At 71.5% G+C, this 57,671-nt stretch carries 16 protein-coding genes (1 of these 16 running past the window's edge); 2 read left to right on the forward strand and 14 right to left on the reverse strand.

All coding sequences use genetic code 11. The features are described from left to right. Positions 1-87: 87 nt before the first annotated feature. From ACWGIC_RS24435 to ACWGIC_RS24460, 6 genes are all read right to left on the reverse strand, one after another. Positions 88-285, reverse strand: a complete 198-nt coding sequence (locus tag ACWGIC_RS24435; protein ID WP_452078269.1) for an MbtH family protein — start codon at positions 283-285, stop codon at positions 88-90. 19 nt (positions 286-304) lie between these two features. Next, entirely contained in the window at positions 305-1,546 is a 1,242-nt protein-coding gene (locus tag ACWGIC_RS24440) for an MFS transporter (protein ID WP_452078270.1), read from the reverse strand. Between the two features lie 347 nt (positions 1,547-1,893). Beyond that, entirely contained in the window at positions 1,894-16,692 is a 14,799-nt protein-coding gene (locus ACWGIC_RS24445; protein ID WP_452078271.1) for a non-ribosomal peptide synthase/polyketide synthase, read from the reverse strand. 9 nt (positions 16,693-16,701) lie between these two features. After that, positions 16,702-34,290 carry a non-ribosomal peptide synthase/polyketide synthase gene (locus ACWGIC_RS24450; RefSeq protein ID WP_452078272.1) on the reverse strand — a complete coding sequence of 5,863 codons (17,589 nt, stop codon included), beginning with the start codon at positions 34,288-34,290 and terminating at the stop codon, positions 16,702-16,704. 76 nt (positions 34,291-34,366) lie between these two features. Further along, positions 34,367-35,611 (reverse strand): serine hydrolase domain-containing protein, encoded by a 1,245-nt coding sequence (locus ACWGIC_RS24455; RefSeq protein WP_452078273.1) that lies wholly within the window; start codon positions 35,609-35,611, stop codon positions 34,367-34,369. 1,173 nt (positions 35,612-36,784) lie between these two features. Then, the gene (locus ACWGIC_RS24460; protein WP_452078274.1) at positions 36,785-37,711 is read right to left on the reverse strand and encodes a cyclase family protein; all 927 of its coding nucleotides are present in this window, start codon (positions 37,709-37,711) and stop codon (positions 36,785-36,787) included. Positions 37,712-37,964: 253 nt separating this feature from the next. On the opposite strand from ACWGIC_RS24460, the gene ACWGIC_RS24465 reads away from it, so the two are divergent. Continuing rightward, entirely contained in the window at positions 37,965-39,524 is a 1,560-nt protein-coding gene (locus tag ACWGIC_RS24465) for an MFS transporter (protein WP_452078275.1), read from the forward strand. Between the two features lie 33 nt (positions 39,525-39,557). Here the strand turns inward: ACWGIC_RS24465 and ACWGIC_RS24470 are convergent, their stop codons facing one another. The 8 genes from ACWGIC_RS24470 to ACWGIC_RS24505 form a co-directional block, all read right to left on the reverse strand. After that, positions 39,558-40,850 carry an MFS transporter gene (locus ACWGIC_RS24470; RefSeq protein ID WP_452078276.1) on the reverse strand — a complete coding sequence of 431 codons (1,293 nt, stop codon included), beginning with the start codon at positions 40,848-40,850 and terminating at the stop codon, positions 39,558-39,560. A gap of 1 nt (position 40,851) precedes the next feature. Beyond that, the gene (locus ACWGIC_RS24475; RefSeq protein ID WP_452078277.1) at positions 40,852-41,526 is read right to left on the reverse strand and encodes an AroM family protein; all 675 of its coding nucleotides are present in this window, start codon (positions 41,524-41,526) and stop codon (positions 40,852-40,854) included. A gap of 11 nt (positions 41,527-41,537) precedes the next feature. Continuing rightward, the gene (locus ACWGIC_RS24480) at positions 41,538-42,443 is read right to left on the reverse strand and encodes an ABC transporter substrate-binding protein (RefSeq protein ID WP_452078278.1); all 906 of its coding nucleotides are present in this window, start codon (positions 42,441-42,443) and stop codon (positions 41,538-41,540) included. Next, a complete protein-coding gene (locus ACWGIC_RS24485; RefSeq protein WP_452078279.1) occupies positions 42,440-43,222 on the reverse strand; it encodes an amino acid ABC transporter ATP-binding protein in 783 nt (260 codons plus the stop codon). The genes ACWGIC_RS24480 and ACWGIC_RS24485 overlap by 4 nt, the downstream gene beginning before the upstream one ends. Then, a complete protein-coding gene (locus tag ACWGIC_RS24490; protein ID WP_452078280.1) occupies positions 43,219-44,205 on the reverse strand; it encodes an amino acid ABC transporter permease in 987 nt (328 codons plus the stop codon). The genes ACWGIC_RS24485 and ACWGIC_RS24490 overlap by 4 nt, the downstream gene beginning before the upstream one ends. A 6-nt stretch (positions 44,206-44,211) precedes the next feature. Next, positions 44,212-52,368, reverse strand: a complete 8,157-nt coding sequence (locus tag ACWGIC_RS24495) for an amino acid adenylation domain-containing protein (RefSeq protein WP_452078281.1) — start codon at positions 52,366-52,368, stop codon at positions 44,212-44,214. A 116-nt stretch (positions 52,369-52,484) separates the two neighbouring features. Further along, positions 52,485-53,318, reverse strand: coding sequence for a 2OG-Fe(II)-dependent halogenase WelO5 family protein (locus ACWGIC_RS24500; protein WP_452078282.1), 834 nt, complete (start codon positions 53,316-53,318; stop codon positions 52,485-52,487). A gap of 198 nt (positions 53,319-53,516) precedes the next feature. Further along, positions 53,517-54,797 carry a hypothetical protein gene (locus ACWGIC_RS24505; protein WP_452078283.1) on the reverse strand — a complete coding sequence of 427 codons (1,281 nt, stop codon included), beginning with the start codon at positions 54,795-54,797 and terminating at the stop codon, positions 53,517-53,519. Positions 54,798-55,218: 421 nt separating this feature from the next. Here ACWGIC_RS24505 and ACWGIC_RS24510 point away from each other — a divergent pair, with 421 nt between their 5' ends. Beyond that, positions 55,219-57,671, forward strand: partial view of an amidohydrolase family protein gene (locus tag ACWGIC_RS24510; protein WP_452078284.1) — the 5' portion only. The gene runs 478 nt beyond the window's last position; 2,453 of the gene's 2,931 nt are visible here — the first part of the coding sequence; the start codon lies at positions 55,219-55,221; the stop codon falls past the right edge of the window.

Raw genomic sequence — 57,671 nt, forward strand, 5'->3', positions numbered from 1 at the left:
GCCACACTCCCCCGCGCCGTCGTCACAATCAGCTTCGGGGTGCCCCCACGAGGGCCCGGAGCAATGTCGCCGCCAGGCGACGAGCCGTCACTCCGCCGCCATCCGCTCCCGAAGACTACGAGGCCGCATATCCGTCCACACCTCGTCCACGTGCCGCATGCACTCCTCCCGGCTCCCCCGCGTCCCGTCCGCCCGCCACCCCGCCGGAATCTCCTTCTCCGCGGGCCACAGCGAATACTGCTCCTCGTCGTTCACCAGGACCTGGAACACCGCGTCCTCATCCATCAGGCAATTCCCTTCTCCATCACTGACCGGATGTTTCTTCCAGCTCACGAACCCGGGGCGCGGCAGGCAGGCCGCGCAGAGTCCCGCTGAACGTCGTCAGCAGAGTGACCACGGCAATCGACCCGCTGCAGACCAGCACCGCGGGCACCGCGGGCACGGCTTCCACGAGCCACCCGCCCAACGCGGGCCCCGCAGCCGCAGCCAATCCGCCCGTCACCCCGAGGACACCCCCGAGCCGACCCCGCAAATTGTCCGGAGTGGACAGAAGCTGATAAGTAGCAATAGCAGTATTCGCCGCGGGCGGCAAAAACGCAATAGCCGCGAACAAAGCGCCCATCACATAACCATTTCCGACGAAAACCGCGAGCGGGGTCAGCGCGGTCAACGCCCAGAAAACCCCGATGACCAGCCCGTACGCACTCATCCGCCGATGCAGGTACGGCGCCGCCAACGACCCCAGAATCCCGCCCGCCCCGAGCATCGCCGCCATCACGCCGATCTCCCCGGACGGCACCCCCCGCTCGTTCGCCAGCACGATGATCACGAGGTAATACGCGGAAAAGAACAGATTCAACGCGACCACGCACAAAACCGTCGCCCGCAACGGCGGCCGCGTCCACACCCACCGCAGCCCCTCGAGAATCTCCCGCCCGAGATGCTTCGGCGGCCCGTCCGCCGCCCGCTCCGGCTGCCTGGGCAACCGCACGAACAACAGCGACAGGAACGCGAAAACATGCGCCACCACGTCGAAGAGAAACGGCACGAACCGCCCCACCGCGAAGAGAAACCCGCCCAACGCCGTCCCGGACAACTGCCCCGCACTCGTCCGCGCGGCATTCATCGCCACCGCCGCAGGAACCTGTTCCTCCGCCACCAGCCGCGGCAGGCTCGCCTCCTCCGCCGGTTCGAACAACGCCCGGCTCAGCCCCATCACGACGGCCACCACAATGAGCATCCACACATCCGCGACGCCCCAGTACAACGCGAGCACCAACCCGGCCGCGGCCACCGCCTGCGCCGCTTCGCACCCGAGCATGATCCGCTTGCGCGGCCACCGGTCCACCAACGCCCCGGCAGGCAATCCCGCGACGAGCTGACTGATCGCGACCGCCCCGAGCACGAGCCCGGACTGCGCGGCCGACCCAGTGAGCGCGAGCACCAGCAAGGGAAAGGCGATGGTGGTCGTGCTGAACCCGGCTTCGGAGACGACCTGGCCGGTCCAGAGAAGCCGGTAGTCGCGATTGCCTGCGATCCCGCTCATGCCTCACCTCCCGGGCAATCTGCGGCAGCCCGCGAAGGCCCCGCGAGGCCAACCGCGCCGAGCGTGGCCCGAGAAGCCGCCTCACCCCGCAACAACCGACGACCGCGATCACCTGCGATCCCGCTCATGCCGCGCCTCCCGGATAATCTGCGACGGCCGCGAGGCCAGTCGCGCCGGGCGTGGCCCGAGAAATCTCCTCAGCCCACAACAACCGATAACCGCAACCTTCTGCAATCCCGCTCATGCCCCACCTCCCAGACCGTCCGCAGCAATAGCCCCGGCGGCGACCCCGGATCCGCCCGGAATCCGCCCCGCCATTCCCCGCCACCCGGCGACCACGACCCCGCTCACGCCTCATCACCCCGGCAATCCGCCGCGATGGCCCGCAACGCGTCCGCGAATCCCGCGGCCACCCCGGCCACCGTCTCCCGGGTGTGCTGATCCGGCTGGTAGTACCAGGAGAACTCCAGCTGCCCGTCCCGCACCCCGCCGACGACCTCCAGCGCGTGCGGCGACCGGTGGGCCGGGTCCTGGTCCCGGCCGAGCGGCGGGAGCGACCGCAGGAACAAGCCGTCCCCGGAGCCGGTGTTCTCGCCTTGCCCGAGGTAGTTGAACGCCACCCGCGGCGCGTCCCGGCCGAGGTCGGGGAAGCGGAAGCAGCGCAGGACCCCGTGCCCGAACCCGTTCCCGGGCACCGCGCGCAGCTGCCGCCGGACCGATTTCACCAGGTTCCGCCAGCTCGTCGCCGGATCGACCTCCAGCGCGACCGGGAACAGCGTCGTGAACCAGCCGACCGTCCTGGTCAGGTCGACGTCGTCCAGGATTTCCTCGCGGCCGTGGCCTTCGAGGTCGATCGCGACGGCGGGCTCGCCGGTCCAGCGGGTGAGGGTCCAGGCCAGCGCGGTCAGCAGGACGTCGTTGATCCTCGTCCGGTAGGCGCCGGGGGCCAGGTGCAGCAGGGCGTCGGTGTCGCGCTCGCCGACGCGGACCGCCACCAGCTCCTGCGGTTCCGGAGCCGCGCCCGTCCGGTCCACCGGGATCTCGCATCCGGGCAGGGCACGGGCCCAGTGGGCGCGTTCGCCGTCCAGCGCGCCGGATTCGGCGAATTCGCGCAGGCGGCGCGCCCAGTCCCGGAAGGACGTCGTTTTCGGGCCAAGGTCGGGCTTTTCCCCGGCTTCGATCTGCCGGTAGGCCCGTTCGAGGTCTTCCAGCAGGATGCCCCACGAGACGGCGTCGACGACCAGATGGTGTGCCACGAGGAAGAGGCACGGGTTGTCGCCGTCGTCGGACAGGAGGGCCCGCAGGTGCGGCGGGCGGGCCAGGTCGAAGCTCGCCTGCGCGTCGTCGGCCGCGCGCTCCAGGTCCACAGTGGACACTGTGTGCAGGACTGCCCCGGGATTGACCGGGTCGTTGTGCTGGGTCCACCCGTCGGCGGTCTGCTCGAAGCGCAGGCGCAGCGCGTCGTGGTGCGCCACCAGCGCCTCGATCGCCTGGCGCAGGACTTCCTCGTCCACCGGGCCGTTCAGCTCGATCAGCACGGACTGGTTGAAATGCGCGGGGTTCGCCGGCGAGGAATCCAGGAACCAGCGCTGGATCGGGGTCAGCGGAGCGGCCCCGACCACGGCCTCGCGGTCGTCCTCGGCCGAATCCGCGGGCTGGACCACGCTCGCCAGCTCCGCGACCGTCTGGTGCGTGAACAGGTCCTTCGAGCGCATCGCCAGCCCGGCCTGCCGGGCGCGGTGCACGACCTGGATGCTGAGCAGCGAATCCCCGCCGAGTTCGAAGAAGTTGTCCTCGGCTCCGACGCGCGGGATCCCGAGCACCTCGGCCCAGACGTTCGCCAGCAGCTGCTCCAGCTCGGTGCCCGGGGCGACGTACTCGGCGGTCTGCAGCGCCGACAGGTCCGGTGCCGGAAGGGCGGCGCGGTCGATCTTTCCGTTGGGGCTCACCGGAACCTCGTCGAGCGGCACGAAGACCGACGGGACCAGGTAGTCCGGCAGCGTCTCGCCGAGGAAAGCGCGCAGCTGGGCGGTTTCGCCGACGACGTAGGCGACCAGCCGCTTGTGCCCGCCGGCTTCGCGGGCCGCGACGACGGCCTCGCGCACGTCCGGGTGCCGCCGCAGCGCCGCCTCGATCTCGCCGAGTTCGACGCGGAACCCGCGGATCTTGACCTGGTCGTCCACGCGTCCGGCGAACTCCAGGTCGCCCGTCGCGTTCTGCCGGACGACGTCGCCGGTGCGGTACATCCGCGATCCCGGCGGGCCGAAGGGGTTCGCCACGAACCGGTCGGCGGTCAAGCCCGGCCGGGACAGGTAGCCGCGCGCCAAGCCGATGCTGCGGACGTACAGCTCGCCCGCCGACCCGATCGGCACCTCGCGCAATCCGGCGTCCAGCACGTGCGTTTCGGTGTTCCGGATCGGTTTGCCGATCGGCAGCGGACCGCCCGGCGACAGCGGTTCGCTCCACGAAGTCACGACGGTCGTTTCGGTGGGCCCGTACGCGTTGATCATCCGCCGTCCCGGAGCCCAGCGGGTGACCAGCTCGGCCGGGCAGACGTCCCCGCCGACGACGATGGTGCGCAGGTCCGGCAGCGGCACGTCCGGCACGGTCGCCAGCGCGACCGGCGGGAATTGCGCGTGCGTGACCCGGTAGTCCGCCAGCAGCTCGGCCAGTTGAGCGCCGAGCAGCGGGCCCTCGGGCGGCACGACGAGAGCGGCGCCCGCGGGCAGCGTCATGCAGAGTTCCGAAACCGAGGCGTCGAAGCTGGGCGAGTTGAACGCCAGCACCCGGTCGCCCGGCCGGATCTGGAAATGCTCGATTTCGGCGGCGGAGAAGGACGCGATACCGGCGTTCGGCACCACGACGCCCTTGGGCCGCCCGGTCGAACCGGACGTGTAGATGACATACGCCGGTTGCTCCGGGTCGACCGGCACCCCGAGGTTCGTGTCGGCGTACTCCCCGGCGTCTAGTTCTCCGTCCACGACGAAGACCGGGTCGGCGTCGCGCAGCATGAACTCGATGCGCTCGGAGGGATAGCCCGGGTCGACGGGAAGGAACGCGGCCCCGGTCTTCGCCACGGCCAGCTCCGTGAGGACGAGCGCGGTCGAGCGGGGCAGCCGGACGGCGACGATCCGTTCCGGGGCGGCTCCCCGGTCGACGAGCAGCCGGGCCAGCTGATTCGCCCGGGCGTTCAGCGCGGCGAAGGTGATTTCCCCGGCAGCGGACAGCAGTGCGGGCGCGTCGGGCGTCCGCGCGACCTGGGCTTCGAACAGCTGTGCCAGCGAGGCCGCCGGGACAGCCACGCCGGTGTCGTTCCAGGCGCGCAACTGGTCCGCCTCGGCCTGCGGCAACAACGGCAGCGATTCCATCGGCTGGTCCGGCTGACCAGCGAGAACGGTCAGCGCGGTCAGCAAACGGCCGGCGAAGCGCTGGATCGTCTCAGGGTCGAACAAGCCGGTGGCGTAGTTGATCGCGGCGTGCAGCTCCCCTTCGTCCTCCTCGAATTGCACGAGCAGGTCGAAGGTCGCGCTCGTCGCGGGCAGAGCGACCTCCTCGGCGACGAGCGCGCCGCCGCCCGGCCGGTCGCCGGTGTTCTGCAGCACCACCATCGCCTGGAACAGCGGCGTCCGGCTCGGGTCGCGGGCCGGCTGGGCGGCGTCTACCACGCGTTCGAACGGCACGTCCTGGTGCGCGAACGCGTCGAGCACCGTGTCTCGCACTCCGGCGAGGAAGTCGCGGAACGACCCGCGCGAGTCCACTGTGGACCGCAGGACGAGGGTATTGACGAAGAAGCCGATCAGGCGTTCCAGCTCGGCTCGTTCGCGGCCGGCGGTCACCGTGCCGACCGCTACGTCCTCCTGCTCGCACCAGCGCGCCAGCACGACCTGGAAAGCCGCCACCAGCGTCATGAACAGGGTGCCGTGCTGCGCGCCCGCGAGTTCGCGGAGGTTCGCGGCGACCTCGGCGGGGATGTCGAAGCCGAACCACTCCCCCTCGCTCGTGCGCACCGCGGGCCGCGGGCGGTCGGTCGGCAGTTCGAGCGGCGCGAGCCCGGCGAGCCGGTCCCGCCAGTGGTCGAGCTGCGCGTCGAGGTCGGGGCTGTCGAGGAAATCCCGTTGCCAGGCGGCGAAATCCGCGTACTGCACCGGCAGCGCGGGCAGGTCCGGCTCCTCGCCGCGGACGTACGCGGCGTAGCAGGTGTCCAGTTCGGCGGCCAGCACCCCGGCCGACCAGCCGTCGGTGACGATGTGGTGCAGCACCAGCAGCAGGACGTGGTCGCCGGATTCCTCCCGGAACAACCGGGCGCGCAGCAGCGGTCCGGTCCGCAGGTCGAAGGGCCGAAGCGCTTCGCGGACAAGCGTTTCCTCGTCGAAGTCCTCGACCGGGAGTTCTACCGGCGCGGGCTCGTGGACGAATTGGACGGCATGGCCTTCGATCGCGTCGAAGGTGGTGCGCAGCGATTCGTGGCGGGCGACAACCGTGTTGAGGGCTCGCCGCAAGGCGTCGACGTCGAGTTCGCCGCGCAAGCGCAATGCCGTGGGCGAAATGTACTCACGGCCGCCCGGCTCGAATTCGTCCAGGAACCACAAGCGCTGCTGAGCGAACGACAACGGCAGCGCACCGTCGCGCGCGACGACCGGGATCGCTTCCGGACCGGCCTTCCGCGAAGGAAGCCCGGCGGCGAACTGGCTGAGCGTCGGCGCGGAGAACAGCATCCGCGGCGACACCTCGACGCCGAACTCGGCCCGCACCCGGGAGGTGATCCGCATGCTGAGGATCGAATCGCCGCCGAGTTCGAAGAAACTGTCGTCGGCGCCCACCCGGTCGATTCCGAGGACGTCGGCCCAGATCGCGGCGAGCCGCTGTTCGGCGGTCGTCCGCGGCGCGACGTACTCGGCGGTTCCGGCGCGGCCGGGGGCGGGCAGCGCGCGGCGGTCGAGCTTGCCGTTCCGGTTGAGCGGGAGGGCGTCCAGCGACACGAACGCCGACGGGACCAGATGCTCCGGCAGCCGTTCGCGCGCCCATTCGCGCAAGCCCTGGGATTCGCCGACGACGTACGCGACAAGCCGGCCTTCGCGGGCGATGACGGTGACGTCGGCGACCGCGGGATGCCGCCGCAGGACTGTCTCGACCTCGCCCGGTTCCACCCGGAACCCGCGGATCTTGACCTGGTCGTCGACGCGGCCGAGGTAGTCGAGCGAGCCCTCGGAGGTCCACCGGACCTGGTCGCCGGTGCGGTACATCCGCGCTCCCGGCGGGCCGAAGGGGTCCGCGAGGAACCGGTCCGCGGTGAGCCCCGGCCGCCCGAGGTAGCCGCGCGCGAGCTGCGGTCCGGCGAGGAACAGCTCGCCGGGCAGGCCGGGCGGCACGGGCTCGCCGGTGTCGCCGAGGACGTAGGCCCGGAAATTGGTCAGCGGACGGCCGATCAGCGGCTGGTCCCCGATGACCGGCGCGTGGATCGAGTCGACGGTCGCTTCGGTGGGCCCGTAGTAGTTGTGGCCGGTGACGTCGGCGGCGGCCAGTTGCCGCCACAGCGTTTCGGTCGCCGCCTCGCCGCCGGTGATCACCGTGCGGGGCCGGACTTCGCCGGTCGCCAGCCCGGCGTCCAGCAGCTGCTGGAGGTAGGCCGGGGTGAGGTCGAGGAGGTTGAGCCCGTGCGCGCGGGCGGCGCGGACCAGGGCGCGCGGGTCGAGCCGGGTGTCGTCGTCCAGCACGTGCAGTTCATGCCCGTCGAACATGGCCAGCAGCGGTTCCCAGGACGCGTCGAAGGCCAGCGACGCGGTGAGCGCCGCTCGTTCCCGCCCGCGGTCGAGGAAGACGGCGCGGTGCGCGACCAGCAGGTTCACCAGCGCGCGGTGCTCCACGACGACGCCCTTCGGCGTTCCGGTCGAGCCTGAGGTGTAGATGACGTAGGCGGCGGTGTCCGCGTCCGGCCGCTGCGAAACGGGCGCGGGAGGCGCGTAACTCTCCTCCGGCCTGCCCAGCACGACCACCGGGCGCGCGTCGTCCAGCAGGAAGCGGAGGCGTTCGTCCGGCAGATCCGGGTCGAGCGGCAGATACACCGCGCCTGCCTTGAAAATCGCCAGGACGGCGACCACGGCCTCGATCGACCGCGGCAGCAGGACGGCGACCACTCGCTCCGGCCCGGCACCCCGCTCGATCAGCTCCCGCGCCAGCTGAGTGGAGCGAGCGTCGACCTCCGCGTAGTCCAGGACAGTGTCGTGGAAGACAAGCGCGGTCTCGTGCGGCATCCGCGCGACCGTCGCTTCGAACACGTCCAGCACTGTCTCCGCCGGAAGGTCGGCCGAATCGCCGTGTCCCAGCGCCAGCACGTGGTTCCGCTCGTCCGCGGTGAGCGGCGAGAGCGAGCCGACGCGCCGGTCCGGGTCGGCGGCGATCGCGCGCACCAGCTGGGCGAGGTGCCCGGCGAGCCGCTGGGCGGTGGTCTCGTCGAACAGCTTCGGGTCGTAGGACAGTTCGAGCCCGAGCCGGTCGTGGAGATAGGCGGTGAGGTTCAGCGGATAGCTCGTGGTGTCCAGCGATTCCACGTCCAGCACCCGGACGCCGTCCTGCCCGCTGTCTTCGATCGGGTAGTTCTCGAAGACCACGACGCTGTCGAACAGCGACGCGCCCGCCGGAACGCCGGTGAAGGTCTGCAGCTGCGAGAGCGCCAGGAAGTCGTACCGGCGCACGTCCGCCTGCTCGGCCTGGATCGCGCGCAGCCATTCGGCGGCCGACTGTCCATTTCGGACTTCGATCCGCGTGGGCACGGTGTTGATGAACATCCCGATCATCGCTTCGACCCCGGGCAGTTCCGGCGGCCGCCCGGACACCGTGGTCCCGAACAGGACGTCCGGCTCGCCGCTGTAGCGCGCGAGCAGCAGCGCCCACGCTCCCTGCACGACGGAGTTGACTGTCAGCGCGGCGGTTTTCGCCATGTCGCGCAGTCCCGCCGATTCCTCCGCGGACAACTCGACCAGCACCGTCGCTCCGGATTCCGCCCGGTGTGCTTCGCGGGGCCGGCGGTCGTACGGCAACGGAGTCGGCGCGGCGAAGCCGTCGAGCACTTCGCGCCAGTGTTCCTCCGCTGCGGCGCGGTCCTGCTCGGCCAGCCACGCCAGGTAGTCGCGGAACGGCCGCCGCGGCGTCAGTTTCGCGGGCGTGCCTTCGACAATCGCCGAGTACTGCTCGCACACCTCGCCGAAGACCTGGGCGGTGCTCCAGCCGTCGAGCAGGACGTGGTGCGAGGTCCACAGCAGCTGCACCTCGTCGTCGGCGATCCGGGCGATCTCCAGGCGCATCAGCGGAGGGTTGGCCAGGTCCATGCCCGCCGCCAGATCGGCTTCGAGCAGTTTCGCCAGTTCGGCCTGCTGGGCTTCCGGAGCGAGGCCGCGCCAGTCGTGCTGCCCGACCGGCACCCGGACGCCGCGGTGGACGCGCTGCACCGGCTCCTCGACGCCGTCCCACACCGTGCTGCTGCGCAGGATCGGCGTCCGGTCCGCCACCCGCTGCCAGGCCTCGGCCAGCGCGCGCGGGTCCCGGACCCCGGCCAGCCGCAGCCGGAACTGGTCGAAGTACGCGCTCGACCCGGTGTCGACCAGGCTGTGGAACACCATGCCCGCCTGCAGTGCCGTCAGCGGGTAGATGTCCTCGACCTCGCTGCCGTCCCCGGCCAGCCGGTCCACCGTCGCCTGGTCGAGCCGGGCGAGCGGGAAGTCCGACGGCGTGCGGCCCCCGGCGGCGGCGCAGTGCGCGATGATTTCCCGCAGTGCCGCGACAGTCGCTTCGGCGAGGCCGCGGACGGTCTCCTCCTCGTGCACCTCAGCGGAGTATTCCCAGGTCAGGTGCAGTTCGCCGGATTCGACCACGCCGACGACGTCCAGCAGGTACGGACGAGTGCTGTCCGGTGCCGAATCGTGGCCGAGGCTTTCCCCGCGGCCCTGGTAGAGCCCGTCCGCCTCGGTTCCGACGTCCCAGCGGCCGTGGTAGTTGAACGAGATCTGCGGCGTCGGGTCGTTCCGGAGCGGGGCATCGCTCAGATAGCGCAGCGCTTCGTAGCCGACGCCCTTGTTCGGGATCGCGCGCAGCTGTTCCTTGACGGACTTGAGGATCGCGTCCCAGCTGTCGCCGGGCACGGTCAGCGCGACCGGGTACTGCGCGGTGAACCAGCCGATCGTCCTGGACAGGTCGAGCGGCGCGGCGAGGTCCTCCCGGCCGTGGCCTTCCATTTCGAGCACGACCTGGGACCGGCCGGTCCAGCGCGCCAGCGCCCGGGCAAGAGCGCTCAGCAGGATGTCGTTGACCTCGGTCCGGTACGCGCCGGGCACGTCCTGCAGAAGCGCGGAAGTCTCCGCCCGGCCAAGGGAAACCGACACCGAGCGCGCCGATTCGGCGGTGTTGCGCCCGGAGCGGTCGACGGGCAGGCCAGCGTCGACGCCGTGCAGCACGCTCCCCCAGTACTCCGCCTCGTCGTCCAGTCCGCCGGAACGGACGTGGTCAGCGAGCGTCCGGGCCCAGTGCGTGAACGAGCTGCCCGCCGGTTCCAGCGGTTCGCCGTGGTAAGCCCGTTCGAGGTCGCCGAGCAGGACGCGCCAGGACACTCCGTCCATGACGAGGTGGTGCGCGGTCAGGAACAGCTGCGGCGACCGGTCCCGGAAGGTGAACAGGACCGCACGCCACACCGGGCCGTCGACGATGTCCAAAGAGGTCTGCGCGGCCACTGCCTCGGCGTGCATCGCCGCCGGCACGTCGTCCACTTCGGACAGATCGGCGTGCCGCAGGATGTCCGCCGGTTCGCTGGCGGCCGGTTCCTGCTGCCAGCTTCCGTCCGCCGGGGAGAACCGCATCCGCAGTGCGGCGTGGCGGGCGGTCACTTCCGCGACCGCCGCGGTCAGCCGCGCAACGTCCACTGAGGACAGTACAAGGTGGACGGACATGGTCAGCCGCCACGGCCGCTCCAGATGTTCGAACAGCCACGACTGGATCGGCCCGAGCGGCGCCGGCCCGCTCTGCTCCGGCGCCTGCGCGACCGGGCCGCCGGTCGTGACCACGCGGCCCAGTTCCGCGATGGTCTGGTGCTGGAAAAGATCCTTCGACGACACCGTCAGCCCGGCCTGGCGGGCGCGGGAGACGACCTGGATGCTGAGGATCGAATCGCCGCCGAGGCCGAAGAAGTTGTCCTCGACCCCGACCTGGTCGACGCCGAGCACTGTGGACCAGACTTCGGCAAGGGTGGTCTCGATGTCGGTACGCGGTGCCACGTAACGGTTTTCAACCCGCGCGCCGGGTACGGGCAGCGCTCGGTGGTCGAGCTTCCCGTTCGCGTTGAGCGGCAATTCGTCCAGCGCGACGAACACCGCGGGAATCATGTGCGCGGGCAGCGAGCGGGCGAGGAATTCGCGCAGCACCGTGGTCCCGGGCACCGTCCCGGTGAGGTACGCGACCAGCCGCCGCGCGTCCCCGGTGCCGTGCGCGACGGCTGCCGCGCCGGTCACGTCCGGATGCGCGGACAGCGCCGCCTCGACCTCGCCCAGCTCGATCCGGAAACCGCGGATCTTGACCTGGTGGTCGGCCCGGCCCCGGTAGGCCAGTTCGCCGTCCGCGGTCCAGCACAGCAGGTCGCCGGTGCGGTACATCCGGGTGCCCGGCTCGCCGAACGGGTCCGCGACGAACCGGGACGCGGTCAGGCCCGGCCGGTTCAGGTAGCCGCGCGCCAAGCCCGCGCCCGCGACGTACAGCTCGCCGGTGACGCCGGGCGGAACCGGTTCGAGGCAGGAGTCCAGGACGTAGGCGCGCAGGTCCGGGATCGGCACGCCCACGGTCGCGCGGTCGTCGAGCACGCGGTAGGTCACGTGCACGGTGGTCTCGGTGATGCCGTACATGTTGACCAGCTGCGGACCGTCCGGATGCCGCCGACGCCATTCCTCCAGGCGCACCGGGTCCAGCGCCTCGCCGCCGAAAATCACGCAGCGCAGGCTCAACGGCGGCGACGGCAGCGAGCCGAGCCGGTAGAACGCCGACGGCGTCTGGTTGAGCACAGTCACCTGCTGTTCGGCCAGAAGCGCCAGGAACTCCTCCGGCGAGCGGACGGTGTCCGCCGGGACCACCACGAGGCGGCCGCCGTGCAGCAGCGCGCCCCACAGTTCCCACACCGAGAAGTCGAACGCGTAGGAGTGGAAGAGCGTCCAGACGTCCTGCTCGCCGAAGCCGAACCAGTGCTCGGTCGAGGAGAACAGCCGGGTCACGTTGGCGTGCGGGACGAGCACGCCCTTGGGCACGCCGGTGGAGCCGGAGGTGTAGATGACGTACGCGGTGTTCTCCGGACGGACCGCCACCCCGGGGCCAGTGTCCGGCTGGCCGTCCGCCGCGACGGTGTCCACGACGCACACCGGCTGCGCGTCGGCCAGCATCGCCTCGATCCGCGCGGCCGGGTAGTCCGGATCGACCGGCAGATAGCCCGCGCCGGACTTCAGCACCGCGAGGATCGCGACGACCAGGTCCGCCGAACGCGGCAATCGCAGGGCCACCAGCCGTTCCGGCCCGGCCCCCTCGGCGATCAGCCGGTGCGCCAGGCGGTTCGCCCGCCGGTCCAGCTCGCGGTAAGTCAGTTCGACGCCTTCGCAGGTCACCGCGACGGCGTCCGGCGTGCGGGCGGCCTGCGCGGCGAACAGCCGGTGCAGCGTCGGCGCCTGAGGCGCGACGGCGACCGGATTCCACTCTCGCAAAACGCGGTCGCGTTCGTCGGCGGTGATCCACGGCAGCCGGCCGATCGGCTGCTGCGGCGTCGCCGCGATTCCGGCCAGCAGGATGCGCAGCCAGCTGCTCAGCCGCTCGATCGTGGCCGCATCGAACAGGTCGGTGTTGTAGTTGACGACGGCGTCGAGCCGCCCAGCGGTCTGCTGGAAGTGGATCGCCAGGTCGAAGCCGGCGGTCACGATCGGCGGGGCGACTTCCTCGACGGCGAGCCCGGGCAGCGCGGGGCGGGCGTCGGGGGTGTTGTGCAGCACGACCATGACCTGGCACAGCGGGGTGCGGCTGGGGTCGCGTTCGGGCTGGACGTCGTCCACGACGCGGTCGAACGGGACGTCCTGGTGCGCGAAAGCGTCGAGCACGGTGTCGCGGACTTCGCCGAGGAAGGCGTCGAAGCCGCGGTTCAAGTCCACTGTGGACCGCAGGACGAGGGTGTTGGCGAAGAAGCCGACCAGACCTTCCAGTTCGGTGCGTTCCCGGCCGGACACGACGGTGCCGACCGCGACGTCGTCCTGTCCGGACCACCTCGCGAACAGCAGCTGGCAGGCGGCGAGCAAGGTCATGAAGAGCGTGCTGCCCTGCTGCCTTGACAGCTCCGCGAGCCGGGCGGTCGTGCCGACCGGGACGCTGAACTCGTGCAGCGCGCCGTTCTTCGTGCGGACGGCCGGGCGGGGCCGGTCAGTGGGCAGTTCCAGCGGTTCGAGACCGGCGAGCCGGTGCCGCCAGTAGCTGAGCTGGCCGTCGAAATCGGTGCGGTTTCGTTGCCAGACCGCGTAATCGGCGTACTGCACGGGCAGCGGCGGCAATCCGGGGTCCTCGCCGCGCGTGAACGCGGCGTAGCAGGCGGCGAGTTCGCTCAGGAGCACGCCCGAGGACCAGCCGTCGGTGACGATGTGGTGCAGCACCAGGGTGAGAACGTGGTCGTCGGCGGCGAGCCGGGTGAGCGCGGCGCGCAGCAGCGGGCCGGTGTGCAGGTCGACCGGTCCGGTCGCCGCGGCCAGCGCGGAGTCCAAGTCTCCGTCGACCGCCTGGAGATCGACGGCGTGCGGCGGGTGGACGATCTGCACGCCGCGGCCGTCGACCGTCGCGAAGGTGGTCCGCAGGGATTCGTGCCGGGCCACCAGCGCGGTGAGCGCCTGGTTCAGTGCGTGGACGTCCAGCTCGCCACGCAGCCGCAGCGCGGTCGGCGACACGTACTCGGTGCTGCCGGGGTCGAATTCGTCGAGGAACCAGAGTCGTTGCTGGGCAAAGGAAAGCTGAGCCTCGAACGGTCCTTCGCCTCGAGGCAGGAGCGGGATCGCCTCCTGCGGCGCGGACGCGGCGGGCAGCTGCGCGGCCAGCAGCGCCGGGGTCGGCGCGGTGAACACCAGCCGGGCGGGGACGTCGGCGCCCAGTTCCGCGCGCAGCCGCGCGACCACCCGGATGCCGAGCAGCGAATCGCCGCCGAGCGCGAAGAAATCGTCGTCGACGCCGATGCGCTCCAAGCCGAGCACCTCGGCCCAGACTTCGGTCACCAGCTGTTCGCGTTCGTCTCGCGGAGCCGTGTACTGCGCTGACGCGGAAATCTCCGGCTCCGGGAGCGCCCGGCGGTCCAGTTTGCCGTGCCGGGTCAGCGGAAGCTGGTCGAGGTGAACGAACGCGGACGGCACCAAGTGCGCGGGCACCGTCCTGGTCAGTCCGGCTCGCAGTTCGGCGGGATCGGCGTCGCCGACGAGGTACGCGACAAGCCTGCCGTGGCGCGCGTCCACGGCGGCGTCGACGACGTGCGGCTGGGCGCGCAATGCGGCTTCGACCTCACCGGGCTCGATCCGGAAGCCGCGGACCTTGACCTGGTCGTCGGTCCGGCCGAGGTGTTCCAGCTGGCCGTCCGCGGTCCAGCGGGCCCGGTCTCCGGTCCGGTACAGGCGGGTCCCGGGCGCGCCGAAGGGGTTCGCCACGAACCGGTCGGCGGTCAGTCCCGGCCGGCCGAGGTAGCCGCGCGCGAGCTGCGCGCCCGCGAGGCAGAGTTCGCCCGCGACCCCGGCCGGGACGAGCCGGAGCTGTTCGTCGAGGACGTACGCGCCGACGTTTCCCAGCGGACGGCCGATCGACGGCCGGTCCCCGGTCACCGGAGCCCACGTGGAGTCCACAGTGGACTCGGTCGGTCCGTAGTAGTTTCCGGCGGCGGTGCCGGACGCGGCGAGTTCTCGCCACAGGTCCTCGCCGATGGCCTCGCCGCCGACCATCAGGAATCGTGGCCGCTGCTCGCCTTCCAGCAGTCCGGCGGGCAGCAGTTGCCGCAGGTAGGACGGGGTCACGTCGAGGAAGCCGATGCGTTCCTCGCGGACGTAGCGGATCAGCTCGGCCGGGTCGAGGCGGGTTTCATCGCTGATCAGGTGCAGTTCGTGGCCGTCCGCCAGCAGCAGCGGGCCTTCCCACGACGTGTCGAAGGACAGCGACGCCGTGAGCGCCACGCGCAACCGGTCGCGGCCGAAGGCGGCCCGGTGGTTGACCAGCAGGTTCACCAAGGCCGAGTGCTCGACCACAACACCCTTGGGCGTGCCGGTCGAACCCGACGTGTGAATGACGTAGGCGGCGTCCGACGGCTGCGGCCCGGCCGGGCGAGGACCGTCAGCGGGAGTGCCGAGGCGGTCCAGCACCACCACCGGCCGAGTGTCGGCCAGCAGCAGCTCGATCCGCTCAGCGGGCAGGGCGGGATCGATCGACTGGTGCACCGCCCCGGCTTTGAGGACCGCGAACAGCGCGATGATCGCGTCGGCCGAGCGCGGGAGCAGGACGGCCACCACGCGTTCCGGCCCCGCGCCTCGCGCGACGAGGTCCGCGGCGAGCGCGTCGGTGCGGGCGGCGAGTTCGGCGAAACTCAGCCGGACGTCGCCGCAGACCAGGGCGGTCGCCGTCGGCTGAGTCCTGGCCTGGCGGTCGAGGAGGTCCACGATCGTGCCGTCCGGGACGTCGAGCGCCGAACCGTGCCAGCCGAGCAGCCGGGCTTCCTCGGTTTCGGTGGTCAGCGGGAGGTCGGCGATCCGGCGGCCGGGATCCGCGGCGATCCCGGCCAGCAGCCGCAGCAGGTGCGCGATCAGCCGGTCGATCGTCCCGGCCTCGAACAGGTCCGTGCTGTACTCCACGAGCCCGGCCAGCGCGGCGCCGGATTCCTCGAATTCGACGGTGAGGTCGAAGTTGGAGGAATCCCGCGCCACGCCGGCCGGTTCGGCGGCCAAGTCCGGGAACACCGGTCCGGCGCCGGAGGTGTTGTGCAGCAGCACCATGACGTCGAACAGCGGGTTGCGGCCGGGATCCCGGCCCGCGTGCGCGGCGTCGACCACTTCCTCGAACGGCACGTCGTCGTGAGCGAAGGCGTCGAGGACGGTCCGCCGCGCCGCTTCCAGGTGATCGGCGAACGAAGCCGACTGGTCCACTGTAGAGCGCAGGACGACGGTGTTGACGAAGAAGCCGACCACCCGCTCCAGCTCCGGGCGGTCCCGGCCGGAGACGACGGTGCCGAGCGCGATGTCCTCCTGGCCGGTGTAGCGCGCGAACAACGCCTGGCAGGCCGCGAGCAGCACGGTGAACAGCGTGGTTTCCGAGGTGCGCGCCAGGTCCGCGAGCTGGCTGGCGACATCCGCGGGAACGGCGAACTCGCGCACCGCGCCAGCCGTGCTCCGGGCGGCCGGACGCGGCCGGTCAGTCGGCAAGTCCAGCGGCGTCACCCCGGCCAGCTGCCGGGACCAGTACTCCAGCCCGGCCAGACGAGTCGGCCGGTTCTGCTGCCACACCGCGAAATCCGCGTACTGCAACGGTTGCGGGGGCAATTCCGCGCGCTCGCCGTCGCGGTAGAAGAGACCGAGTTCTTCGGTCAGCACGCCCATCGACGCGCCGTCGGTGGCGATGTGGTGCACGCACACCAGCAACACGTGCTCGGCCAACCCGAGCCGCACGAGCACCGCGCGCAGCAACGGCCCGTGCGTGAGGTCGAACGGCCGCGAATACTCGACCCCCAGCACAGCGTCGAGGTCTTCCGGCGCCGCATCCACCACCGGGAGCGCGACCTCATACGGCGGCTGGATGATCTGCGCGGGTTCGCCGTCGACCTCTTCGAAGGTCGTGCGCAGCGGTTCGTGCCGGGCGACCAGCAGCCGCAAGGCGGCGGCCAGTGCGTCGACGTCCAGCTCGCCGGTCAGGCGCAGGGCGAGCGCACTGTTGTACTCGGAATCGTCCGGGCGAAGCCGACTGAAAAACCACAGCCGGCGTTGCGCGGACGAAAGCGGGACGGGGCCGGAACGGTCGGCGGCGGCCGGGATCTCCGGCGCTCGCCCGGCCGTTCCGGCCATCCGGCGGCGCAGCGCTTCCTGCAGGTGAGCGGGCAGCGCCGCGATGCGGTCTTCACGGGACGCGGTCATGGGGAGTCCTCACGATTCCAGTTCTGCGGCAAGCCGTTCCAGCTCGCTCAGCACGAGGTCTTCGACGGTTTCGGCCAGCGCCGCGACGGTGCGCGCGGCCATCACGTCGGCCGGGGTCAGCCGGACGTCGAACAGCGCGCTGGCTTTGGCGGAGATGTGCAGGCTGCGCAGCGAATCGCCGCCGAGGGAGAAGAAATTGTCCTGGGCGCCGATCCGGTCCGCGCCGAGCACCTCGGCCCAGATCCCGGCGAGCGCGCGTTCGGTCTCCGTCTCCGGCTCGACCTGCCCGGTTTCCGCTGTCCGAGGGGCGGGCAGCGCGCGCCGGTCGAGTTTTCCGTTGGCGCTCACCGGAAGCCGGTCGAGCGCGACGAACACCGACGGCACCAGGTAGTCCGGCAAGGACCGGGCCAGGAACTCCCTGAGTGCGTTTTCGGTGTTTTCCCCCGCGGCCGAAACCACATAGGCGACCAGCTGTTTCACGCCCGGCTGGTCTTCCCGGACGAGCACCGCGGCCTGCGCGACGTCCGGATGCTTCGCCAGCGCGGTCTCGACCTCGCCCGGTTCCACCCGGAACCCGCGCAGCTTGACCTGGTCGTCGCGGCGGCCGAGGAATTCCAGCGTGCCCTCGGGCGTCCAGCGGACGAGGTCGCCGGTGCGGTACATCCGCTGTCCCGGCGGGCCGTCCGGGTCGGCGACGAACCGGTCCGCGGTCAGCCCCGGCCGGTCCCGGTAGCCCCGGGCCAGGCCCGCGCCGGCCAGGCACAGCTCGCCGGGCACGCCCGGCGGCACCGGGCGCAGGTCCGCGTCCAGCACCCGGACGCGCGTGCCGTCCAGCGGGCGGCCGATCGGGATCCGCTCCGGAACCGCGCCGTCCATCGGAAAGGCGGTGGCGAACACGGTGGTCTCGGTCGGGCCGTAGCCGTCGACGATCCGCAGCCCCGGGCACGCGGCCAGCACCCGCCGCACGGCCTCCGCCGGGACGACGTCGCCGCCGGTCCAGACCTCGCGCAGGCCGGTGAAGCACTCCGGCGTTTCCTGCGCCAGGATCCGGAAGAGCCCGGCGGTGACCCAGACCGCGGTCAGGCCGTGCTCGCGGACGAGGCCGCGCAGCAGCGGCGCGTCGATGCCGGAGCCCGGGCCGGTGACGACCCAGCCGCCGGTGAGCAGCGGCACCCACAGCTCGTAGGTCGAGGCGTCGAACGCCAGCGGCGAATGCAGCAGGACCCGTTCGTGCGCCCCGCCGCGGAACCGGTGGTCGGCGGCCAGCGCCGCGATGTCGCGATGGCGCACCACCACGCCCTTCGGCGTCCCGGCGGAACCGGACGTGTACATCACGCAGGCCGCCTGGTCCGGGTCCACGATGAGGTCCGGATCGCTGTCCGGCTCGTCGTCCACAGAGGACAGCAGCACCGTCTGGCCGAGCGGGTGTTCTTCCGCCGCGACGATGAACCGGACGCCGTCGAGCAGCGTCCGCTGCCGTTCGAGCGGAGCGCGCGTGTCGATCGGCAGGTACGCGCCGCCCGCCTTGGCCACCGCCAGTTCGGCGATCACCGCGTCCGCGTGGTCCACGGCGAGCCCGACCGGTTCCTCCGGCCGCAGCCCGAGCCCGGCGAGCCGGTTCGCGAGGCGGTTGGCCCGCCGGTTCAGCTCGGCGTAGGTGACCGGTTCGCCGCCGAGGACGGCCGCGAGCGCGTTCGGCCGGACCCGGACCTGCTCGGCGAACAGGCCGGGCAGCGACCGGGGCTCCGGTTCGCCGCAGGTGTCGGCCTGTTCGGCGAGGAACTGGGTCTCCGCCGGGGTGACGACCGGGACCGCGCCGAGCGGGCGGGCGCCGTCCGAGGTCAGGCCGCTGAGGATTTCCAGCAGCCGGGCCGCCAGGGCGGTCACCGTCGCGGGATCGAACAGCGCCGGGTCGTAGCCGACGTCCACCGACAGCTCCGGACCCGGCGAGGCCACCACGGTGACCGGGAAGTTCGTCGTCTCCCGGGCGGACAGGTCGCGCACGGTCAGTCCGTGCCCGGCGGACGCGCCGGTGATCGGGTAGTTCTCGAACACCACCAGGCTGTCGCACAGGTTCACCCCGCCCGGCAGTCCCGCCCAGCCCTGCACCCGCGCGAGCGGGACATGCCCGTGCCCGCGTGCTTCGGCCTGCGCCGCCTGCAATCCGGCAAGCCACTCCGCCACGGCGGCACCGCGGTCCACAGCGACCCGGACCGGCAGGGTGTTGATGAAGATGCCGGGAATGTCGTCCACCCCGGGCACTTCGGCCGGGCGGCCGGAAGCGGTCGCTCCGAACACGACGTCACTCTGTCCACTGTAAACAGAGAGTAGCAGTGCCCACGCCCCCTGCAGCACGACGTTGTGCGTGAGGCCGTGGCGTTTGACGAACGCGTCCAGCCGGGCGGTGGCTGGCCGATCCAGGCGGACGGGCAGCCATTCGGCCGAGCACGGGGCGTGGCCGGACGGCGGCGTCCGGTCGGCGGGCAGCTGCGTCGGGCCTTCGATCCCGGCGAGCGCGGTGCGCCAGAACTGTTCGGCGGCGGCCTGATCGTGCTCGCCCAGCCAGGCGAGGTAGTCGCGGAACGGGGGCCGCGACGGCAGCGGCTGCCCGGCGTAGGCCGTACAGACGTCCGAGAGCACCTGGAAGACGCTCCAGCCGTCGAGCAGGACGTGGTGGAACGTCCACAGCACCTGGACTTCCGTCTCCGAGAGGCGGGCGAGCGCGACCCGGGCCAGCGGCGCGACGGCCAGGTCCAGGCCCGCTGCCCGGTCTTCGGCGAGCAGCCGCGCCAGCTCCGCTTCGCGGCTGTCCACGTCGGTCCAGTCGAGGTGCCGGACCGGCAGCTCGGCGTCGCGGTGCACGACCTGCACCGGCTCGTCCACCCCGGTCCAGACGAACGACGTGCGCAGGACCGGCGTCCGGTCCACGACCTGCTGCCACGCCCGGCCGAGCCGCTGCGGATCGGTGACGCCTTCGAGCACGAAGGTCGCCTGCTCGAAGTACATGCCCTGAGCGGTTTGCGACAGGCCGTGGAAGACCATCCCGCCCTGCATCGGGGTCAGCGGGTAGATGTCCTCGACTGCTCGCCCGTCGACCAGTTTGTCCACAGTGGACTGGTCGAGCGCGGCCAGCGGGAAGTCGGACGGGGTGCGCCCGCCCGCGCCCGGCTCGGCGCAGTGCGCGATGATTTCCCGCAGCGCGGTCAGCATCCGCCCGGCCAGGGTTTCGACGGCGTCCCCGGCGGTGGCGTGGGACCAGGTCAGTTCCAACACGCCCGCTTCGACGCGGCCGACGACGTCGAGCACGTGGGTCCGGGGCGCGTTCGGATCGACGTCGGCGTCTAGGCTACCGACGCGGAAAAGCCCGCCTTCCGCCGCGCTGAACTGCCCGAGGTAGTTGAAGCTCACCTGCGGGTCGATCGCCGGTGCCGTGCCGGTCAGGTAGCGCAGCGCGCCGTAGCCGATCCCTCGCCGGGGGATCGCGCGCAGCTGTTCCTTCACGGACTTCAGCGCGGGACCCCATTCGTCCGGGACGTCCAGCGCCACCGGGAACATGCTGGTGAACCAGCCGACCGTCCGGGACAGATCGATCCCGTCGAACAGGTCCTCGCGGCCGTGGCCTTCGAGGTCGATCACCGGGATCTCGCCGGTCCAGTCCCGCAGCACGCGGCCCAGCGCGGTGAGCAGCACGTCGTTGACCTGCGTCCGATAGACCTCGGGGACGTCCTGCAGCAGCGCCCGGGTTTCCTCCGCGGTAAGGGAAACGGTGACCTCGCGGGTGTCGGCGATGACGCCCGGTTCGGCCGAGGCCACCGGCGGAAGGGACCGCCAATGGGCGAGTTCGTCGTCGAAACCGCCCGCCTCGGCGTGTTCGGCGAGCCGCCGGGCCCAGGCGAGGAACGACGTCGTCTTGGGTTCGAGGGCTTCGCCCCGGTAGGCGGTTTCCAAGTCCTCCAAGAGAATCCGCCACGAAACGCCGTCGATGACCAGGTGGTGCGCGGCCAGCAGCAGCCGTCGCCCGTCGACGACCGCGTTCAGCAGCGGGCCGCGTGCGACGTCGAAAGCGGGCTCGCCGACGAGCAGTTCCACTGGGCCGGGCGCGTCGCTGTGCTGTGTCTGCCCGAAGCGCAGGCGGAGGGCGTCGTGGTGCGCCCAAACCGCTTCCAGCGCACGCCGCAGCGCTGCCTCGTCGATGTCCTCGGCGAACTCCAGCACCACCCGCTGGTCGAACCGCTCCGGCTGGGTTTCGAAGTACCAGCGCTGGATCGGCGTGAGCGGCGCGTCGCCGACAACCGGGCCCTGCTCGGCTTCCGGGCCGCGGTCGCCACCGGCGTGCGCGGCCAAGGCGGCGAGAGTCGGATGCCGGAACACCTCGTGCGGCAAGAGGATCAGCCCGGCGCGGCGGGCCCGCGAAACGACCTGGATGCTGAGGATCGAGTCGCCGCCGAGTTCGAAGAAGTTCGTCTCGGCGCCGATTTCTTCGACGCCCAGCACTTCCGACCAGATCCCGGCCAGCACCCGTTCGGCCTCCGTCGCCGGGGCCGTGCGGACGCCGGTCGTGCCGAAGTCCGGAGCGGGCAGAGCGTGCCGGTCGAGTTTTCCGTTGCCGGTCAACGGCAACCGGTCGAGCCGGACGAACGCGGCCGGAACCAGGTAGTCCGGCAGGGTCCGGCCGAGGAACGCGGGCAGGCCGTCCGCCTCGCCGGTGTAATAGGCGACGAGCCGCTTCACGCCGTGGTCCTCCCGGGCGAGCACAGCGGCCTGGGAGATGCCGGGATGCGCCGCCAAAGCGGCCTCGACCTCGCCGGGTTCGATCCGGAACCCGCGGATCTTGACCTGCTCGTCCACGCGGCCGGCGAAGTCCAGTTCGCCCCGGGCGGTCCAGCGGACGAGGTCGCCGGTGCGGTACATCCGCTCCCCCGGCGGCCCGAACGGATCGGGCAGGAACCGCTCGGCGGTCAGTCCGGGTTCGCCGTGGTAGCCCCGCGCCAGGCCGGCGCCCGCGAGGTGCAGTTCGCCGAGCGCACCTGGCGGCACCGGCCGCAGGTCCGGGCCGAGGACGTAGGCACGCGTGTTGTCCAGCGGCTTCCCGATCGGCACGACGTCCGGCACCGGGCCGAGAACCGGATGCGACAGGGCGAAGGTCGTGGTCTCGGTCGGGCCGTAGACGTCCACGACGGTCGTGTCCGGGCAGGCTTCCCGCACCCGCCGCACGGCGGCCGACGGGACGGCGTCGCCGCCGGTCCAGACCTCCCGCAGCCCGGTGAAGATCTCCGGGGCTTCCTTCGCCGCGAGCCGGAACAGGCCGGTGGTGAGGAAGGCGGCGTTGACCCGGTGCTCGGCGAACAGGCGGCTCATCGTTTCCAGATCGAGGTCCCCGGGCGGGGCGACGATGACCGTGCCGCCGTTGAGCAGCGGCACCCAGAGTTCGTAAGTCGAGGCGTCGAAGGCCTGCGACGCGTGCAGCAGGACCCGGCGATGCTCGGCGAAGCGACGGTCCGCCGCCAGCGCGACGATGTCCCGGCGGCGAGGGGCCACGCCCTTCGGCTTTCCGGTCGAACCCGAGGTGTACATGACGTACGCCAGGTTGTCCGGATCTGCCTGCGGGAGCGGGACATCCGCGGTCTGCTCGCCGGGAAGCACTATGAGTCCACTGTGGACCTTCGTCGCGGTCTCGCGCCAGGTCTCGTCGGTGACCAGGATTTTCACCCCGGACAGGAGAGTCTTCAGCCGGGGTTCGGGGGCGCGGGTGTCCAGCGGCAGATAGGCGGCAACGGCTTTGACGATCGCCAGCTCGGCGACGATCAGCCCCGGCGAACGGTCCATCAGGACGCCGACGAGCGTCTCCGGTCCCGCCCCGAGCGAAACCAGATACCGGGCGAGCCGGTCGGCCCGCCGGTCCAGCTCCACGTAGGAGAGGCTGATCCCGTCGCCCGCCACCGCGACCGCTTCCGGCGCGCGCCGGACCTGCGCGGCGAACAGCCCGGTCAGGTCGTCGTCCGGGAGCGGCTGGACGGTGTCGTTCCATTCGACCAGCACCTGGTGCCGCTCTGCTTCGGTGAGCAGGTCGATGTCCTCCAGCGACCGGTGCGGGTCCGCGCCGAAAGCGTCGAGGACGGCGGTGAGCTGCCGGGTGATCCGCTCCGCGGTCTGCGCGTCGAACAGATCGGGGTCGTAGCCGACGTCCAAGGTCAGCTGCTCTCCCGGCGACGCGACGACGCTGATCGGGTAGTTCGTCGTCTCGGCCGCGTCGACGTCGCGCAGCCGCAATCCCCGCGTCGAGGCTTTGTCGATCGGATAGTTCTCGAACACCACGATGCTGTCGAAAAGGCTTCCCCCGCAACCGCTCCACGCCTGCAGCTTCGTCAGCGGCAGGTGGCCGTACCGGCGGGACTCGACCTGTGCGGCCTGCAGTCCGGCCAGCCATTCGGTCACGTCGGCTCCGGTCACGGCGACGCGCACCGGCAGGGTGTTGATGAAGATGCCGGTGATGTCGTCCGCGCCGGGCAGATCGACCGGACGTCCGGAGACGGTGGTGCCGAAGCAGACGTCGCGCTCGCCGCTGAGCCGGGCCAGCACCAGCGCCCAGGCGCCTTGCAGGACGGTGTTGAGCGTCAGACCGGCCCGGCGGGCGAAGTCCCGCAGCCGTCCGGAGTTTTCGACCGGCACGCGCAGCCATTCCGACGACCGGCTGGTGTGCGCCTGCGCCGGGGCCCGGTCGTAGGGCAGCCGAGCAGGCGCGACGAGACTGCCGAGTTCGCGCCGCCAGTGTTCCTCGGCGGCGGCGTCGTCCTGCCTCTCCAGCCAGGCGACGTAGTCGCGGAACGGCGGCCGTTCGGGAAGCTCGGCGCGGGAGTAGGCGGCGAAGACGTCGGACAGCACGCCGAAGACGCTCCAGCCGTCGAGCAGGACGTGATGGAACGTCCAGAGCACCCGGACCTCGGTGTCGGACAGTCGCGCGAAAGCCAGTCGCAGCAACGGCATTTCGGTGAAATCAAGCCCCTGGGCCCGGTCCTCGGCGAGCAGGTCCTGCCACGCCTGGTCGCGCTCGTCCGGAGTCCGGTCGCGCCAGTCGTGGCGGGCGATCGGAACTGGAACCTGCCGCTGGACGACCTGGACCGGCTCGGGCACGCCTTCCCAGGCGATCCGAGTCCGCAGCACCGGCGTCCGGTCGACCGTCTGCTGCCAGGCCCGTTCCAGGGCAGCCAGATCCTCGACGCCGTCGAGGACGAAACCGACCTGCTGGAAGTAGACCCGCTCCCCCGGCTGGGACAACGCGTGGAACACCATCCCGGACTGCATCGGCGTCAGCGGGTAGACGTCCTCGACCTCCCGGCCGTCGCCGACCAGGTCGTCCACTCCTACCTGGTCGAGGGCGGCGAGCGGGAAGTCCGACGGAGTGCGCCCGCCCGCGGCGGGGTCGGCGCAGTGCCGGATGATTTCGCGCAGGGCGGTGGTCATCGCGGCGGCCAAGGTGTCCACAGTGGATCGATCATGGACGCCTTCGGCGTAGTACCAGGTCAATTCCAGCTCGCCGGTTTCGACGCGGCCGACGATGTCCAGCAGGTGCGCGCGAGCCGAGCGGGGACTTTCGTCGGATTCCAGCCGGCCGGAGCCGAACTGACCGAGGTAGTTGAAGCTCACCTGCGGGTCGATCTCCGGGGCGGTGCCGGTCAGGTAACGTAGTGCGCCGTAACCGATCCCGCGTCGCGGCACCGCGCGCAGCTGTTCCTTCACCGACTTCAGCGCCGCGCCCCAGTCTTCCGGGACATCCAGCGCCACCGGGAAGACCGTGGTGAACCAGCCGACCGTCCGCGACAGATCGACGTCGTCGAACAGCTCCTCGCGGCCGTGGCCTTCCAGATCGACCACCGGCGTCCCGCCGGTCCATTCGCGCAGGACCCGGCCGAGCGCGGTCAGCAGCACGTCGTTGACCTGCGTGCGATAGACCTTCGGGACGTCTCGCAGCAACGCCCCGGTCTCCACCGCGGACAGCCGGACGGTCACCGAGCGCAGCGAAGCGTTAGTCGCGTCTCCTCGGCCGTCGACCGGCACCGTGGTCCGGCCGGACACACCGCGCCAGTAGCCCAGTTCCTCGTCGAACCCGCCTTCGGCGGCGTGCTCGGCGAGCCGGATCGCCCAGTCGCGGAAGGACGTCGTGCGGGGGCCGAGATCGATCGGCTTGCCCTGCGACGCCTGGCCGTAGGCGCGCTCGAAATCCTCGAGGAGCACGCGCCAGGAGACGCCGTCGACCACGAGGTGGTGCACCGAGAGCCGGTCCTGGTCGAACCGGACCAGCGGTGCTTCGGCGCCGACCGGACCGTTCTCCTGGAGCCAGTGGGTTTCCCCGCGGGCGAAGCGCATCCGGAGCGCGTCATGGTGCGCCAGCAGCGCCTCGACGGCCGCACGTGCCGCGTCCGCGTCGACAGTTCCTAGCTCGACGAACTGGTGGAAATGGTCCGGCTCGGCGGTTTGCGTCGCGAAGAACCAGCGCTGGATCGGCGTCAGCGGCACCGGGCCTTCGACCGGACCGCGTTCGACGGCTGCCGTCGCGGTGCGGGCGGCCGCGGCGAGCGCGGCCGGGGTGCGGTGCGCGAACAGGTCGCCGGGCTGCAACTCCAGCCCGGCCCGGCGGGCACGGGAGACCACCTGCATGCTGAGGATCGAATCGCCGCCCAGCTCGAAGAAATCGTCGGTCGCGCCGACCCGTTCGACGCCGAGCACGTCGGCCCAGATCTCCGCGATCGCGCGTTCGCGTTCGGTCCGCGGCGCGACGTGGTCCCGCGCGCCGAACTCGGGCGTCGGCAACGCCTGCCGGTCCAGTTTCCCGTTGACGTTCACCGGGAACCGCTCCAGCCGGACGAACGCGGCGGGCACCATGTAGTCCGGCAGCGTCCGGCCGAGGAAGTCCGCCAAGTCGCCGGTTTCGCCGACGACATAAGCGACCAGCCGCTTCACGCCGCCGTCCGAACGCGCCAGCACGGCCGCCTGCTCGACGCCCGGATGTTCGCCGAGCGCGGCCTCGATCTCGCTCGGCTCGACCCGGAAGCCGCGGATCTTGACCTGTTCGTCCACCCGGCCGACGAATTCGAGCACGCCCTCGTCGTTCCAGCGCACCAGGTCGCCAGTGCGGTACATCCGCTCCCCCGGCGGCCCGAACGGATCCGCGACGAACCGCTCGGCGGTCAGCCCGGAGCGGCCGAGGTACCCGCGCGCCAGCCCGGCGCCGGCGATGTGCAGCTCGCCGGGCGCACCGGGCGGCGCGAGCCGGAGGTCGTCGTCGAGGACGTAGACCCGGGTGTGGTCGAGCGGTCCGCCGATCGGGACGACGTCCGGCACCTCGCCGGGCAGCGGGTGCACGGTCGCGAACGTGGTGGTCTCGGTGGGGCCGTAGACGTCGGCGACCAGGGTGTCCGGGCAGGCTGCCTGGACCCGGCGCAGCGCGGCCGCGGGGACGGCGTCGCCGCCGGTCCAGACTTCCCGCACGCCCGCGAAGACCTCCGGCGATTCCTGCGCGACCAGGCGGAACAGCCCGGTGGTGAGGAACGCGCCGGTCACGCCGTGCGTCGTGAGCGAGCGGCCGAGCGTCTCGACGTCGACGTCTCCCGGCGGGGCCAGCACGACGGTGCCGCCGTTGAGCAGCGGCACCCACAGCTCGTAGGTCGCGGCGTCGAAGGCCTGTTGCGAATGCAGCAGAATCCGGTCGTGCCGGGCGAACCGCTGGTCGGCGGTGAGCGCCACGACGTCGCGATGCCGGGCCGCCACGCCCTTCGGACGGCCGGTCGAACCGGACGTGTAGATGACGTAGGCGAGCTGTTCGGGATCGACGCGGACAGCTAGCGGGGTGTCCGGTGCGCTGCTCTCGCCGGTGATGATGGCGCCGGTGTGGACTTCCTTGGCGGTTGCCAGCCACACCTCGTCTGCCACCAAGACAGCCGCGTCGGCCTCTTGCAAGAGCAGCCGCAGCCGCTCGGCGGGGGCGCGCAGGTCCAGCGGCAGGTACGCGCCGCCAGCCTTGACGATCGCGAGTTCCGCGACGACGAGTTCCGGCGAGCGGTCCATCAGGACAGCGACCCGGTCCTCTTTCTGCACGCCCGTCGCGAGCAGCCGGTGAGCCAACCGGTTCGCGCGGACGTCGAGTTCGCGATAGGTGATCTGCTCGTCGTCCGTCACCAGCGCGACAGCGTCCGGGGTGCGCCGGGCTTGAGCCTCGAACAGCTCCGGCACGGCCGCCTCTGGGACCGGACGGGCAGTCGCGTTCCGCTCGGCGAGCAGGTCCGCGATCTCGGCGTCGGACAGCATCGGCACCCGGGACACCGGCTCGTGCGGGGCCGCGATCATGCCCCGGACCAGCGCTTCGAGGTGTGCCGCGAGCCTTGCCGCCGCCGCGTCGCCGATCCGAGCGGGGTCGTGCGTGAGGATCAGCGACAGCCGCCGCCCGGGATAGGCGACGACGCCCAGCGGGTAGCTGGTCCGCTCCGCCGCGCGGACGTCCCGCAGCTCGGACACCTCGTCGATCGGATAGTTCTCGAAGACGACGATGCTGTCGAACAGGCTGCCGCCGCCGCTCCAAGCCTGCAGTTTCGTCAGGCCGACGTGCCCGAACCGGCGGGATTCCGCTTGCGCCGCTTGAAGATCGCGAAGCCAGTCCGAGACCCCGCGGGCGCCGTCGAGCCGGACGCGCACCGGGAGAGTGTTGATGAAGATGCCGGGAATGTCGTCCGCGCCGGGCAATTCCGCCGGACGGCCGGAAACCGTCGCGCCGAAGCACACCTCGGTTTCGCCGCTGTAGCGCGCCAGCAACGCGGCCCAGGCACCCTGGACGACGGTGTTGACCGTCAACCGGTGCCGCCGCGCGAAGGCGTACACCGCGGCGGACGTCTCGTCGTCCAGCTCCACCGGGATCCGGCCGGTCGAACTCGACGTGTGCGTGCGGACGGCGGGCCGCTCGACCGGCAGCGGAGTCGGCGTCACCCCGGCGAGTTCGGCCCGCCAATGCTCCTCGGCGCGCTCGTCGTCCTGGGCGGCCAGCCAGGCCGCGTAGTCGCGGAACGGCGGCCGGACCGGCGGTTCTTCGCCGCGCAGCAGGGCGACGACGTCGGAGAGGATGCCGAAGACGCTCCAGCCGTCGAGCAGGACGTGGTGGAACGTCCACAGCACCCGCACCCGGGTGGCGGATTCCCTCGCGATCACCAGCCGCGCCAGCGGGGCTTCGCCGAGTTCGAATCCTTCCGCCAGGTCCTCTTCCAGCAGCTGCTGCAATGCTTTCTCTGCGTCCACAGCGGACCAGTCCAGATAGGACACTGGCAGCTCGACCGCGCGGTGCACGACTTGCAGCGGCTGAGGAACGCCGTCCCACACGATCCGGCTGCGCAAAATCGGGGTCCGCTCGACGATCCGTCGCCACGCGTCGCCGAGCCGCTGCGGATCGGGCACGTCGTCCACAGTGAACGAAACCTGTTCGAAGTAGACACGGGCCCCGGGCTGCGCGAGGTCGTGGAACACCATCCCGGCCTGCATCGGCGTCAGCGGATAGATGTCCTCGACCTCCCGGCCGTCGCCGACCAGTGCGTCCACTCCTGCCTGGTCGAGCCCGGCCAGCGGGAAGTCCGACGGCGTCCGGCCGCCCGCCTCCGGCTCCGCGCAGTGCCGGACGATCTCGCGTAGCGCCTCGGCCATGGCGGCGGCGAGTCTGTCCACAGTGGCCTTTTCATGGACGCCCTCGGCGTAATGCCAGGCCAGCTCCAGCTCGCCGCCCTCGACCCGGCCGACCACCTCCAGCAGGTGCGGACGGACAGTGCCGGGCGCGACGTCCAGCGAGAGTTCGCGGTGCAGTGCCGGATACAGGTCGCCGGGCAGGTCGAACTGGCCGAGATAGTTGAAGCTCACCTGCGGTTCGATCACCGGAGCCGAGCCGGCGAGGTACCGCAGCGCGCCGTAGCCGATCCCCCGGCGCGGGACCGCGCGCAGCTGTTCCTTGACCGCTTTCAGCGCCGCGCCCCAGCCGTCCGGGACGTCCAGCGCGACCGGGAACATGCTGGTGAACCAGCCGACCGTGCGCGACAGGTCGACGCCGTCGAACAGTTCCTCGCGGCCGTGCCCTTCGAGGTCGACGACCGGCTGCTGCCCGGTCCAATCGCCCAGCACCCGGCCCAGCGCGGCCAGCAGCACGTCGTTGACCTGCGTCCGGTACGCCCGCGGCACTTGGCGCAGCAGGGCGTGCGTCTCGTCCGCGGTGAGCCGGGCCGTGACGACGCGGGCTCGGCCGAAGGTGTTCTCCGCGGTCCCGTCGACCGGGAGCGGGGTCGGCGCGGGCAGTTCCCACCAGTGCGCGAGTTCGTCGTCGAAGCCGCCTGCTTCCGCGTGCTCGGCGAGCTTTCGCGCCCACTCGCGGAAGGACGTCGTCCGCGGGCCGAGGTCGATCGGCTCGCCGCGCACAGCCTGCTGGTATCCACGGTCGAGGTCTTCGAGCAGCAACCGCCACGACACGCCGTCGACCACCAGGTGGTGCGCGGCCAGGTGCAGCGTCCTCGGCTCACCGCTCAGCGACCACCGCAGCAGCGTGTGTCCCTCGCCGACGGCGGTGTTGTGCTGATGCCAAGCGTCGCGGTCATGGCTGAACCGCATCCGCAACGCGTCGTGCTGCTCGGACAACGCGGCCAGCGCTGTGATCAGCGCGGTCAAGTCGACGTCGGCGGGCAGCTGGACGGCGATCGTCTGGTCGAAGCGGTCCGTGTCCAGCCCGAAGAACCAGTGCTGGATCGGGGTCAGGACGACGTCGCCGCTTTCCGGGCCGCGAGCCGGGATCGCCGTGGCCTCGGCGACGGCCGGGGCGAGCGCGGCGATGGTCTGGTGGCGGAACAGATCGGCGGTGGTCACGCTGAGCCCCGCCTGCCGGGCGCGAGCGCTCACCTGGATGCTCAGGATCGAATCGCCGCCGAGGGCGAAGAAGTTGTCCTCGACGCCGACGCGGTCGAGGCCGAGCACCTCGGCCCAGATCCCCGCGAGCACCGCTTCCCGCTCGGTGCGCGGCGCCACCGTCTTCTCGCTGGCGACCTGGGGCTCCGGCAGGGCGCGGCGGTCGACCTTCCCGTTGGCGGTGAGCGGCAACTGGGCCAACGGAACGATCACCGACGGCACCAGGTAATCCGGAAGCGTGCGGCCAACGGACCGGCGGAGCGCTTCGGTGTCGACAGCGTCCACCGGGTCCGCCGCGACCACGTAGCCGACCAGCTGTTTGCGTCCGCTGACAGACCGGATCGTCACGAACGCCTGCGCCACCTCGTCTTCGGCGGCCAGTGCGCGTTCGATTTCGGCCGGTTCGACGCGGAAGCCGCGGATCTTGACCTGGTCGTCCACGCGGCCGAGGAATTCGAGCGTCCCGTCGGTGCGCCACCGGCCCAGGTCGCCGGTCCGGTACATCCGTTCGCCCGGGAGGCCGAACGGATCGGCGACGAACCGGTCCGCGGTCGCGCCCGGCTGGTCGAGATATCCCCGCGCGAGCCCGGCGCCGGCGATGCAGACCTCGCCGGCCGCGCCGCGCGGCAGCAGGCGGAGCCAGTCGTCGACGACGTGGATCCGGACGTCCCGCAGCGGCGTGCCGATCGGGATGACGTCCGGGACGTCGGCCGACATCCAGTACGAGGTGGCGAAAGTGGTGGTCTCGGTCGGGCCGTAACCGTCCACGACGGCGATTCCCGGGCAGCCGTCGAGGACCCGGCGCACCGCGGCCGGCGGCACGACGTCGCCGCCGGTCCAGACCTCGCGCAGCCCGGCGAAGCACTCGGGCGTCTCCTCGGCGAAGAGCCGGAAAAGCCCGGCGGTCAGCCAGAGCGCGGTGATCCGGTGCTCCGCGGCCAGCCGCTGGATCGCGTCGGCGTCCAGGTCGCCCGGCGGCGCGACCACCACAGTGCCGCCGTTGAGCAGCGGTACCCACAGCTCGTAGGTCGAAGCGTCGAAGGCCAGCGGCGAATGCAGCAGGACCCGCTCGTGGCCGGTGAACCGAGGGTCGGTCGCGAGCGCCGTGACGTCTGTGTGGCGCACGGCCACGCCCTTGGGGACGCCCGTCGACCCCGACGTGTACTCGACGTAGGCCAGGTTCTGCGGGCTGAGAGGGATCGCCGGTGCGGCGGAGGGCTCGTCGACCTCTGTCACGAGCAGGGACGTTCCCTTGTGGACAGTGACGGCTGTGTCGTGCCAAGCGCGATCGGTGAGCACCAGCGCCACCCCGTCGAGGACGCGGCGCAGGCGGTCGGCCGGGGCGCGCAGGTCCAGCGGCAGGTAGGCCGCGCCTGCCTTGAGGATCGCCAGCACGGCCACGACGAGGTCGGCCGAACGGTCGAGCAGCACGCCGACCCGCTCCTCCGGCCGGACGCCCTGCCGGACCAGGCGCTGCGCGAGACGGTTCGAGCGGGCCTGCAGCTCCGCGTAGCTCAGGCGGACGTCACCGCAGACCACCGCCGCGGCGTCCCGGTTTCGCTCGGCGCACCGGTCGAACAAGCCCGGCACCGTCTCGGCGAGCGCGCTTTCCGGCCGGCCCGGCAGCAGGAACCGCCGGTCCTCGGCAGTGACCAGCGGGAGGTCGCCCACCGGCCGCGCCGGATCGGCGGCGATCCCGGCGAGCAGGACTTCCAGGCTCCGCGTCAGGCGGCGAATCGTGGCGGCGTCGAAAAGCGCGGTGGCGTACTCGACGGTGACGCGCAGGCCGTCGGGTCGCGGCCAGAACTCGACCACCAGGTCGAAACGCGCCGACGGCCGGGGCAGCGCGTATTCGCTCACCCGCAATCCGGCGGCCGTCCGCTCCGCCACCAGCGGGCGCTGCAAGACGACGACCGCCTGCACCAACGGCGTCCGCGACGGATCGCGGTCGGGCTGGATCTCTTCCACCACCCGGTCGAACGGGACGTCACCGTGCGCGAACGCGGTCAGCGCGGTCTCGCGGAATCGCGTCAGGAACTGATCGAACGGCTGCGCACCGTCCACAGAGGACCGCAGGACGAGGGTGTTGACGAAGAATCCGGTCAGCTGCTCCAGTTCGGCCCGGTCGCGTCCGGACACCGCGGTGCCGACCGCGATGTCCCGCTGCCCGCTGTAGGCAGCCAGGACGACCTGGACGGCCGCGGTCAGGGTCATGAACAACGTCGCGCCCCGCGCCTGGCCCGCTTCCGCGACCCGGCGGATCAGATCGGCGGGCAGGTCGTGCCGGTGCACCGCGCCTTCGGTGGTGCGCCGCGGCGGCCGGGGACGGTCGGTCGGCACCGCGAGCGGTTCGAGACCGTCGAGCGCGTCGCGCCAGTAACCGAGCTGGTCGAGGCGTTCGGACGCCAAGCGCCACCGGGTGTAATCCTGATAGCCCAGCGGCAGCGGGGACAAGGTTTTGCCGTCGTACAGCTCGAGAAGTTCGTCGGTGAGCACGGCGATCGACCGGCCGTCGGTGACGATGTGGTGCTGGCACACCACAAGCAGGTGCTCGTCCGGGGAGAGCGGGAACAGCACGGCGCGGGTCAGCGGTCCCGTCCGCAGATCGAACGGCTCGCTCAGTTCCGCCTTCAGCCTCTCGTCGTCCGGGGCGGAATCCGCTATGCTCAAAGGGATTTCCCCGGTCGGCGCGATCCGCTGCATCCCCTGTCCCGCAACGGAATCGAACGTCGTCCGCAGTGATTCGTGCCGGACGCACAGGGAGGCCAGCGCGGTGCGCAGTTTCGCCAGATCGAGCCGGCCGGACAGGCGGATCCCGACGCCGGTGTTGTATTCGCTGCTGCCGCCGGTCATTTCGTCGAGGAACCACAAGCGCCGCTGCGCCGGGGACAACGGAAGCAGCTCCTGGGGCGGCGCTGCCGGGATCGCCTGCTCGGCGTGTGGGCTGTCGTCCAGAAGCCGCGCCAGCTGTGCCGCGCTGGGCGCGTCGAACAACGCCCGCGCCGAGAGATCCGCGGCGAGTGTCCGGCGCAACCGGGACAACGCCTGTACGGCCAGGATCGAGTCGCCGCCCAGGGCGAAGAAATTCTCCTCGACGCCGATGCGGTCCAGGCCCAGCACTTCCGTGAGGATCTCGGCGACGGCGCGTTCGGCGTCTGTTTTCGGCTCGGTGCCTCCCGGCTCGGCCGACGGCGCGGGCAGCGCTTTCCGGTCGACCTTTCCGTTGTCGCTCAGGGGAAGCGCGTCCAGCACGACGAACGCCGACGGCACCTGATAGCTCGGGAGTACCGATGCGGCAACGGCTTTCAGGTCTTTTCGCTCCGCGCCCGGCACCAGCACGACGTAGGCGACCAGCCGCTTCGTGCCCGGCCCGTCTTCCCGCGCGACGACCACCGCCTCCGCGACGGTGTCGTCCTCGGCGAGCGCGGTTTCGATTTCGCCGAGTTCCACCCGGAAACCGCGGATCTTGACCTGATCGTCGGTGCGGCCGAGGAATTCCAGCTCGCCCTGGTCGTTCCAGCGGACCACGTCGCCGGTGCGGTACATCCGCTCGCCGGGCACGCAAGGATCGGCGATGAACTTCTCCGCGGTCGCCCCGGGGCGCGCCCAGTAACCGCGCGCGAGACCGGCGCCGGCCAGGTGCAGCTCACCCGGTTCGCCGGACGCGACCGGATTCAGCGCGTCGTCCAGGACGTACGCGCGCACGTCGTCCAGCGGGCGGCCGATCGGCACCGCCGTGACGTCCGCCGACGCGACCGCGTGGGCCGTCGCGAAGGTGGTGGTCTCGGTCGGGCCGTACCCGTCGACCACGGTCACGCCGGGGCAAGCGCGCAGCACCCGCCGCACCGCACCGGCCGGCACGACGTCGCCACCGGTCCAGACCTCTCGTACTCCCTGGAAACAATCCGGCGCTTCGGCCGCGACGACCCGGAAGAGGCCCGCGGTCAGCCAGACCGCCCCGATGCCGCAGCGGGAAAGCACCTCGCGAAGGCTCTCGACGTCGAGGTCGCCGGGCGGCGCGACCACCACGGTGCCGCCGGTCAGCAACGGCACCCACAATTCGTAGGTCGAAGCGTCGAAGGCGGCCGGAGAGTGCAGCAGCACCCGCCGATGCGCGTCCCCGGCGAAGCGCTGATCCGCCACGAGCGCCGCGACGTCCCGATGCCGGACCGCGACCCCCTTGGGCGTGCCGGTCGATCCCGACGTGTGCATCAGATACGCCAGGTTGTCCGGGCGCACCGGCGCCGAAGGGAACTCCGCCTCCGGCAGCGGCCGTCCGAGCACCACGATCTGTCCACTGTGGAATTCCGCCGCCCGGACCGGGTCGTCGGTCAGCAGCACCGAAACCCCGGCTTCGACCAGCAGCGTCCGCAACCGGCTGTCCGGTGCGCGCCGGTCGAGCGGCACGTACGCCCCGCCCGCGATCACCACGGCCAGCTCCGCCACGATCAGCCCGGCCGACCGTTCCGCCAGCACCCCGACCCGGTCCTCCGTGCGCAGCCCCAGACGCAGCAGATGCGCGGCGAGCCTGCCCGCCTCGTCCGCCAGCTCGGCGTACGTCAGCCGGGTCGCCGCGCCGTCCACGGCGAGCGCGTCCGGGGTCGTCCGCACCTGTGCGGCGAACAGCTCTGGCAGGCTGCCGGCTAAGTCCGTTTCGGCCGGAATGTCTTGGACGGTCATCGTTTTTCGCTACCTTCCGGGCACACCAAGGGATCCCGCCTGGCGCGGGCGAGGACGAGGGGGTGGCAGGGGCGGCTCAGCACCGCCGCGCGAGCCGGCCGCCGATTTCGACGGCGGTCGCCGCGCCGGGCTCGCCGCGGAACCGGCCGCAGGGCGTGGCCCGGCCGGTCGCCGGATCGCGGACGGTGAACGTGTCGTCGGCGTACCGGGTCAGCTCGGGGAAGACGTCGCCGTCCACGTCGAGACACGCGCCGCCCTGAGCGTCCGGCCGGACCGTGTATCCGATGGCACCGTTGCGATAAGTGCCGAAATCGCCGTCTGGCATCGGAATCGGGCCGGAATCCGCAGTGCGGGGGCGGTGCGGCGGGAGACCGAGTTCCGGCAGCTCCTCGACCAGGTCGTGCCACAGGTCGGTGCCCCCGGCCCCGTTGGCGGTCAGCGCGAGCACGCACGCACCCGCCTGGTCGATCCGCAGGTGGCAGGACGTTCCGTCGGCCGTTCCGTCGTGCCCGAGCCAGCGGAATTCCTCGTCTCCGTAGCAGGCCAGCCCCAGCCCCCAGCCGTCCGCGAGGCCGAACGGCTGCGCGCACGGCACCGGCCGGTGCAGATCGCTGGCGGTCACGACGTCGAGCAGCCCCGGTTTGCCGAGGTGGACCCGGCCCAGCGCGACCAGGTCGCGAGCGCTCAGCGCGAGCGCGCCAGCCGGGTCCAGCATCGGCGGCAGCACCTGCTCGAGCGGACGCTCGCCGTCGCGGGCGTGCCCGGTCGCGACGCCCGGACTGTCGACATAGACCGGCTCGATCTCCAAGGGCCGCAACAGAATCGACTCGGCCGCCTCGCGCCAGCCCATCCCGGTGACCTCTTCGATCAGCAGGCCGACCAGCGCGTAGCCGAGATTGGAATAGGAGAACGCGGTCCCCGGCGCGCAGACGAACTCGGCGGACCGCACCTCTTTCCGGCACGACCCGGCGGAGTCGGCCGGGTCCGAGGGCAGCCCGCTGGTGTGGCTCAGCAGCCTGCGCAAGGTCAGCGCGGCGGGAAGCCCGAGGTCGCCCAGTATCTCGCCGACCGGCTGGTCCAGCTCGAGATCGCCGTCGGAGACCAGCATCATCGCCAGCGTCGCGGTCGCCACCTTGGTGATCGAGCCGATCGGCACCCGCGAGCTCTCTCGCATCGGCCGGCCTCTGCTCGCGACACCGGTCTGGACCATTACCGACTCGCCGCCGGACCAGACCACGACCTGCGCTCCCGGCACCCGGTGCCGGACGGCCAGCCGCGGGAGCAGGGCGGCCAGCCGGTCCGCACTTCCGGTGCCAGGCACCGGGCGCCGTCTCGGATCTTCTGATCTTTCTTTCCGGGAGTGCATGACCATGCCTTTCGGATACTCGTAGGAGCCGCCCGGGAAATTGCCCCCGCCCGTGCGGCACTGGCCCCAGCAGAGCGCGGACGCCATCTAGCCCAACCCGCGCCGGAATCCATACCCTGCCTAGATCGGTTGCACTCCAGCAACCGCCAAACGAAGGATTCCCGCATACGCCGGTTCGCACCCAGCGTTACACATTGCCGAGAGCATTCTAAAATATGAACAACGGACTCACACGACGGCGACTGACAGATAAGCGGAAGATCCGTCTTCGCATTCGGCGGACGTCCCGACCGGGCACCGCACTGATTCCCGCTGCACCAACCAGCGTACACCCGCCGCCGCGCAGGCAGCCGGACCGGCCGTCAATACCGAAGAAGTGGTGCCAACAGCCGTCGCCGCTGCCCCGACCGCAGCAACCACGGCACCGCGACCCGACTTTCGTCGCATCCGGGGAAAAGATCTCCTTCCGGCTTCTTCTAAAACGCCTTCGAACAGCTAGCGGGCCAAGTCGATCTCGGAGAGCCGGTGAATCGGTCCGCTAAACCTCAACCGATCACCGGAAAATTCCGCCGGATCCCCGCCGAGCGGAATTCTCGCCTCTCGGGCCGGCGATACGAATGGCGCGGGGTTCCCGGCCCTTACCGCCGGGTAACTCGCGGCCGCACTTCCGGTGTTCCGGCCCCGCCCGAGTGCGGGCCGGCGCTGTCGATTCCGTCACAAGCACCTCCGCCCGCACAGTCGCCCGCGCCGGCCGAAACGTTGCAGCTTCTCCGCGACCAATAGCCGAACAGCGGAACCGGCTTCTTGGCGGCGCGGAAGAAATTCCCACTGTCGGCAGACTGCCAATAGGCCGACTATTCCATGTCGCCCGGCCGCGCGGATCGGTAAAGGAAACCATACGGTCGGTTGCCCGCGAATTGACCTTAGACCCGGCGCGCCTCCGGCCTGTGCCCACTAAGGACAGCCCCGCCGCGAGCGTTCCCGTGCCCGTCGCCCAGCGGGCTTCCCGGCGCGCAGCGCCGAAAGAAGCGCCGGGAGCGCGGCAGCCGACGCGGTCTCCCGCACGCACCCGCCGGATGCGTTTCCCCGGTCCGCACCCGTCCTCGCCCCAGGCAGCGGCCGGAGACGCTATTTGACGGCGAGCGGGTTGATCGGCGAACCGACCGCCCTGGTGAACTTCAGCGGCGGACCGGCGTAGAAGAACTCGTACCGCCCGTCGGCCGCGCACGACTCGGAAAGCTCCTCCAGGTCGAGGATCTCCGCGAGCGTGACCCCCATGTCGCGGATCAGCACCATGTGCAGTTCGAACATGCTGTCCGGCCGCTCGCCGGGCACCACCTCGACGGCGGAATTGTCCGCGCCGACCACGGCCACGTCCCGCTCCCGGAGCCACGGCAGGCACGCCAGGCCGAGCCCGGGTTCGCTGGCGATGAACGCCTCCGCGTCGCGGTCGTGCCGGAACTTCCGCCACCAGCCGGTGCGGATCAGGAGAATGTCCCCCGCGCCGACGGTCACCCCGTGCGCCCGCTCCGCGGCCTCCAGCTCGGCCGGCGTGACGACCTCGCCGCCTTCCATCCAGTCCACGCCGCGCAGCCGGGCCAGGTCGAGCAGCACCCCGCGGCCGACGATTCCCTTCGCCTGCGTCTCGATCCCGCACCGGGCGGCGCCCTTGCTGGTCACCTCGTGCCCGGGATGGCCGTTGTAGAGCAGCCCGTCGTAGTGCACGTGCGCCAGCGAATCGTATTGGCTGCCCGCCTGCAGCGGCATGAACACGTAGTCGTCGGCCCAGGTGAGCCCGCCCGGCAGCTGCTGCTCCTGCCCGTTCTCCGACATCAGCCGGACCGGGTTCTGCCGTCCGCCGCCCGGCTGCGGGCCGTCGGCGTCGAGCGGGATGCCGAGGTCGATCGTCTCGCCGGTGCGGATCAGCCCGGCCGCGGCCACGATCCGTTCCGGGGTGATCAGGTTCGTGGTGCCGCGTTCGTCGTCGCGGCCCCAGCGGCCCCAGTTGCTCAGCTTCGACCCCAGTGCCCGGACGTCGGGCAGATCACCGCTCATCGCTGTCCTCCGCGGATCCGGCGGAAAAGGAATGCGGACGGGCTCGTTTAGGGAGGGATCCGGCGCGCGCCCGGCACGAAGACCCTACCGGCCCGCCCACCCTTTCCCCGCGCATTGACCACGTTGACCGGGTCCTGACCAGATTGACCGGCCGCGGGCCGCCGCGCACCGCGAAATGCCGGTCCAATAATCGCGAGCCGCCGGAGTACCCGGCGCACTGTCCCGTCGACGAAATCCTGAGGAGAACACCGGCGTGATCGACGAAAACAGCAGGAAATGGTGGGTGCTGACCGGCGTCAGCATCGTGAGTTTTCTCGGCTGCATCGACCTCACCATCGTCAACACCGCCGCACCCGACATCGCCCGCGAACTCGGCACGACGATGACGCAGACGCAGCTCATCGTCAACATCTTCATCGTCGCGCTTTCGATGTTCATGGTGACCGCGGGAAGGCTCTCGGACATCCTCGGCAGGCGCAAGGTGCTCTATGCCGGCACTGTCCTTTTCGGACTGGCCTCGCTCGGGGCCGGGCTGGCCCCGACGATCCCGCTGCTGGTGTTCTTCCGTTTCCTGCAGGGCGCCTCGTGCGCGGTGCTGTACACGAGTTCCAGCACGATCGTGTCCCACGCGTTCCCGGAATCGCAGCGCGGCAAGGCGATCGGCACGCTGTTCGCGGTGAACGGCGTCGGCCTCGCCGTCGGCCCGATGCTCGGCGGGCTGATCGTCGGCGCGCTGAACTGGCACTGGGTCTTCCTGGTGAACGTGCCGCTGGTGATCGTCGCGCTGGCCGTGTGCGCGGTCAGCCTCACCGAATCGAAGGCCGACGGCGACGTGAAACTCGACTGGCCCGGCCTCGTCCTGCTCGCGCTAGGGCTTTCCGGGGTGATCTTCGCCTTCACCTTCAACGACACCTTCGGCTGGGGTTCCTGGCAGGTGCTCGGCACCCTCGTCGTCGGCGTGGTCTCGCTCGTGGTCTTCGTCCTCGTCGACGGGAAGCAGAAGTACCCGCTCGTGCCGTTCCGGCTGCTGGCCCGCAAGCTGTTCCTCAGCGCGGTGACCGCGGAGTTCTCGCTCGCGTTCTTCTACACCACGGCGCTGTTCCTCATGCCGCTCTACCTCAGCGCGGTCCGGCACTACGGGGACGTGGCGATCGGCCTGATGATGCTGCCGACGACCGCGACCATGGCGGTGCTTTCGCCGCTCGTCGGCAGGCTGGTCGACCGCGTCGGCCCGATCGTCGTGCTCACCACCGGATTCGCCGCGTTCACGCTCTCCGCGCTGCTGCAGTCCCAGCTGGACGCGACGAGCGGGCTCGGGTTCGTGATCGTCGCCTTCGCCCTGATGGGCATCGGCTGGGCGTTCGTGCTGGGACCGTCCGCGGTGGCCGCGCTGTCCTCGGTGCCGCCGCAGCTGTCCGGCCTCGCCGTCGGCGCCACCTGGACCTTCCACAACTTCGGCGGCGCGCTCGGACTGGCGCTCGGCATGACCCTGTTCCGCGGAGTAGCCGACAGCACCCTGCACGACGATCTGACCGCGAAGGGCGTCGCCCCCGGCCCGTGGACCGCGGAAGTCGTCGCGAAACCAGGCTCGGCGAACGACCTGCTCCAGCAGCACACCGGTCTCGACCGCGGGGCCGCCGAGGGCCTGACGGACTCGCTCTTCTCCGCGGGCAACAACGCGACGATGCTGCTCTTGGCGGGAACGTCGGTGGCCGCGATGGCGACGATCTTCGTACTGGGCCGCAGGCGCTCCGCCTCGGCCGAAGCGGCGCCGGAACGGGAAACGGCCGACGTCCCAGCTGGCCGCGAATGACCCGAGGGGCGGGGCTCACCGGCCCCGCCCCGGTCAGTCCACTTCGGACAGTTTGATCCCCCGGGTTTCTTTCATCGTGGCCGCGGCCAGCGCGGCGATCAGGCACAGCACGACGATGTAGCAGGTGAACACCCACGAGAGACGCCACGTGTCGAACAGTTCGCCGAGATACGGGGCGGTGCCGCCGAAAACCGCGTTGGACAGCGAGCTCGCGATGCCGATCCCGGTGCCGCGGGAGGCGGTGGGCAGCATTTCCGAAACCACGGCCGGGTAGACCGCGGCCACCGCGGCCCACAGGAACGCCGCCGCGAATTCGGAGACGAACAGCGTCCAGCCCTGGTCGGTGACGACGGCGGTGATCGGGAACGCGAGCACGGCCGAGCCCAGCGCGAACACCAGCACCACCGGCTTGCGCCCGATCCGGTCGGACAGCTTGCCCCACCACGGCAGCAGCGCCAGAACCGCGGACTGGGCGAGGAATCCCGCGGCGAACGCCGCGGTGGCGGACATCCCGTGCCTGCTGACCGCGTTGCCCACGCCGAACACGATCCACGAGTAGTACATGACGCCGATCGCCGCGCTGATCGCCACGATGCGGACTCCGGCGCCGAACAGCCGGGCCCGCGGCCACGGTCGCGGATTCGCTGGCGCCTGCTTGAACACGTCGCTTTCCTCGGCGTTGCGGCGCAGGTAGAGCGCGAAAAGGCCGAGCACGCCGCCCACCAGGAACGGCACCCGCCACCCCCAGGCAGCCAGTTGCTGCGCCGTCAGCACGGCGGTCAGCACCGCACCGAGCCCAGTGGCCAGCAGGGTGCCGGCGGACACGCTCAGGAAGACCGAACTGGACCACAGCCCGCGCCGTTCCCGGGGAGCGATCTCGGCGACATAGGCGTACGAGGCCGAGGACTCCCCGCCGTGGCCCATCCCCTGCGCCAGCCGGGCCAGCAGGAGGATCCCCGAAGACCAGGCGCCGAGGTGCGCGTAGCCGGGCAGCACGCCGACGACGAGGCTGGCGCCCGCGGTGGTGAACATCGTCGCCACCAGCACGCCCCGGCGGCCGATGCGGTCGGCCAGCAGCCCGAACACGATCCCGCCCAGCGGCCGGGTGACGAACCCGACGGCGAACACCGCGAAAGTGCTCAGCAGCGCGGAAACGCGGTCAGCCTGGTCGAACAGCGCCGACGCGAGGAAGCCCGCGAAAACCGCGTAGACGTTCCAGTCGTACCACTCCAGCGCGTTGCCCAAAACGCTGGCCAGCAACGATTTCCGCCGGGCGCGGGCGTCCATGCCGTCCCGGCGCGCAGGCCCGGCCGCGGTCTCCGCCATCTCAGGCCCCGGCCAGGAACTCGGCGGTCAGCCTCGCGGCGAGACTCCGGATGAGCAGGACCGGGCCGCCGAACCCCCGCGCGGCGGCCGTCCGCGTCCGTTCGCCGAAACCGAAGCAGTCCAGCACCAGCACGTCGCACCGGCCGGCCAGCTCCGCCGCCGCCGCGGTGAGGTCGGCCGGACTCGCGTCGAACGGATTGACCGCGTCCACGAGCACTTCGCCGCCGAGCACCCGGCACCACGCCCGGCGAGCGTCCTCGATCTGCCCGGCCAGCGGACGCAGCACGCCGACCCGCATCCCGCCGGCGAGCGCCCGCACTGCCTGCTGAGCCAGAATTTCCGTCCGCAGCAAAGGTTTCCGGTGCGGCATCGCCCCGAAGGCTCCGCCGCAGGCCAGCAGCACGACGTCCGCGCCGTCGTCTTCCGCCCGCCGCACGGCGGCGCCGACCAGGTCCTCGGCGGCTTCGTGCCGGTACACCACCGGCCGCCCGTCCGCCAGCGTGGTGGCCAACGCCGGGTCTCGCGGCCCCGGCCGCAGCGCGGCGAGCGCCTCCTCGTCCAGCCCGTCCAGCGCACCGCGTTCGACGATCCGGCACGGCGGCAGCAGGGCCGCCAGCTCCTCCGTGACGTCCGCGCGCGGGGTCTGCCCGATCGTCACCAGTCCCAGCGTCCGCACCCCGGCTCCTTTCATCGCAGACCGGGCGGATTCACCTGCGAGCGCGGGATCGACGAGGACTCGAGCCCCCACTTCGCCAGGATCCGCCGGTAGCTCCCGTCGTCGATCAGCCGCTGCACGGCCGCCCGCAACGGCTCGGCGAGCGGGGAACCGCGTTTGACCACGAACCCCACCTGCTCCTCGTAGATCTTGTTCACGTAGACCATCCGGCCCCGCAGCCGCCGCGCGGCGTACTGGAGGAACACGCTGGAGGAGACGAGCACGTCCATTTTGTTCTGGGACAAGGCGAGCATGGCGTCCGCGGTGGCGCGGTACACCGAAACCCGGTACGGCTCCCGGGATTTCGCCGCGCACTCCCCTTCCCGCCGCTGCAGGAGCTGCTCGAAACTCGTTCCCGCGACCGCCCCGATCCGCAGCCCGCACAGGTCGGCCGGACCCGACACCGGAGCTTGCTGCCGTCCGGCCCGCACCAGGAATCCGAACCCGTCGGTGTAGTAGGTCACGAAGTCGACGACTTTCTTGCGTTCCTCGGTGACGCCGAAGTTGCCCTGGCCGATGTCGTAGCGGCCCGAGCCGAGCGCGGGCAGGATCTCGTCGAACGTGGCTTCTTCGGACTCCATCCGGATCCCGAGCACCCGGCCGACCGCCTGCTGCAGGTCCATCTCGACTCCGATCAGCGCGCCGGTCTCCTCCGAGCGGTAGCGGATCGGCGGGCTTCCCTTGGCCGAGGTCGCCACCCGGATCCGCCCGTTCGCCCGGATCCCCGCCGGCACTGTCGCGGCGAGCGCCGGGTCGGCCGCGATCCCGGACACCACGTCCGCCGAGGGGTCGGCGTCCTCGCCGGGCGCGCCGGCCGCCGCGCACCCGGCGGCGAAGAGGATCCCGCAGCACCACGCCGCCAGCATCCGGGCCTTCACGGCCGCACCTGGACCCGGGAGAGGAACGCGCGGGTCCGCGGCTGCTCCGGGGCGCCCAGCACCCGCTCCGGCGGTCCGCTCTCGACCACCTCGCCGCCGTCGAAGAAGACGACGGTGTCGGCGACCTCCCTGGCGAAGCTCATCTCGTGCGTGACCACGACCATCGTCATGCCGCCCGCCGCGAGCTCCCGCATGACCGCCAGCACCTCGCCGACGAGTTCGGGGTCGAGCGCGCTGGTCGGCTCGTCGAACAGGAGCAGCTTGGGTTCCACCGCGAGCGCCCTGGCGATGGCGATGCGCTGCTGCTGGCCGCCCGAAAGCTGCCGGGGGTAAGCGCGTTCCCGGCCGCTGAGCCCGACCTTGGCGAGCAGGTCCGCGGCCGTGCGCTCGGCCTCGGCGCGGGAACGGCCGCGCACGGCGATCGGAGCCTCGACGAGATTGTCCAGCACGGTCAGGTGCGGGAACAGGTTGAAGCTCTGGAAGACCATGCCGATCTCAGCCCGCCGGCGGGCGATCGCGGACTCCTTCAGCTCGTGCAGCCTGCCTTTGCGGCGGCGGTAGCCGAGCAGCCTGCCGTCGATCTCGATCTCCCCGCCGTCGATCTTCTCCAGATGGTTCAGGCAGCGCAGCAAAGTGCTCTTGCCCGAACCGGACGGGCCGATCACGCAGGTGACCTCTCCCGGCCGCACGTCGAGGTCCACCCCGCGCAGCACCGGGGTCGTGCCGAACCTCTTCGTCACCCCGCGCGCCCGCACCATCAGCCGTTCCGGCTCGCTCATGCGCCCTCCCGTCCGCGCGGGCCGGGAACCCCGCGCAGGACCCGCCATCGGGAACGCACTCGCTGCCACGGCGTCGGCGGCAGTTCGCGCAGCGCGCCCCTGGCGTAGAAGCGTTCGACGTAGTACTGCACCACCGAGAGCAAGCTCGTCACGACGACGTACCACAGGGTCGCCACCAGCAGCAGCGGAATGATCCGGTAATTGCGGTTGTACATCAGCTGCACCGCGTAGAGCAGGTCCTCCACCGCGAGCACGCTGACCATCGAGGTGCCCTTGAGCGTGCCGATCAGCATGTTGCCCGCGGCGGGGACGACGGAGCGCATCGCCTGCGGCAGCACGATCCTGCGGAACGTCCGCCACGGGCGGAGGCCCAGCGCCTGCGCGGCCTCGATCTGTCCCTGGTCGACCGAGAGCAGGCCGCCGCGGACGATCTCCGCCGCGTAGGCCGCCTCGTGCAGGACGAGCCCGATCACCGCCGCCGCGGTCGGGCCGATGAGGTTGACCATGTCGATCGTGTGCAGCGTCGGGCCGAACGGGATCCCGATCGACAGCGTCGGGTACAGCGCGCCGATGTTGAACCAGAACAGAAGTTGCACCAGCAACGGCGTCGACCGGAACAGCCAGACGTAGCCCCAGCTGAGCGACGTGAGCACCGGGTTGCCGGAGATCCGCATGACCGCCAGCAGGGTGCCGAGCACGAACCCCGCCGCCACGGTGACCGCGGTGAGCCACAACGTGACCACGAGCCCGTCCAGCACCGCGCGGGAGGTGAAGTAGCGCGCGGCGAACGGCCAGTCGAAGTTCGGGTTCGTCGCCACCGAACGGACGAGGAAGACCAGGCAGCCGAGAGCGAGGGCGGCCGCGATCCACCGGCCGGGCCTGCGCAGCGGCACGACCTTGGCCGGGACCGGCCGCGAACCTTCCGGCCGCACCGGGTCGGCGAGCGCTGCCCGGCGCGGGCCGGGCGTGGTGTCGTCAGTCATCGCGGCCTACCGCCCGCCGCTTTCCGGGCCCGCCGCGAGCGCGGCGGCCAGCACCGGGCCGATGTCCGCGAGCGCCTCCGGCCGCAGCATCCGCTCGTGCGGGCTCGCCACGTCGTGCACGCGCACCTTGCCCTCGACGTACGGACGCCATTCGGCGGCCAGGTCCCGCGGTTGCCCCGGAGAACCGGTCGCCCGGAACAGCAGGAGGTCCCCGGAGCACCGCTCGGCGCGGTGTTCCTGGTGCAGCCGGTAGTTGCGGCGGAGGACGCCGAGCAGTGCGGCGAACGAGGTCTCGTCCCGGGCCAGTTCGGCGAGCGCCCCGCCGGATTCCCCGGCGGCGCGGGCGAAAGCGGCGAGCCCGCCCCCTTCCCGCTCGATCCCGCCGCGGTCCGTGCCCGTCGCCTCGCACAGCAGCGCCAGAGCTTCCTCGTCCCCGAGTTCCGGCGAGCGGCCGGGGTCGCGCACGACTGGCCCGGCGTCGAGCACGGCGAGCAGGCCCACCTGTTCTCCCTGCTCCGCCAGCCGGACCGCGACGGCCTGGGCGACCGCGCCGCCGAACGACCAGCCGAGCAGGTGATAGGGGCCGGACGGCTGTACCGAACGCAGCCGGGCCGCGTAGTCGGCGGCCATCTCCGCGACGGATTCCGGGGCCGCGCCGGGTTCGCCGATGCCGCGCGACTGCAGCGCGTACAGGGGCCGGTCCCGTTCGAGGTAGCGCAGCAGACCCGCGTACGGCCAGCCCAAGCCGCCGAGCGGGTGCACGCAGAACAACGGCGGCAGCGCGCCCCGCGTGCGCAGTCCGAAAAGGACTTTCAGCCCGTCCCCTTCCCGGCCGTCGTCGAGCCGCCGGGCCAGCGCGGCGCTTGTCGGGGCCTCGAACAGCACCCGGACCCCGAGGTCCGCTCCGAACGTCGACCGGACCCGGTCCATCAGCCGGGTCGCCAGCAGCGAATGGCCGCCGAGGTCGAAGAAGCTCTCCTCGGCCCCGACCGCGGGCAGCCCCAGCACCTCGGCGAAGAGCCCGGTCAGCACTTCCTCGACCGGCGTCCGCGGTTTCCGCGACCGGGCCGTCGTCCCGGACAGCGGCTCCGGCAGCGCTCTGCGGTCGATCTTGCCGTTGGGAGTCAGCGGAAGCTCGTCGAGCACCACGACCGCCGAAGGGACCATGTATTCGGGAAGCCGCCCGGCGGCGAACTCTTTCGCGGCAGCGGCCAGCCGTCCGAAGTCGCTGGAGACGGCCGGGCTGTTCGTGCGCCGCGAATCGTCGGCGATCGCCACCGAGGAGTCCGGCCCGGACAGGAAGTACGCGTCGAAACGGCCCGGACCGGTCCGCGAAACCTGCGTGCTCACCCGGTAGCCGAACCGCGCGCCCGCCTCGTGCAGGTCCTCGGGCACCAGTCCGCCGGTCCGGCCGAATGCCTCGAGGACCGCGGTCGTCGGCCTGCCTTCCGCCAGCGCGGCGTGCGCGGCCGCCGGGCCCGCCAGCCGCCGGTCGGGCAGGCCGACGAGCCGGAAGTCGCCCCGCTGCGAGCTTTCCAGCCATTCCGTCAGTTCCTCGACGTCGCTCGCCGGAGCCGCTGGAAGGCTGTCGGCGGTCACCTGCGGCGGAGCCGCGGTGCGCAGGACGACGTCGTAGCGGTAGCGGGAAAGCTCGTTGTCGTAGCGGCCGCGTTTGAGCGTCGCTTCGGCGGCCGCGATTCCGGGCAGATCCCGGCTCAGCGCCGCGAAGAAGCCCGGCGGGATCAGCAGTTCGTTCTCGCGGCTCAGGCTTTGCTCCGCCGCCGCCCGCACCCGCGCCGGATCCTCTTCCCCGGTGCAGCGGGCCGCCGCGACCTCGGTGTGGAACAGCGGAGCCGACCGCAGATCGCGCACGTCGCCGACGAACACGGTCCCGCCGGGCGCGAGCAGCGAAACGAGCGACTCCAGCACCTCGGCCAGGTAGCCGCCGCTCGGGAAGTACTGGACGACCGAGTTCAGCACGACCGTGTCGAACCGGCCCCGGGGAAGGTCTCCGGGATCGTCGGCGCTCCCCCGGCGGAGCCGGACCCGTTCCCGCAGCACGGGATCGGCGGCGACCCGGCGGCCGAGCGCCTCGACGACCGTGCCGGACAGGTCGAGTCCCCAGTACTCCTCACAGTCCGGAGCCAGCCGCGACAGCAGCAGCCCGGTTCCCACGCCGATCTCCAGCACCCGCTTCGGCCGCAGCCTTCGCAGCGACGCGATGGTCTGGTCCAGCCACTCCCGCATCTCGGCGACCGGGATCGGCGCGCCGTCGAAACTGGAATTCCACCCGGAAAAGTCCTCGCCCCAGTCGGCCTCGGCGGCGGACCGGTAGGCGTCGTCCCAGATCCGCTGCCAGTCGGACACCTGCCGGGTCTGCCGCTCCTGTGCCTCGGCGTCGTCGCCGCCCGGGGTGACGTAGCCGATCAGCCGCTGGTCTCCGAAACTGTCCGGGCGGGCGGCGACGACCGCGCGGCCGACTCCGGGGCAGGCCGACAGCGCCGCCTCCACCTCCCCCAGCTCGATCCGGAACCCCCGCACCTTCACCTGGTCGTCGGCACGACCCACGAACTCCAGGCGGCCGTCACCGCGCCACCGCACCAGATCGCCGGTCCGGTACATCCGTTCGCCGGTTTCGAACGGGCACGCCACGAACCGGTCGGCCGTCAGACCGCCGCGGCCCACGTAGCCCCGCGCGACTCCGGCCCCCGCGATGTACAGCTCGCCCGCCACTCCCTCCGGAACCGGCGAGAAATTCGCGTCCAGCACATACAACCGGGTATTCCATAGTGGACTGCCGAGGGAGACCGGCTCGTCCGCCGACAGGTCGGCGGCGCTGGACCAGACGGTCGTCTCGGTCGGGCCGTACAGGTTGGTCACCCGCGCCCCCGCCGCGCACAGTTCCCGGGCGAGATCCCCGGGCAGTGCCTCGCCTCCGGCCAGCACCCGCAGACCGGACAGCACCGCGGCGTGCCCGGGCACGAGCGTCCGCCACAGCGACGGGGTCGCCTGCATGACCGTGACGGCCCGCCGGGAGATCGTCCCGGCCAGTTCGTCCGGGTCGAGGACGGTGTCGCGGTCGGCCAGCACGACCGCCGCGCCCCGGATCAGTGGCAGCAGCAGTTCGAGTCCGGCGATGTCGAACGAAACGGTGGTCACTGCCAGCCAGCGGTCGTCCGGGCCCAGCGGGAACCGTTCGGCCATCGCCGCGAGGAAGTTCGTCAGCGCGCGATGCGGGACGGCGACGCCCTTCGGCTTGCCGGTCGAGCCCGACGTGTAGATCACGTAGGCCGGGTTCTCCGGATCGGCGGCCCGGACCGGCACCGGTTCGCCGTCAGGCCGGGTCAGGTCGTCGAGCACCGACCACGAGGCACCGGTGTCGCCGAACCGGGCGGCCAGTTCGGCGGTCGACAGGACCAGTGCGGCTCCGGCGTCCTCGAGAACGAACCGCACCCGCTCGGCCGGATAGTCCGGATCGACTGGCACGTACGCGGCGCCCGCTTTCAGCACCGCCAGCAAAGCGACGACCAATTCCGGACGGCGCGGCAGGACGAGCGCGACGAGGTGTTCCGGGCCGATTCCCTTGGCGACGAGCGCGGCGGCCAGTTCGTCGGAAGCGGCGTCCAGTTCGGCGTAGCTCACCGGCTGCTCGCCCCAGACGAGGGCGACCGCGCCGGGGCGGCTCGCCGCCCGGCTCCGGAACCAGTCGTGCACCAGCCCGGCCGGGCGGACGGCCGCCGGCCCGGTCCCGTCGGAGAGCACCTGCCGCCGCTCGGCGGGCGTGAGCAGGTCGGCGAGGTCGAGGCTGCGGTCCGGATGCTCGGCGGCGGCGCGCGCCAGCCGCTCCAGCCGTCCGGCGATGCCCTCCGCCGTGGACCGGTCGAACACGTCGGTGTTGTATTCGACCAGTGCTTCGAGCCCGAGCGGATCGCCGCCGTCCGTCCGGTGCTCGAAAAAGTGGAACGTCAGGTCGAACTTCGCGGTCCCGTTGTCGACGAACACCGTCGTCGCCTCGGCTCCGGGCAGGTCCGGTTCGCCGCGCGAGATCTGCCAGGCGAGGCTGACCTGGAACAGCGGATGGTGCGCCAGCGAGCGCGGCGGGTTGACCGCCTCGACGACCTGCTCGAACGGCACGTCCTGGTGGGCGTAGGCGTCCAGGTCCGTTTCCCGCACCCGGGCGAGCAGCGTGCGGAAGCTCGGGCCGCCGCCGGTGTCGACCCGCAGCACCAGGGTGTTGACGAAGAAACCGACCAGGTCGTCGAGCGCCTCGTCCAGCCTTCCCGCGGTCGGTCCGCCGACGAGCACGTCGTCCCCCGCCCCGAGCCGCGAAAGGAGCGCGGCCAGAGCGGCGTGGACCACCATGAACATGCTGGCTTCGCATTCGGCGGCCAGCGCGGACAGCCGCGCGTGCAGCGCGGAGTCCCACCGGACGAGAAAAGTCTCGCCCTCATACGACATGACGTCGGGATGCGGCCGGTCGGTCGGCAGCGACATCCGCTCGGGAGCCCCGGCCAGCTTCCGGCTCCAGTACTCCAGTTGCGCTTTCCCGTTGTCCCGCAGGACTTCCTGCTGCCACTGGGTGTAGTCGGCGTACTGCACGGGCAGCGCGGGCCAGACCGGGCTGGTCCCCGAGATCCGCGCCCGGTACGCCGCGGCGAGATCGCGCCACAGCTTCTCCATCGACCAGCCGTCCCCGGTGATGTGGTGCACCGCGAGCAGCAGGACGTATTCCCCCGCCCGGTCCTCGACCTCGAACAACGTGCCGCGGATCGGCAGTTCTTCGCCGAGCCGGAACGCGTGGCGGGCCGCGCGGCGCAATTCCCCGTCGAGCCGGGCGGCCCGCACCCGGACGGCTGCGAGTTCCGGACGGGCCGCCGCGCCGTCGAGAACGCGCTGCCAGGCGACGCCGTCGTGTTCGGCGAAGACCGTCCGCAGGCTTTCGTGCCGCTGAACGAGATCGGCCAGGGCCCCGGCGAGCGCGGCCCGGTCCACCGTGCCGGTCAGGCGCAGCGCGGAAGTGATGTTGTAGGTCGGGGACGGGCCCTCCAGCTGGTGCAGGAACCACAGCCGGGACTGCGCGAACGACAACGCGGGGCGGGCGGGCCTCGGCATCGGCCGCAGCGCGGGCCGGGCGCGTCGCGCGCCGGACAGCCAACGGCTGAGCGCGGCCACGGTCGGCGCGCGGAACAGCTCCCGGACGCCGAGCTCCACGCCGAAGACCGAACGCAGCTTCGCGGCCAGCCTGGTCGCGGAAAGGGAATGCCCGCCGAGTTCGAAAAAGCTGTCCGCCACTCCCACGTCGGACAATCCGAGCACCTGGGCGAACAGGCCCGCGACGACCTCCTCCACCGGCGTGCGCGGTCCCGGGGAGTGCGCCGCGAACGCGGGCTCCGGCAGCGCGGGCCGGTCGAGCTTCCCGCTGGGAGTGCGCGGGAAATCGTCCAGCACCAGCACCACAGCCGGCACCAGGTGCTCCGGCAGCCGCTCGCGCAGCAGGTTCCGGACCGCGACGGGATCGGCGGTTTCGTCTTCCGCGGCCACGACGTATCCGATCAGCCGCTGGTCGCCCGACGCGTCCGGGCGGACCGCCGCGGCCGCCCGGCCGACTCCCGGACAAGCCGAGAGTGCCGCCTCCACCTCCCCCAGTTCGACGCGGAAGCCCCGCACCTTCACCTGATCGTCGGCACGACCGACGAACTCCAACCGGCCGTCGTCCCGCCACCGCACCAGATCGCCGGTCCGGTACATCCGCTCGCCCACCCCGAACGGGCAAGCCACGAACCGGTCGGCCGTCAATCCCCCACGGCCCGCGTAGCCCCGGGCCACACCGGCCCCGGCGATGTACAGCTCCCCCGCCACGCCTGCCGGAACCGGCGAGAAACCCGCGTCCAGCACATACAACCGGGTGCCGGGCAACGGCTGCCCGATCGGCGGCGCCCCAACGGATTCCGGGGAGAGCGTGTCGCTCATCGCGGCGCACACAGTCGCTTCGGTCGGGCCGTAGACGTTGAACATCCGCCGCCCCGCGGACCACTTCCGGACGAGCGCGGCGGAGGACGGCTCTCCCGCGACGCTCAACGTCAAACCGGGCGGCAGCTCGTCGGGGGACATCGCGGCCAGAGCGCTCGGCGGGAGCTTGAGATGCGTAACCCCGTGCCGCCGCACGGTTTCGGCCAACGCGGAGCCGGGAAGCAGATCGTCCGCCGCGGCGAGCACGAGGGTCGCGCCGGTGCACAGCGCGACGAAAATATCGGAGACGGAGGCGTCGAAACTGGGGGAAGCGAACTGCAGCACCCGGCTCCCCGGCCCCACCTCCCACCGCGCGGCCTGGGCGGAAACCAGACCGGGCAGCCCTTGGTGCGGCACCACGACGCCCTTCGGGACGCCGGTCGAGCCCGAGGTGTAGATGACGTACGCCGGATGCCGGGGGTCAGCCCGGTGCGGCTTCGCCCGTTCCGCGTCCGGTGTCCGGGACCGGACGGTGAGCCACGGAACCGAGCCGTCGCTCAGCCGTCTCTCGTGTTCCGGCTCCGACAGGACCAGGGCGGGTTTCGCGTCGTTCAGCATGAAGCGGACCCGGCCGGCCGGGTAGTCCGGGTCGACCGGCACGTACGCCGCGCCGGCTTTCAGCACTGCCAGCACCGAAACGACGAAGTCGGCCGATCTCGGGAGGACCACGCCGACGACGGTCTCCGGCCCCGCGCCGCGAGCGGCCAACTCCTCCGCGAGGCCGGTCGCCCGCGCGTCCAGTTCGGCATAGGTCAGCCGGTGCTCGCCGAACACCACCGCCTCGTCGTCCGGCCGGAGCGCCGCGCGGGCTTCGAACCACTCGTGCACGAGTCCCGGCGGGATCTCGTCCGGGGAACCGCTCCAGTCCACCAGCACGCGGCGCAGCTCGTCCTCGCCGAGGAGCCCGACTTCGCGCACCGCCGTCCCCGGCCTGCCCGCGATCGCGGTCACCAGCCGCAGCAACCGTTCCCGATGCGGTGCCGCCTCGCCCGGCGCCTCCACCGCGACCCGCGCACCCGACACGGTCACCAGCAGGTCGCGCGGCGGCGCACCAAGCACCGGCTGCGCGGTCACCGGCTGACCCGCCAGCAGCGTCTCCTGCGGCTCGGCGTCCAGCACAATCGTCGGACCCGCGAATTCCCTGATGCCGCCCGGAATGCCGACATCCCTGGCGACGTCCTCGCCCCGGTACCGCTGATGCTGCTCGGCCTCCCGGATCGACTCGGCGACCTCCCGCACGAAGACGCCGAGACTCGTGCCCGGCCGCACCCGCACTCGCAGCGGCACCGTGTTGGCCAGCGGGCCGGGCGACGTCGCCGAGGTTTCGTCCGTCCGCGCGGGCAGCGAAAGCCCGAGAACGAAATCCGTCGCCCCGGTCGTCCGGTGCGTGCAGACCGCCACCGCGGCCGCCAGCACGTCGCCCGGCCGGACCGCGGTGCGGCGCGCGGCAGCGAGCAGGCCCGGAAACTCCGCATCGCACGTGCGGTGCGGAGCGCCGGCCGCCGGTTCGGCCAGTCTCACCGGCTCGGGCGGCACGGCCAGCTGCTCCTGCCAGTATTTGCGGTCGATTTCCGCCGTCGAGAGCGCGTAGTCGCGGTCGGCCTCGACCATCGTCCGCACCGAGCCGAACCACCGAGGCGGGGCCGGCCGTCCGTCGAGCGCCGCGTCGTACAGCTCGGCAGTGCGCCGGCACAGCATCGACAACGACGCCTCGTCGGCGACCAGCCGATGGGCGCCCTCGAACCACGCGAAAGACCCCTGCCCCAGAAGGAACACCGCGAACCGGAACAACGGGCCGTCCCCCGGATCCGGCACCCGAGCCAATTCCTCGCGGGCCGCTTCGGCGGCGGCCGCCCTCGGATCGGACTCGGCGCTCAGATCCAGCACCGGCAGCGCCCACTCCGTTCCGAGACGAATCCGTTGCCCTGGCTCGCTTTCCGCGTCCGCCTCGAACGACGCGTGCAACGGCTCCGCCTCCGCGACCGCGCGGCGCAACGCCTTCTCGAACGCCGGCAGATCGAGATCGCCGCCGCACTCGAAAAGAACACCGGCCCGCTGTGTCCCGCGGCCCGGCTCCCGCTGGACCGACAGCCACGCCTCCCGCTGCGCGGCGGTCAGCGAATACCAGTTGACGAACGGCACGACAGAAGTCATCGATCACCCCAGGAGTCAGCGCAGGACAACGATCGCGTTCGCCTCGGGAACGCGACGGCAGGCGGAAGCACGCGGCCCGGCACGGCCGCGGGACGAGTCGGGGACGCGGGAGGCGATCAGCTCCAGTAGACGAGCGGCTCGTCCTCGCCGAGGTACCCGATGAAAGTGCCGATGGTGATCCGGGTGGCGTCGCCGGACGGGCGCACGGCGTGGATCAGCCTCGGGTTGAGCAGCGCGAGGTCGCCCGGCTCCGGCTTGACGACGGCGGCCGGCTCGGGCAGCCGGTCGCGCTCGATGCCGTAGCTGCGCCCGGCCACCATCCGCTGGTATTCGTCTTCGGCCGGCTCCATGTCCCACATCTCCAGTTCCCCGCCGACCTCGGGGATGCTGACGTAGATGTTGGTCGACAGCTGCGCCTGCAGCCGCGACTGGTATCCCGGGGGCAGGAACCGTTCGACCTTGTCGGTGTGCGGCACCAGGTCCACGTTGTTGCCCTGGAACCGGCACACGCCGACGAAACACTTCTCGCCCTGTACCCGCATCAGCTCCGCGCCCGCCCGCCACCGCTCGTCGAGCAGCAGCCGGAGATCGTCCTCCGGGGACGCGTACGGGGCGAACATCGAGCGGAGCCGCTCGATGCTGGACAACGCCTCGTCGTGGTACCGCCGCCGGGTGGTCTCGTCTTCGATCTCCGAGTACGGGAATCCCATCCGCCAGAACTGCGCGTCCGTCGTCGACTGTTCGCGCGAACGGTACGAAGAGAGTTTCTCCTGGGCGATCCGCAGCACCTCCGGATCGCAAAATCCCTTGACGACAACCGCGAAATGATCTTTCTTGGCCACCGACACAATGTGGTCGTGCGAGAATTCTTTCCGGTTCGTGTACACCACGCGATCCATCGCGCTCCGATTCCCCTGCATCGTCGGCGAGGCGTCCTCACCGGACCCCATGGACTGCTTTCCTTTTAATTGAACGGGATACTTCCGCCGGACAGCAAGCGAAATGCAGTAAACTTCGTCAGCACCAAGTCAGTTTGGTCAGCGCCGCTGACCCCGGGCCGCTGACCGGCACTGTCCAGGCAATTCACGCATACGGGCCCGGCCGCCGAAAAAGGCGACCGGGCCCGGAAGAATAGCGGCGGAAACTCTTTAGCTGGCCCTCCCGGCCGCCCGCTCCGCGACGGCGGCCCCCAGGAATTCCTCGATCCGCCCGACCAGTTCGGAGGCGCCGGCGAAAAGCGGCGGCGCGCAGTGCAGTTCCGCGGCGGCCGTGCGCAGCATGGCCGAGATCGTGGTGATCGTCTTGTCCGGCTGGAGCCCCAGCACCGGGACGAGCATCTCGGCGACGCCCGCCGGTTCGCCCAGCCTGATCCGCGCCCGCGCGACGTCGATCCGGGCCAGTGCTTCCATGGAGTAGGACCGCTGCTCGACCGGCTCGCGTTCCAGCAGGTCGAGCGAGGTCCGCAGCTCGCGCAACGCTCCCGGCGCGTCGTCCAGCAGCAGCATCGTGTGCCCGGCGAGATAGGCCTGGCCGTCTTGCCGGAGCGCGAACACGCCCACGCCGCGCACCGGTTCCGCCTCCGCCTGCTCGGCCCATTCGCCGAGCGCGCGCAGGGAATCCGCGCGCATGCCCGCCGCCGCCCACGCCCGCGCCGCCAGCAGCTTCAGGAAGACTCCCAGTTCGTCGTCCGCGGGCCGGTCGAGCCCGTCGAGCGCGAACTGCGCGGACTCGACGAAGTTGCCCAGCCAGTACGACTGCCGCGCCTGTGCCGCGCGCACCCAGCGCCGCGCCCGGCTGTCGTCCGCGAGATCGGCCAGCTCCCACGCCGCGGCCGCGTGGTTGTACGCGGCGTTCCGGTCGCCGAGGTCCTCGGACATCCACGCCAGCAGCGCGCACAACCGCGCGCCCAGCGCGAGAAGTTCCCGCCGCTGCGCGAGTTTCTGCTGTCCGCGCAGCAGCCTCGCCACCCGGTCCCGCAGCATCGCCGCGCGGTACAGCAGCGGGCCGGGCGGGACGTGCAGGTACGAGGCGGTCAGCCCGGCCAGCTCGTGGTTGAGCTGGTCCAGGGTCGCCTCGTCCGCGTTCGTCTCGGACACCTGCTGGACCAGCCGCGCCGAACTGCACGAGTCCTGGACCAGCGGGGTGATTTCCGCCGGGCCGGACCGGCGCGCCGACGGCCCGGCCGAACCCGGCCAGATCTCGGCGACCTCGACCGTTTCGCGCAGGTATTCCGACAGCACCTTCGCCACCGCTTCGGGAATCCCCCGACGCGGATACGAGCCGCGCAGCCAGTGGTAAGGAGCCTTGGCGCTGACCGTTCCCGGTCCGCAGAGCCGGTTCACCTCCCTGGCCAGCCGCTCGGGCGTCCAGTTCAACCGTTCCAGGAATCCCGTGAGTTCGGTCGCCACCGCCATGATGAAGCCTGCCACTCCCCCTGAAACCCAGCCGCCTGCGGACTGGGCAAGCATATTCGGCCTGAACGAGCATAACATGAAAAAATCACCGGATCACCGCACAGCGGGGCGCCGCGGCCGGGACTCGTCCCGCACCGCCGGGCCGGACTCCATCCGGACTCCATTCGGAGCAATGGCCCTGCCCTTCCCGGACTTCCGCCAGTCGGCAAATCCGGGTTCCCCGGCGAGCGATTCGCCCGGACCGTCCGCGCTAACCTGAGGCGGCGCCGGGAAACGAATAGCGGGTCAATTCCGCTCTCCAGGGATCGGATGTTCCGCTCGGCATCGGGAATTCCCCCTTGTCGGAAAAGACAATCCCTCGCTTGAGTTCCCCGCGGATGCTACACCGGAAGAGAGGCGCGCCGCACCGGCGCGGGCCATTTCCCGGATGCCGGGAATGAACGGGGGAGGAACCATCCGCGTCACCGAGGGAACCCACTTCCGCGCCGCGCTCGCCCCGTCCGGGCGCGGCGTCGCGATCGATCTGCTCAGCAGGATCTGGATCCTGCCCTCCCGCGGCGGGACCGCCGTCGCGGCAACCGGACCCTCGGCCGACGCGACGGCCCCGGACTGGTCGCCGGACGGCCGGGCAGTGGCGTTCCAGTCCTACCGCACCGGCACTTTCCAGCTCTGGACCGTCGTGCCCGGACAGGAACCGCGCCGGCTGACCACCGGGCCGCACGACCACCGCGAACCCGCCTTCTCCCCGGACGGCACCCGGCTGGCGTTCTCCGCGGATCTTGGCCGCAGCTACGGAATCCACGTTCTCGAGGTGGCGAGCGGACGGATCACGACCTGGGCGGACAGTGCCGCGGAGGAAGCCGCGCCCGCTTGGTCGCCCGACGGCCACCGGATCGCGTTCACCTCGGGCAGCGGAGCGATCGACGTCGCGGACGCGCACGGCGGCCGGGAGCGCGTGATCGAGGCGGGCGAGGCGGGTGTGCTCGTCGCCGCTCCGTTCTGGACTCCCGACGGCCGGGAAATCGGCTACGTCCGGTTCGAGGGCGTCACCCCGAAACGGCTCGGCGGATACGCGCGGCGCTCGGCGCTGGTGATCGGCAACCGGACCGTGTCCGCGCCGGACGAGGACGTTTTCGGTTTCCGGGCGCACTGGCTCTCCCCCGCCGAAGTGGTCTACACCGCCGACGGGCGGCTTCGCCGGCGAAACCTCGCGACCGGCGCGGTGCGCGACATCGGTTTCGAGGCTGAAGTGCCGGATCCGCCGCGCCGTCCGGCGAACCGGCGGCCGCGCCGCCGGCCGGATGCCGGGCCCGTGCGGGGCATCGCGAGCCCGGCGCTGTCGCCCGCGGGCGACCGGATCGCGTTCTGCGCCCTCGGCGCGCTGTGGGTGAAGCCGCTCGACGGACCCGCGCGAAAGCTCGCCCAGGACGGCTTCCTGATCGCCGACCCCGCCTGGTCCCCGGACGGCAGGCATCTGGTCTATACCAGCGACCGGCTCGGCTCCCCGGACCTCTGGCTGCACGAGCTCGCCACCGGAATCCGGCGCAGGATCACCAGCACGAGCGGGGCGGCGGTCGCGCCCGCGTGGTCCCCGGACGACACCGGCATCGCTTTCCACGACCACGACGGCGCTCTCTTCTTCGCGTCACTGGACGGCACGGTCCGGCGGTTGCGCGGCCCGGAGTGGTACCCCGGCCGCGTCAGCTGGTCCCCGGACGGCACGAAACTGGCGATGGCCGTCGCCCGGCCGTATTCGGCCCGGTTTCGCGAGGGCGTCAACGGGTTCCTGGTCCTCGACGTGCGCTCCGGCGAAAGCACGGTCCACGAAGCCGCGCCGCACCGGTCCCTCAGTTCCCGCGGGCACGACGGACCGGTGTGGTCCCCGGACGGCACGGCCATGGCGTGCGTTCTCGGCGGGCAGCTCCACCTGCTTCCCGTCGACCCTTCCGGCCGGCCATCGGCCGAGCCCCGCCTGCTCACCGACGAAACCGCCGACGCCCCGTCCTGGAGCGGCGACGGACGGCAGATCCTCTATCTCAGCGCCGGAAAACTCCGCCTCGCCGACGTGGCTACCGGCCGGGTCCGTTCCGTCGAAACCGGCCTCGGCTACGTCGCGGCCAGAACGTCCGGCCGCACCGTAATCCACGCCGGCCGGTTGTGGGACGGCCAGTCCGCCACTTTGCGCCACAACGTCGACATCCTCGTCGAGGGCGACCGGATCGCGGCGGTGCGCGAACATCGCGACGACCGGCCCGGCCGCCGCGTCGACGCCTCTGCCCTGACGGTCCTGCCCGGACTGACGGACGCGCACGTGCACAACCGGCTCAAGGGGCGGTTCTTCGGCGCCCGGCAAGGACGGATCTGGCTTTCCTTCGGGATCACCTCCGTCCGGTCGGCAGGCGATCCGGCTTACGAGGCGCTGCAGGAGGACGAAGCACAGCTGGCCGGTCATCAGCTGGGCCCGCGCTGCTTCGCCACCGGCGAGCCGATCGACGGCAGCCGCGTCTACTACGGATTCATGCGGCCGACGACCTCGGCTGAGGAGGTCGAACGCGAACTCGCCCGCGCCCGCGCACTCGGGCACGGGCTGCTGAAGGCTTACGTGCGGCTCCCGGTCAGCGGCCAGCGCGCGCTGGCCGAGGCGGCTCGCGCGGCCGGCGTTCCGGTCACGTCCCACTACCTGCACCCCGCCGCCTGGCTCGGGCTGGACGGGGTCGAGCACCTGGGCGCGTCCACCAGGCTCGGGTATTCGCAGACGATGACCCGCCGCGGCCGCACCTACTCCGACGTCGTGTCCGTGCTGACGGCCAGCGGCATGTCGCTCACTCCCACGCTTTTCTCCGCCGCGGTCCTGCTGGCCGAGCACGACTGGACCCTCGACCCTCGCGT

Source organism: Amycolatopsis sp. NPDC054798, from assembly GCF_053611505.1.

What these genes read in the sequence shown, in the direction of transcription:
- ACWGIC_RS24435 (WP_452078269.1), bottom strand. Translation starts at nt 285, where the DNA reads ATGGATGAGGACGCGGTGTTCCAGGTCCTGGTGAACGACGAGGAGCAG.
- ACWGIC_RS24440 (WP_452078270.1), bottom strand. Translation starts at nt 1,546, where the DNA reads ATGAGCGGGATCGCAGGCAATCGCGACTACCGGCTTCTCTGGACCGGC.
- ACWGIC_RS24445 (WP_452078271.1), bottom strand. Translation starts at nt 16,692, where the DNA reads ATGACCGCGTCCCGTGAAGACCGCATCGCGGCGCTGCCCGCTCACCTG.
- ACWGIC_RS24450 (WP_452078272.1), bottom strand. Translation starts at nt 34,290, where the DNA reads ATGACCGTCCAAGACATTCCGGCCGAAACGGACTTAGCCGGCAGCCTG.
- ACWGIC_RS24460 (WP_452078274.1), bottom strand. Translation starts at nt 37,711, where the DNA reads ATGAGCGGTGATCTGCCCGACGTCCGGGCACTGGGGTCGAAGCTGAGC.
- ACWGIC_RS24470 (WP_452078276.1), bottom strand. Translation starts at nt 40,850, where the DNA reads ATGGCGGAGACCGCGGCCGGGCCTGCGCGCCGGGACGGCATGGACGCC.
- ACWGIC_RS24485 (WP_452078279.1), bottom strand. Translation starts at nt 43,222, where the DNA reads ATGAGCGAGCCGGAACGGCTGATGGTGCGGGCGCGCGGGGTGACGAAG.
- ACWGIC_RS24490 (WP_452078280.1), bottom strand. Translation starts at nt 44,205, where the DNA reads ATGACTGACGACACCACGCCCGGCCCGCGCCGGGCAGCGCTCGCCGAC.
- ACWGIC_RS24495 (WP_452078281.1), bottom strand. Translation starts at nt 52,368, where the DNA reads ATGACTTCTGTCGTGCCGTTCGTCAACTGGTATTCGCTGACCGCCGCG.
- ACWGIC_RS24500 (WP_452078282.1), bottom strand. Translation starts at nt 53,318, where the DNA reads ATGGGGTCCGGTGAGGACGCCTCGCCGACGATGCAGGGGAATCGGAGC.